47 protein-coding genes are annotated in these 57,363 nt (G+C 73.9%); 28 read left to right on the top strand and 19 right to left on the bottom strand.

The features are described 5' to 3' along the window. Positions 1-253 precede the first annotated feature (253 nt). Positions 254-1,579, top strand: coding sequence for a radical SAM protein (locus ACFWIS_RS12995; protein ID WP_380459446.1), 1,326 nt, complete (start codon positions 254-256; stop codon positions 1,577-1,579). Here the strand turns inward: ACFWIS_RS12995 and ACFWIS_RS12990 are convergent. Together ACFWIS_RS12990 and sph are read right to left on the bottom strand one after the other, a co-directional pair. Next, a complete protein-coding gene (locus tag ACFWIS_RS12990) occupies positions 1,557-2,384 on the bottom strand; it encodes a thioesterase family protein (RefSeq protein ID WP_380459444.1) in 828 nt (275 codons plus the stop codon). The genes ACFWIS_RS12995 and ACFWIS_RS12990 overlap by 23 nt on opposite strands. A gap of 285 nt (positions 2,385-2,669) precedes the next feature. Then, entirely contained in the window at positions 2,670-3,647 is a 978-nt protein-coding gene (gene sph / locus ACFWIS_RS12985; protein ID WP_380459443.1) for a sphingomyelin phosphodiesterase, read from the bottom strand. Between the two features lie 318 nt (positions 3,648-3,965). On the opposite strand from sph, the gene ACFWIS_RS12980 reads away from it, so the two are divergent. Further along, positions 3,966-5,513, top strand: coding sequence for a Na+/H+ antiporter (locus tag ACFWIS_RS12980; RefSeq protein WP_380459441.1), 1,548 nt, complete (start codon positions 3,966-3,968; stop codon positions 5,511-5,513). Positions 5,514-5,553: 40 nt separating this feature from the next. Here the strand turns inward: ACFWIS_RS12980 and ACFWIS_RS12975 are convergent, their stop codons facing one another. Next, entirely contained in the window at positions 5,554-5,982 is a 429-nt protein-coding gene (locus tag ACFWIS_RS12975; RefSeq protein WP_380459439.1) for a DUF3592 domain-containing protein, read from the bottom strand. Positions 5,983-6,124: 142 nt separating this feature from the next. Here ACFWIS_RS12975 and ACFWIS_RS12970 point away from each other — a divergent pair, with 142 nt between their 5' ends. Both ACFWIS_RS12970 and ACFWIS_RS12965 read left to right on the top strand, forming a co-directional pair. Then, positions 6,125-6,811 (top strand): hypothetical protein, encoded by a 687-nt coding sequence (locus ACFWIS_RS12970; RefSeq protein WP_380459438.1) that lies wholly within the window; start codon positions 6,125-6,127, stop codon positions 6,809-6,811. 94 nt (positions 6,812-6,905) lie between these two features. Then, complete coding sequence (locus tag ACFWIS_RS12965) at positions 6,906-7,490, top strand: hypothetical protein (RefSeq protein WP_380459436.1); 585 nt, start codon at positions 6,906-6,908, stop codon at positions 7,488-7,490. 79 nt (positions 7,491-7,569) lie between these two features. Here ACFWIS_RS12965 and ACFWIS_RS12960 read toward each other — a convergent pair whose 3' ends face one another. Next, the gene (locus ACFWIS_RS12960; protein WP_380459435.1) at positions 7,570-8,451 is read right to left on the bottom strand and encodes a winged helix-turn-helix transcriptional regulator; all 882 of its coding nucleotides are present in this window, start codon (positions 8,449-8,451) and stop codon (positions 7,570-7,572) included. Positions 8,452-8,522: 71 nt separating this feature from the next. Between ACFWIS_RS12960 and ACFWIS_RS12955 the strand changes: the two genes are divergently transcribed. Then, positions 8,523-9,812 (top strand): MFS transporter, encoded by a 1,290-nt coding sequence (locus tag ACFWIS_RS12955; protein WP_380459433.1) that lies wholly within the window; start codon positions 8,523-8,525, stop codon positions 9,810-9,812. Between the two features lie 413 nt (positions 9,813-10,225). Here the strand turns inward: ACFWIS_RS12955 and ACFWIS_RS12950 are convergent, their stop codons facing one another. The 9 genes from ACFWIS_RS12950 to ACFWIS_RS12910 all read right to left on the bottom strand — a co-directional run bounded on the left by ACFWIS_RS12950 (position 10,226) and on the right by ACFWIS_RS12910 (position 20,637). After that, positions 10,226-10,936 (bottom strand): YrzE family protein, encoded by a 711-nt coding sequence (locus ACFWIS_RS12950; protein ID WP_380459431.1) that lies wholly within the window; start codon positions 10,934-10,936, stop codon positions 10,226-10,228. A 243-nt stretch (positions 10,937-11,179) separates the two neighbouring features. Further along, complete coding sequence (locus tag ACFWIS_RS12945; RefSeq protein ID WP_380464154.1) at positions 11,180-11,974, bottom strand: hypothetical protein; 795 nt, start codon at positions 11,972-11,974, stop codon at positions 11,180-11,182. A gap of 231 nt (positions 11,975-12,205) precedes the next feature. Continuing rightward, a complete protein-coding gene (locus ACFWIS_RS12940) occupies positions 12,206-12,328 on the bottom strand; it encodes a hypothetical protein (RefSeq protein ID WP_380523847.1) in 123 nt (40 codons plus the stop codon). Positions 12,329-12,438: 110 nt separating this feature from the next. After that, complete coding sequence (locus ACFWIS_RS12935) at positions 12,439-13,155, bottom strand: ribonuclease H (protein WP_380461521.1); 717 nt, start codon at positions 13,153-13,155, stop codon at positions 12,439-12,441. A gap of 74 nt (positions 13,156-13,229) precedes the next feature. Then, complete coding sequence (locus ACFWIS_RS12930) at positions 13,230-15,458, bottom strand: trehalase family glycosidase (protein ID WP_380461522.1); 2,229 nt, start codon at positions 15,456-15,458, stop codon at positions 13,230-13,232. Next, entirely contained in the window at positions 15,455-17,476 is a 2,022-nt protein-coding gene (locus tag ACFWIS_RS12925; protein ID WP_380461523.1) for a beta-galactosidase, read from the bottom strand. The genes ACFWIS_RS12930 and ACFWIS_RS12925 overlap by 4 nt, the downstream gene beginning before the upstream one ends. A gap of 10 nt (positions 17,477-17,486) precedes the next feature. Next, positions 17,487-18,311 (bottom strand): carbohydrate ABC transporter permease, encoded by an 825-nt coding sequence (locus ACFWIS_RS12920; protein WP_380461524.1) that lies wholly within the window; start codon positions 18,309-18,311, stop codon positions 17,487-17,489. Beyond that, on the bottom strand, positions 18,308-19,234 hold the full coding sequence (locus tag ACFWIS_RS12915; protein ID WP_380461525.1) for a carbohydrate ABC transporter permease: 927 nt from the start codon (positions 19,232-19,234) through the stop codon (positions 18,308-18,310). The genes ACFWIS_RS12920 and ACFWIS_RS12915 overlap by 4 nt, the downstream gene beginning before the upstream one ends. A gap of 11 nt (positions 19,235-19,245) precedes the next feature. Continuing rightward, the gene (locus tag ACFWIS_RS12910) at positions 19,246-20,637 is read right to left on the bottom strand and encodes an ABC transporter substrate-binding protein (protein ID WP_380461526.1); all 1,392 of its coding nucleotides are present in this window, start codon (positions 20,635-20,637) and stop codon (positions 19,246-19,248) included. A 96-nt stretch (positions 20,638-20,733) separates the two neighbouring features. Between ACFWIS_RS12910 and gcvPA the strand changes: the two genes are divergently transcribed. The 8 genes from gcvPA to ACFWIS_RS12870 all read left to right on the top strand — a co-directional run bounded on the left by gcvPA (position 20,734) and on the right by ACFWIS_RS12870 (position 29,171). Beyond that, positions 20,734-22,092 carry an aminomethyl-transferring glycine dehydrogenase subunit GcvPA gene (gcvPA, locus tag ACFWIS_RS12905; protein ID WP_380461527.1) on the top strand — a complete coding sequence of 453 codons (1,359 nt, stop codon included), beginning with the start codon at positions 20,734-20,736 and terminating at the stop codon, positions 22,090-22,092. Continuing rightward, positions 22,089-23,681: an aminomethyl-transferring glycine dehydrogenase subunit GcvPB gene (gcvPB, locus tag ACFWIS_RS12900; RefSeq protein WP_380461528.1), complete on the top strand. Its 1,593-nt coding sequence runs from the start codon at positions 22,089-22,091 to the stop codon at positions 23,679-23,681. The genes gcvPA and gcvPB overlap by 4 nt, the downstream gene beginning before the upstream one ends. Then, on the top strand, positions 23,678-24,802 hold the full coding sequence (locus ACFWIS_RS12895; protein ID WP_380461529.1) for an ATP-NAD kinase family protein: 1,125 nt from the start codon (positions 23,678-23,680) through the stop codon (positions 24,800-24,802). Before gcvPB ends, ACFWIS_RS12895 begins: the two co-directional genes overlap by 4 nt. A 122-nt stretch (positions 24,803-24,924) precedes the next feature. Continuing rightward, the gene (locus tag ACFWIS_RS12890; protein ID WP_380461530.1) at positions 24,925-25,671 is read left to right on the top strand and encodes an SDR family NAD(P)-dependent oxidoreductase; all 747 of its coding nucleotides are present in this window, start codon (positions 24,925-24,927) and stop codon (positions 25,669-25,671) included. A gap of 94 nt (positions 25,672-25,765) precedes the next feature. Further along, complete coding sequence (locus ACFWIS_RS12885) at positions 25,766-26,413, top strand: GntR family transcriptional regulator (RefSeq protein WP_380461531.1); 648 nt, start codon at positions 25,766-25,768, stop codon at positions 26,411-26,413. A 129-nt stretch (positions 26,414-26,542) separates the two neighbouring features. After that, complete coding sequence (locus tag ACFWIS_RS12880) at positions 26,543-27,409, top strand: GNAT family N-acetyltransferase (protein WP_380461532.1); 867 nt, start codon at positions 26,543-26,545, stop codon at positions 27,407-27,409. Between the two features lie 262 nt (positions 27,410-27,671). Further along, positions 27,672-27,941: a hypothetical protein gene (locus tag ACFWIS_RS12875; RefSeq protein WP_380461533.1), complete on the top strand. Its 270-nt coding sequence runs from the start codon at positions 27,672-27,674 to the stop codon at positions 27,939-27,941. A gap of 57 nt (positions 27,942-27,998) precedes the next feature. Then, on the top strand, positions 27,999-29,171 hold the full coding sequence (locus tag ACFWIS_RS12870) for a macrolide family glycosyltransferase (protein ID WP_380461534.1): 1,173 nt from the start codon (positions 27,999-28,001) through the stop codon (positions 29,169-29,171). 167 nt (positions 29,172-29,338) lie between these two features. Here the strand turns inward: ACFWIS_RS12870 and ACFWIS_RS12865 are convergent, their stop codons facing one another. Both ACFWIS_RS12865 and ACFWIS_RS12860 read right to left on the bottom strand, forming a co-directional pair. Next, on the bottom strand, positions 29,339-30,058 hold the full coding sequence (locus ACFWIS_RS12865) for a dienelactone hydrolase family protein (RefSeq protein ID WP_380461535.1): 720 nt from the start codon (positions 30,056-30,058) through the stop codon (positions 29,339-29,341). 865 nt (positions 30,059-30,923) lie between these two features. After that, entirely contained in the window at positions 30,924-31,568 is a 645-nt protein-coding gene (locus ACFWIS_RS12860; protein WP_380461536.1) for a TetR-like C-terminal domain-containing protein, read from the bottom strand. Positions 31,569-31,695: 127 nt separating this feature from the next. Between ACFWIS_RS12860 and ACFWIS_RS12855 the strand changes: the two genes are divergently transcribed. Then, positions 31,696-32,913 carry an alpha/beta hydrolase family protein gene (locus ACFWIS_RS12855; RefSeq protein WP_380461537.1) on the top strand — a complete coding sequence of 406 codons (1,218 nt, stop codon included), beginning with the start codon at positions 31,696-31,698 and terminating at the stop codon, positions 32,911-32,913. Positions 32,914-33,016: 103 nt separating this feature from the next. On the opposite strand, the gene ACFWIS_RS12850 is transcribed toward ACFWIS_RS12855, so the two are convergent. Next, on the bottom strand, positions 33,017-35,860 hold the full coding sequence (locus ACFWIS_RS12850) for an AAA family ATPase (protein WP_380523845.1): 2,844 nt from the start codon (positions 35,858-35,860) through the stop codon (positions 33,017-33,019). A 455-nt stretch (positions 35,861-36,315) separates the two neighbouring features. On the opposite strand from ACFWIS_RS12850, the gene ACFWIS_RS12845 reads away from it, so the two are divergent. The 5 genes from ACFWIS_RS12845 to ACFWIS_RS12825 all read left to right on the top strand — a co-directional run bounded on the left by ACFWIS_RS12845 (position 36,316) and on the right by ACFWIS_RS12825 (position 42,087). After that, entirely contained in the window at positions 36,316-37,074 is a 759-nt protein-coding gene (locus tag ACFWIS_RS12845) for a hypothetical protein (protein ID WP_380461539.1), read from the top strand. Continuing rightward, entirely contained in the window at positions 37,061-37,603 is a 543-nt protein-coding gene (locus ACFWIS_RS12840; protein ID WP_380461540.1) for a GNAT family N-acetyltransferase, read from the top strand. Before ACFWIS_RS12845 ends, ACFWIS_RS12840 begins: the two co-directional genes overlap by 14 nt. A 414-nt stretch (positions 37,604-38,017) precedes the next feature. Further along, on the top strand, positions 38,018-39,181 hold the full coding sequence (locus ACFWIS_RS12835) for a damage-control phosphatase ARMT1 family protein (RefSeq protein ID WP_380461541.1): 1,164 nt from the start codon (positions 38,018-38,020) through the stop codon (positions 39,179-39,181). Positions 39,182-39,451: 270 nt separating this feature from the next. Then, entirely contained in the window at positions 39,452-40,831 is a 1,380-nt protein-coding gene (locus tag ACFWIS_RS12830; protein WP_380461542.1) for an amidase family protein, read from the top strand. A gap of 344 nt (positions 40,832-41,175) precedes the next feature. After that, positions 41,176-42,087, top strand: coding sequence for a S1 family peptidase (locus ACFWIS_RS12825; RefSeq protein ID WP_380461543.1), 912 nt, complete (start codon positions 41,176-41,178; stop codon positions 42,085-42,087). Between the two features lie 107 nt (positions 42,088-42,194). Here ACFWIS_RS12825 and ACFWIS_RS12820 read toward each other — a convergent pair whose 3' ends face one another. Then, positions 42,195-45,482, bottom strand: a complete 3,288-nt coding sequence (locus ACFWIS_RS12820) for a cytochrome P450 (RefSeq protein WP_380463390.1) — start codon at positions 45,480-45,482, stop codon at positions 42,195-42,197. Positions 45,483-45,650: 168 nt separating this feature from the next. Here ACFWIS_RS12820 and ACFWIS_RS12815 point away from each other — a divergent pair, with 168 nt between their 5' ends. The 3 genes from ACFWIS_RS12815 to ACFWIS_RS12805 all read left to right on the top strand — a co-directional run bounded on the left by ACFWIS_RS12815 (position 45,651) and on the right by ACFWIS_RS12805 (position 47,348). Next, entirely contained in the window at positions 45,651-46,331 is a 681-nt protein-coding gene (locus tag ACFWIS_RS12815) for a PAS domain-containing protein (protein ID WP_380463387.1), read from the top strand. Between the two features lie 74 nt (positions 46,332-46,405). Beyond that, positions 46,406-46,630 carry a hypothetical protein gene (locus tag ACFWIS_RS12810; protein ID WP_380463384.1) on the top strand — a complete coding sequence of 75 codons (225 nt, stop codon included), beginning with the start codon at positions 46,406-46,408 and terminating at the stop codon, positions 46,628-46,630. Between the two features lie 214 nt (positions 46,631-46,844). Then, positions 46,845-47,348, top strand: a complete 504-nt coding sequence (locus ACFWIS_RS12805) for an LURP-one-related/scramblase family protein (protein ID WP_380463382.1) — start codon at positions 46,845-46,847, stop codon at positions 47,346-47,348. 6 nt (positions 47,349-47,354) lie between these two features. Here ACFWIS_RS12805 and ACFWIS_RS12800 read toward each other — a convergent pair whose 3' ends face one another. After that, complete coding sequence (locus tag ACFWIS_RS12800; RefSeq protein WP_380463379.1) at positions 47,355-49,007, bottom strand: histidine decarboxylase; 1,653 nt, start codon at positions 49,005-49,007, stop codon at positions 47,355-47,357. A 175-nt stretch (positions 49,008-49,182) separates the two neighbouring features. Here ACFWIS_RS12800 and ACFWIS_RS12795 point away from each other — a divergent pair, with 175 nt between their 5' ends. The 5 genes from ACFWIS_RS12795 (at position 49,183) to ACFWIS_RS12775 (ending at position 54,605) form a co-directional block, all read left to right on the top strand. Then, complete coding sequence (locus ACFWIS_RS12795; RefSeq protein ID WP_380463377.1) at positions 49,183-49,674, top strand: Lrp/AsnC family transcriptional regulator; 492 nt, start codon at positions 49,183-49,185, stop codon at positions 49,672-49,674. A gap of 32 nt (positions 49,675-49,706) precedes the next feature. Next, complete coding sequence (locus ACFWIS_RS12790; RefSeq protein ID WP_380463375.1) at positions 49,707-49,925, top strand: hypothetical protein; 219 nt, start codon at positions 49,707-49,709, stop codon at positions 49,923-49,925. Between the two features lie 208 nt (positions 49,926-50,133). Further along, positions 50,134-50,301, top strand: coding sequence for an SflA family class IV lanthipeptide (locus tag ACFWIS_RS12785; RefSeq protein WP_380463372.1), 168 nt, complete (start codon positions 50,134-50,136; stop codon positions 50,299-50,301). A 2-nt stretch (positions 50,302-50,303) separates the two neighbouring features. Continuing rightward, complete coding sequence (gene lanL, locus ACFWIS_RS12780; RefSeq protein WP_380463369.1) at positions 50,304-52,904, top strand: class IV lanthionine synthetase LanL; 2,601 nt, start codon at positions 50,304-50,306, stop codon at positions 52,902-52,904. Positions 52,905-53,105: 201 nt separating this feature from the next. Beyond that, the gene (locus tag ACFWIS_RS12775; RefSeq protein WP_380463367.1) at positions 53,106-54,605 is read left to right on the top strand and encodes a purine-cytosine permease family protein; all 1,500 of its coding nucleotides are present in this window, start codon (positions 53,106-53,108) and stop codon (positions 54,603-54,605) included. A gap of 177 nt (positions 54,606-54,782) precedes the next feature. Here the strand turns inward: ACFWIS_RS12775 and ACFWIS_RS12770 are convergent, their stop codons facing one another. Next, on the bottom strand, positions 54,783-55,961 hold the full coding sequence (locus ACFWIS_RS12770; RefSeq protein ID WP_380523856.1) for an MFS transporter: 1,179 nt from the start codon (positions 55,959-55,961) through the stop codon (positions 54,783-54,785). A 350-nt stretch (positions 55,962-56,311) separates the two neighbouring features. On the opposite strand from ACFWIS_RS12770, the gene ACFWIS_RS12765 reads away from it, so the two are divergent. Then, the gene (locus ACFWIS_RS12765; RefSeq protein ID WP_380461289.1) at positions 56,312-57,250 is read left to right on the top strand and encodes a hypothetical protein; all 939 of its coding nucleotides are present in this window, start codon (positions 56,312-56,314) and stop codon (positions 57,248-57,250) included. Positions 57,251-57,363: the final 113 nt, after the last annotated feature.

Below are 57,363 nucleotides of genomic sequence, written 5' to 3'. Positions count from 1 at the left end.
TCCGGATCACAACGGACGATCTTCTACACCCGATAGGGTGAACGTTCCGGCTGTCGGCGTTTGCCCGCGCCCCTGTCATGCATCGATCCGGCTCCCACCGGCGTCAACCTGTCGACCACCGCCCGTGTCCCGCTCCACCTGGCGGCCGGAGCGCCCGGCCATCGAGCGGGCCGGTGTCCGGCCGTGCGCGTAAGAGGGAGAAGAATGGGCCGGGCGCCGTGAGAGGAACGCGGCCAGGAAGGAAGACCAGCGCATGGAGAGCCAGGCCCGCAGCCGTACCGCCCTCGTCGAGGACCTCATGGAGTGCTTCCCCGACGTGCCCCGGGAGGCGGTGATCAAGGAGGACCTGCTGCGCGGCGGCATGGCCTTCGACGAGTCCGCCCTCAGTGGCAGCACCGGCGCCGACGGGGGCGGCGAGGTCAAGCCGAAGTCCTACTTCATCTTCTCCTTCGACCACCGCACCCTGCCCGAGCTGGGCGCGGCCGCACTGAACCGGCCGCCGGAGGAGGTGGTGCTGACCGGCGGGCCGTACGGGCTGCGCCGCACGGTGGTGTCGGTGCGGGTCAACCCGGACTCGCCGTACCGCGTCGGCGCGGGCGAGGACGGCGCGCTCGGGCTCTACCTGGACGGTGCGCGGATCGCCGACGTCGGCCTGCCGCCGATGCCGGACTACTACCGGCACACCCTGGCCAACGGGAAGTCGGTGATGGAGGTCGCCCCGACCATCCAGTGGGGTTACCTGATCTACCTCACGGTGTTCCGGGTCTGCCAGTACTTCGGTGCCAAGGAGGAGTGCCAGTACTGCGACATCAACCACAACTGGCGCCAGCACAAGGCCGCCGGCCGCCCGTACACCGGGGTCAAGCCGGTCGAGGAGGTGCTGGAGGCGCTGGAGATCATCGACCGCCACGACACCGCCCGCGCCTCCCGGGCGTACACCCTCACCGGTGGCGCGATCACCTCGCAGGTCGGCGGCCGGGACGAGGCCGACTTCTACGGGCAGTACGCCAAGGCCATCGAGGAGCACTTCCCGGACCGCTGGATCGGCAAGGTGGTCGCCCAGGCGCTGCCGCGCGACGACGTCCAGCGCTTCCGCGACTACGGTGTGAAGATCTACCACCCCAACTTCGAGGTGTGGGACAAGCGGCTGTTCGAGCTCTACTGCCCCGGCAAGGAGCGCTACGTCGGCCGGGACGAGTGGCACCGCCGGATCCTGGACTCCACCGAGGTGTTCGGCGCCGAGAACGTGATCCCCAACTTCGTTGCGGGCGTGGAGATGGCCGAGCCCTTCGGTTTCACCACGGTCGACGAGGCGATCGCCTCCACCCGGGAGGGACTGCGCTTCTTCATGTCCCACGGCGTGGTGCCGCGCTTCACCACCTGGTGCCCCGAGCCCACCACCCCGCTGGGCAAGGCCAACCCGCAGGGCGCGCCGCTGGAGTACCACATCCGGCTGCTGCAGACCTACCGGACCACCCTGGAGGAGTTCGGCCTCTCCTCCCCGCCCGGCTACGGGCCGGCCGGTCCCGGCAAGGCGGTGTTCTCGGTCAGCTCCTTCATGGACTCGCTGCCGGGCTGAGCCGTGTCCCGGCCAACGGGCGGACGGTGAGGATCTGCTCGGCCCGGCCCACTGGCCCGTGGACGTCGTGCAGCACCGTGCTGGTGACGCCGTGCCCGGCCGGGCCGAAGCTGACGCCGGTGTCCAGGCCGGTCCAGCCGCCGCCGGGGCGGCGGTGGAAGTGGATCGTCAGATCGGTGTTGGGGAACATCCAGGCGGTCGGCTGCTCCCGGACGGCGATGCCGTTGGCGGTGTCGACCAGGGCGATGAAGGCGGCGTGCGGGCCGCTGGGCTCCCCGGCGACCAGCTCCAGCGGAGTCGACAGCCAGGCGGCGGCCCGGCCGGGGGCGGTGGAGCGTCGGCGGACCTCGACCGAGGCGATGTAGCCGCCGGCCCACTGCTCGCTCATCGCCCAGGGCTCGAACTCCTCGGGCGCGGGCAGCCGTTGGTCGTGGGTGCCGGCCACGGCGGTGGTGTCCTGCTCGGCCAGGAACCAGGCCCGGGCCCGTACGACGGCGCGGCCGCCGATCGAGGCCACCGCCTCCACCAGCTCGATGGTGCGGCCGGGGCGGAGGGTCTCCACCGTGATCTCCAGCTCGTCCAGGGCGATCAGGCCGAGTATGTCGTAGCTGATCCGGGCCAGGGCCAGGCCGTCGGCGGGGCGGTCGGCCCGGTGGCGGTCGATCGCGTGGGCGATCAGCCCGCCCACCGGGCTGAAGTGCTGCTCGTCGGGGTGCCAGGCGCCCTGCGCGTGGGCGGTCGGCTTGTAGCGGTGCTCGCCGGTGCGCTGGTAGTAGCTGTCGGGCGCGGCGGTGGGGGTGGTCAAGGTGCGCTTCTCCTCGGGCCGGATCACTGGTGGTGCCGAAGGGGCGCCGGCCTCGGCGTGACCGGCGTCCGCGATCACGATCGTAGGAGCCCGAACCGCCCCGGTAGCTGTGATGCGCCCCACACCCGCCCCCCCACATCCGCCCCGCACCCGCCTACCGCCGTCCGCGGCGGGCCGGCGGCTTGCCGACCGGCGGCGGCTGGTGTGCGATCTCCCGGTGCCGACGTGGTGCGGCCCGTCCGGCGGACCGGCCCCGGCGCACCGCCCGAGGTCAGGTCACCCGGCTCAGTGCGCGGTGAGCGGGTAGTGGTCGGAGAGGTCGGTGTAGGTGTAGCGCTTGCCCCAGCTGCTGACCGTCCAGGGCGCGCTGTGCACCCGCAGCACCTCGTTGGTGTACTCCTGGGGGCGGGCGTGGTCGGCGCGGTAGAGCACGTGGTCGAGGTCCTCCTTCGGCTCGCCCGGGTAGCGGTAGGCGGCGACGGAGTTGTCGGCGGTGTCGAAGGAGTACGGCCAGCCGGTGCGGGCGGAGGCCGGGGCGAGGTTGCCGTTCTCCAGCAGGGCCTGGTACTCGGTGCCGTGGAAGTCGATGTTGAGGTCCCCGGCGAGGAGGACCGGCTCGTTCGCCGGGATCCGCTTGGCGTCCAGGAAGGCCCGCATGGCGCCGAGTTGCTTGGCCCGGACGGCGGCCGCCTGGCCACCGGCGCAGCCGGAGTCGGTGGACTGCAGGTGGGTGCCGACCACGTGGGTGCGGCGGCCGTTGACGTCCAGGACGGCGTACGCGAAGCCCTTGTTGGACCAGGAGTCGGAGCCGCAGGAATCCTTGTAGACGTACTGCTCCCGGTGCAGGATCGGCCACTTGCTGAGTACGGTGACGCCGCCGTCCTCGGGGGTGGTGGAGCTGTAGCTGCCGGAGGTGGCGTCCCAGCCGCCGGTGGAGCGGCCGACCACGGGGGTGTGGTACGGGTAGGCGGCCGAGGCCCGGGCGATCAGGGCGTCGGAGGCGGCGTTGTCGAAGGCCTCCTCCAGCACGACCACGTCGTGGCCCTGGAAGAAGTCCGCCGTGGCGATCGCCTGGGCACGGTGCTGCTGGCCCCAGTTGGGGTAGAGCGCGGTGCTCATCAGGAAGGTGTTGTAGGTCAGGACGTCCAGCGGCGGCGCGGTGACCGGGGCGCTCTCGGCGGCGGCCGGGGTGGTGCCGAGGGCGGCGAGCACGGTGGCAGCTGCTCCGGCGGCGAGGGCGCGGCGCGGGGACGGCAGGGGCATCGGGGCTCCGTAGCGGGTGTCGTGGGCCCGGCGGGTTGCGGGATGTCGTGTATCCAACTTCCGTGCGTGCACGGTCCGCAAGACTTCCGGCGAGTATCCGGTGAACAAGTTCGGAACAGGACGACCCCTCGGTGGCGGGGGTCGCGGGCCGTCCCTGACCTGCGGTCAGCGGGTCGGTGGCGGCCGATATTCTGCCGGACCCCGCAAAAGGACCGATAAGATGACCAGCGGTGTGCCGGGAAGTCTGGTCGGCTCGGGGGACGACTGCGGCGATCGGGCTTCGGCGACCTCGAAGGTTGCGATGGGTCGTTTCTGCAGATGCACACCGTGGGGATCGTTCTCGTCCTGGTCGTCCTGGCCACCAGCGTGGCCACCTTCGCCCGCCGATGGCGGGTGCCCGCCCCCTCCTTGCTGGTGCTGGCCGGGCTCGGCGTCGCGCTCGTCCCCGGGGTGCCCGCGCTGCACGTGCCGCCGCAGATCATCGGCGCGGTGGTACTGCCGCCGCTGCTCTACTCCTCCGCCGAGGAGCTGTCGCTGCGCGATCTGCGCACGGTGTGGCGGCCGGTCACCATCCTCTCCTTCGGCCTGGTCTTCGCCTCCGCCGCGGCCGTCGGCTTCGTGGCCGTCGCCGTCGCCGGGCTGCCGCCAGCGATGGCCTTCGTGCTCGGCGCGGTGCTCTCCAGCACCGACCCGGTCGCGGTCACCGCGCTCGGGCGCCGACTCGCGCTGCCCGGGCGGGTCCAGGTGCTGGTCCAGGCCGAGAGCCTGTTCAACGACGCCACCTCGCTGGTGCTGTTCAAGGTCGCCGTCGGCGTCGCCGTGGCGGCCGGCGGCACGGTCGACCTGCCGGCCGCGGGCGGCGAACTGGTGCTGCTCGGCGGGGGCGGCAGCCTGGTCGGCGCGGCCGTCGCCGGTCTGGTCTGGCTGCTGCGCCGCCGCACCACCGACCCGGTGCTGGAGACCGTGATAGCCCTGGTCACCCCGTACGCGGCCTATGTGCTGGCGGAGTCCGCGCACACCTCGGGCGTCACCTCGGTGGTGATCGCCGGGGTGCTGCTCGGCCGCTCCGGCCACCGGCTGACCGACGCCCGGATCCGGCTCCAGCTGCACGCCGTGTACGCGGTGGTGGTGTTCCTGCTGGAGAGCGTCGTCTTCTCGATCGTCGGCCTGGAACTGCCCACCCTCGTCCGGGAGCTGCCGGCCGCCACCGGCTGGTGGCCGTTGCAGTCGGCGGCGATCGCCGCGGTACTGATCGCCGTCCGGGTGCTATGGACGCTGCCGCTCACCCGGGCCTTCAAACCCAGCCGGGGGCGGCTGTCCTGGCGGGTCGCCGGGGTGGTCACCTGGGCCGGCACCCGGGGCGTGATGCCGCTGGCCGCCGCGCTGTCCATCCCACTCGCCACCGAGGCCGGCGGCGGGCTCGACGGGCGGCCGCTGGTCCTGGTGCTCACCGTCTCCAACGTCGTGCTCACCCTGGTCGTCCAGGGGCTGACGCTCGCCGCCGTGGTCAACCGCTCCGGGCTCGCCCTCGAACCCGAGCACACCGCGCGCGAGGAGGCGGACGCCCGTGACGCGCTCAACCGCGCCGCCCTGGAGCACGTGGACGGGCTGGCCGAGCTGGAGGCCGTCCCCGAGACCGCCGTCGACCGGGTGCGCCGCGCCCTCACCGCCCGGCTCGACCGCACCCCGGAGGCCCCCGACGGCACCACCGCCGACGGCGCCTACCGCCAGCTCCGGCACGAGGTCATCGCCGTCCAGAACGACCGGCTGCACCGGCTGTACGAGGAGCACCTGATCAGCGACACCACGCTGCGGCTGCTCCAGCGCGACCTCGACCTGGAGCAGGCGGCGCTGGGACGGCCCTGACCTCATAGGGCCGGACAGGGCCTGGCTGTCCGGCGGAGGGTCAGAACATCAGCACCAGCAGGCTCGCCGCACCCAGCGCACAGGCCAGCGAGAGCAGCGCCAGCCCGCACTCCCCCGGGGGCGGCGGGAAACGGCGCACCGGATGGACGGCCAGGCCCCGGCCGGGGCGGGACGGGTGGTACAGCACCGTCACCTCGTCCCCCACCTGGTAGCGGCCGCCCTCCGGGCCCTCGTCGGGCCGCAGCAGTTCGACGGTGCGGCCGTCCGGCAGGCCGAACTCGATCGTCACCCGCCGGCGCTCGTAGCCCTCGGCGGTGGTCTGACACCGCACCTTCCGCACCCGGCCGACCGTGCGGACCCCGTCCCGGCGCAGCGCCCGGGCCGCCCGGCCCGCCGAGGCGAACGCCGCGGCGCACCCGGCCAGGACGGCCGCCCCGACCAACAGGAAGAGATCGAATACCACTCCCACACCGGTCAATGTAGCTACCACGCAACAAAGTTGGGAAGACGGCCGCTCGGTGCCGCAGGTAGGGCGGCACCCCGGTCTTCCGGCCGGCCGGGTCGGCCGTCACACTGTCGCGAGCACGAAGGAACCACCGAACGGGGACACCATGGCCAAGCGTCCGAACAAGAAGCAGAAGAGACCACTCGCCGCGGGGGTCAACAGGCCGACCGGGGCCGCCCGGCGGCGCCCCCGCAAGGACGTACCGCTCTCCCCGCGCACGGTGCGCCGCACCGCTCTCCTGGCCGGGCTACTCGCCCCGCTGCTGATCCTCGGGCTGCTCGCGGTGGCCACCAACCCGGACTACCAGGCGCCCTGCACGATCGTCGCCGTCGTGGTACTGATGGCGGCCGTGATCGGGGTGATGCTGATCCGACCCAGCGGCTGGGTGCTCTGGCCCTCCGTCCTGCTCGGCGTGCTGCTCCTGTCGCTCCCCACCGCCGCCCTGCGCGCCCAGCTGATCGCCCACCGCGGGGTGGACACCCGGGTGGTGATCACCTCGGCCCACAGCAGCAAGGACAAGACCGGCAAGGTCAGCTGGAGCTGCGGCATCCGGCGCGAGGACGGGCAGCCGCTGCCGCACGGCACCATCGAGGGCATCGGCTGCTCCCGCGGCTCCGTCGGCCAGACCACCACCGTGCTGGCCGACCCGGACGGTTGGGCCCCGCCGGCCACCCTGGACGACGACCTCTCCTTCAGTGCCGCCGGGGTCTGGGTAGCGGGCGGGGTGGCCGTCCTCTGGATGGGCCTCACCTTCGGCGCGGCCCATCGGACCCTCCGTGGTCGGAAGGCCTGACCCATGACGGCACGCGAACCCCGACCGGCGGAGCCGACCGGCAGACGCGCGAAACTGCCTGGTGCCCCGTGGCCTGCGGGGATAGCGTGACGCCGTGAACGAACTGGTGTTCCGGGGCAAGGACCTGTTCCGCCCCTCCAAGTCGCACTTCATCGGCGCGATCTGCTTCGCGGTCATCATGGTGTCGGTCGGCGTCCTGCGCTCCGGCCCGGTGTTCATGGCCTGGTCGCTGGCCTCCGTCGTGGTGCTGTTCGTGCCGGTCTACTACAGCTCGTGGCGGGGGTGGAGCCGGGTCGGGCCCGACGGGGTCACCATCTGCTGGGGCTTCGGGGCCGGCCGGACGTACTCCTGGCAGGAGATCCGCTGGGTCGACGTCCGCGAGACCCCGCTCAACAGCGTGGCCGGCAGCGGGGGGACGGCCCGGGCCGCGCGGATCTTCACCACGAGCGGGCGCCGGCGCTCGCTGCCGGGCCTGGCCTGGAGCCCGATGTACCCGGCCGAGGACTTCGACGTGAACGTCGGGCGGGTGCGCGACTGGTGGGAGTCGTGCACCGAGGAGGCGCAGCGCGTCCGGCCGGCGCGGCAGCTCCGGGACCGGCTCACGCCGACGAAGGCGGCGATCATCGCCGTCGTCCTGATCATGGTGGTCGGCTGGTTCGTGATCGCCTCGCGGTACTGACCGCCTTTCACCCCAAGGCAGTTGAACGGGTGCGTCGCCGGTCCGACCGGTGGCGCACCCGTCGTCGTTCGTGCCGCCGTCAGCCCCGCAGGCCGTCCAGCAGCGCGAGGGCGTCCTCGACCGAACCCGCCGGGTCGGCGACGGGGTAGAGCACACCCCGGACGGTACGGCCGGCGTCGAGGACCAGGGTGAGCCGCTTGAGGCGCTCGACGCCGGCGGCGCGGAAGGTGGGCAGCCGCAGCCCGGCGGCCAGTTCGAGTCCGGCGTCGGAGAGCAGCGGGAACGGGAGCCGGGCGTGCTCGGCGAACGCGGCCAGCTGGTCCGGGCGTTGGGTGCTGACGCCGTAGACGGCGGTGTCGCGGGCGGCGAACTCGCCCATCCGGTCGCGGTAGGTGCAGGACTCCAGGGTGCAGCCGGGCGCGCCGGGGATGTCGCCCCAGCCAGGCGGGTGGTCGGCCCCGCCGGGCGCGTAGGCGCCGGGGTAGCAGTACAGCACCGTCCAGGCGTGGTCGGCGGCGACCGGGTCGACCGCGGCGCCGGTGGCGGCGGTGAGTTCCAGGGCGGGCAGCCGGTGGCCGGTGAGGGCCGTGACCCGGCGGGTCTCGGCGGAGTCGGGGGTGCTGGTGGCGGAGAGCGTGCCGTCGCCCAGGACGTAGCGCCCGCCCCAGTCCTGGAGGGCGACCAGCACCGGCAGCAGTCCGCGGCCGCGCTCGGTCAGGTGGTACTCGTAGCGCGGCGGGTGCGGGTGGTAGAGCCGCTTCTCCAGGACGCCGTCGGCGACCAGCGCCTTGAGGCGCTCGGTGAGCACCTTGCGGCTGATGCCGAGCGCGTTCTGCAGGGCGTCGAACTGGTGGATGCCGCCGGCGACGTCCCTGATCAGGAGCAGGGTCCAGGTGTCCCCGACCACGGTCAGGGCCTGGGAGATCGCGCAGTCGGGGTCAGCCGCTTCCGTGTGCCGCATGATCACCCATTATAGTGAGTTCCCAAAAGGAACTCACTCGGTCTCGCGACCGGTGACGCGAAGGGGTGGACGTGACGACGCAGACGGTGGGCGGCGCGAGAACGACGGACCCGGACGGCGGTCGGGGACGCGGTAGCGGGGCGGGCAGCGGTAGCGGGGCGGCGGCGTTCTGGCGCTACTGGAGCGCCTCCACGGTCAGCCGACTCGGCGACCAGGTGACCACGGTGGCCCTGCCGCTGATGGCGGTCGTCACCCTGCACGCCTCGGCCTTCCAGGTCGGCCTGATCACCGGCGCCGCCTACGTCGCCTGGCTGCTGATCGGCCTCCCCGCCGGCGTGCTCGTCCAGCGGCTCCCGCTGCGCGGCACCCAGGTCGCGATGGACCTGATCCGCGCCGCCGCCGTCGCCTCGGTGCCGCTGGCGGCCGCGCTCGGTGTCCTGGCGCTGCCCCAACTGGTCGTGGTGGCACTGCTGGTGGGCTTCGCCAGCGTCCTGTTCGACGTGGGCAACTCCACCTTCCTGCCCGCCGTCGTCCCCAAGGAGCAGCTGACCGCCCGCAACAGCCTGGTCTCCGGCAGCATCGCCGCCACCGACCTGGCCGGGCCCTCGCTCGGCGGCGTGCTGGTGCAACTGGTCGGCGGCGCGGCCTCGATGCTGCTGGACGCCGTCAGCTACCTGACCTCGGCCGCCCTGCTCGGCAGCCTGCCGCCGGTCGGCCCGCCCGCCGCCCGGCCGACCGGTGGCACCGGGATGCGCGAGCAGATCCGCGAGGGCTGGCGGTTCGTCGCCCGGCACCCGGTGATCCGGCCCTGCGTCGCCGACGCCACCGCGGTGAACTTCGTCTGCGGCGGGCTGATGACGCTCACCCCGGTCTTCCTGATCCGCACCCTCGACGCCCCGGCCGCCGCCGTCGGCGCCCTGATGGCCACCGGCGGGCTCGGCAGCCTGCTCGGTGCCGCCGCCACGCCCCGACTGGTGGCCCGGTTCGGCAGTGCCCGGGCCCTGCGCTGGGCGGCGGCGGTCGCCACCGGCTTCGCCCTGCTGCTCCCGCTCGCCGGGTCCGGCTGGGCCACCCTGGTCTTCGCCCTCGGCAACGCCGGGTTCTCGGCCGGGGTCGTGGTCACCAGCATCGTCACCCGCACCCACCGGCAGACCGAGACGCCCCCGGAGCTGCTGTCCCGGGTGATGGCCACGGTCCGCTTCGTCTCCTGGGGCGCCATCCCGGTCGGCGCCCTGGCCGCCGGCACCGCCGCGGCCGCCTGGGGGCCGCGCACCGCGCTGCTGCTGGTCGCGGTCGTCAGCGTGGCGAGCCCGCTGATCCTGCTGGCCGGTCCGATCCGCCGGATGCGCGAGCTGGCCTGAGGTCGGGCCGGGCCGGCCGCGGGTCCGGCGTCCCGCCCCGGTGGGCACCGTACGGCCGGCACGGTGCCCACCGGGACGGTGGGTCCACGAGGCCCCCTGAAGGTCACCTGGTCGACCGTCCGGAAGGCTCCGTCGGTACCGGTGCCGGTGCCGTGCCGGTGCAGCGGACCTGGAAGCGGGCGGCGCCGGTTCCGGACTGGCCCTACTCGTACAGCCGCCGGAGCCACTCGGCCAGCAGCTGCTGCTCGGCGGCGGTCAGGGCACCCTGCTCGGGCAGGGCGGAAGGCCGACATCGGCCACCGCAACTGGGAACGGCTCACCGCCCGAGGTGTCCGAGGTGTCCGCCCCATCCGAGCCGCCCGCCCCGCCGGGGCTGCCCGCCCCGCCGGAGCTGCCCGCGTCGACCGCCCCGCTCAGAGCCCGCTCGGCCAGGCGTAGTCACTCGGCACGGTGACCGAGGCGTTCTCCGCCGCCGTGCCGTACACCAGGGCGATCTCGTCGTGGGCGTTCAGCCGGATCGCCGCCGGGTCGCCGGCCACCGGCTTGCCGTCGACGTACGCGGTCAGGGTGTGGGTGGCGTCGGTGCGCAGCCCGCCGAGGTGGTCGGCGGAGACGGAGACCTGCCACTCGGTCAGGAACTGGCCCAGGGTGAAGTCGGCGCTCACCGGCGACTCGACGTGGATGACGCCGCTGGGGTCATGGGTGTGCAACGGGCTGATCCGCTGGGCGCCCTCGTCGATGCCGACCAGTGCGGGCACCGTCACCGGCTGCCCGTCGGCGTAGACGTCGAGGTGGGCGTGGATGTGCAGGGCGGTGCCCTCGGCGCCGAGCATCGGCAGCCCGGCCGCCTTGACGGCCGCCGCGACATCGGCGGGCGCGTCCCAGGGCGGCGGGGTGGTGCGGCCCTCGGCGGTCGTCCGGGGGTGGGCCGGGACGCCGCTGGGGCTGGAGGAGCTCTGGTTGGTGGCGATCACGACGGCGATCCCGCCGATCACGACGAGCACCAGCAGGCCGATCAGCCCGCCGACCAGCCATCGCCGGTCCCGGGCGTGCCGGGCCTCCGCGGCCCGGAGTGCCGCGACACGGGCCTTCCGGTCTGAGGGCCCCGGTTTCTGCGCTGACATGGCTGCCGGCCTCCTCGTCCGAGGCGGTTCCTCCCTTCAGCCTCGCAGAGTCGGCCCGACCGGGCGCGCCGAGCCGGGGCCGGCCGCAACTGGTGACCGGACGGCCACCGTCGGTGTCCGGGACGGGCGTTCGGCGCCACCGAAACGGCCTCGGCCCCCACGAAGGGGGCCGAGGCCGGTGGGGCCTGTCGTCGAACTCCCGACTGCGGGAGTTCGAGGACAGGCCCCGGGGAAGGAGCGCGGTCAGCGCTGGCCCGGGTAGCCCTGCTGCCCCGGCTGACCCGGGTAGGGCACGTTCGGTACCTGCGGCGGGTACGGCTGGGCGGGCGGCGGCACCTGGGCACCCGGCTGCGGCGGGTACGGCTGGGCCGGCGGGTAGGCCTGCGGCGCCTGCTGCGGCGGGTACGGCTGACCCTGCTGCGGCGGGTACGGCTGCTGCGCCGCCGGCTGCGGGTACGGCTGCGCCGCCGGCTGTGCACCGAAGCCCGGCTGCTGCTGGATCATCTGCTGGCCGGGCATCGGCTGCCCCATCGGCTGACCGGGCATCGGGTAGCCGGGCATCGGGTAGCCCTGGTTCTGCGGCGTGTCGAAGGGCTGCGAGCTCTCGTCGATCGACCCGGGCGGGAAGGCGGCGCTCAGCTGGTCCATCTCGGCCCGCCAGATGCGGTGGATGTTCAGGCGCACCGGCTTGCTCTCACCCGGCATCTGGAGGTACATCGAGCTCCAGATGCTCGCCCGCTTGACCCGGCTGACCGGGAAGGCGTGCCGCGGGTAGGCCGCGACCACGTCGCCGGGACGGTTGTTCCAGCGGTTGGCCGAGTTGACCACCACGTGGCTGTTGGTGAGCGTCAGGAAGTAGTACCTGCGGGTCAGCACGATGATCAGGCCGACGAGCGGAATCTCACCGAGTGCGGCGGCGAGCCACGGGCTGGGCCCGCTCTCCGCGTGCACGCAGGCTATGAAGGTCTCCCCGGGAGGCGCGACCTGCGCGAGCTTCTCGATGACCTGGGCCTTCTGCTTGGCCCGGAGGAATGCCATGTCTTCTGTACCTCTTACCCCGTCTTGTCCGCCGGCTCGGTGCGGCGGGAAATCGGCTGAGGTTAGCAGGTGGTGATGACACTTCGAACACCAGCGCCGCCGGGGCCGGCGACGCCCCGCCGGGCGGAGGACCGGCGGGGCCGAGTCGGCATACGGAGCATCCGCCGGACAGGCCCTCGCGTTCGCCCCGGGCTCGGCGGCCGGGCGGTCCGGCGCACCGCGACGCGCGGTTCAGTGCACGGTGGTGAGGGTGAAGCCCTCCGGTGCCGAGAGGGTCGAGCCGGGCGTCAGCGTCCCGGTGAAGCTGTCCTTCACCCAGGACGCGCCGAAGGTCGAGGCCCAGGCGTTCAACAAGATGGGGGCCGGGCTTCGAGGACATCAGGGCCATCGCCGAGGAGAAGCAGCCCCCGGCCGCACCGGGCCGCCGCCTGAGTACCCGCACTCAGGCGGCGGCCCGGCGGTGCTCAGGCGTGGGCGGCGGCGCACTCCGGGTGGCCCCAGCTGGCGCCCACCTTGGTGATCTTGTCGCCCTTGGCGTACGGGCGGCTGCACGGGCAGGTGCCCGGGAAGCGGGCGTTCAGGGTGCGCGAGGTGCCGCTGCGCTTGGCGCCGCCGCCGGCGCCGCCGCCGCTGCCGCTTCCGGCGGCGGCGGGGCGGGCGGGGCGGGCCTTGGGCGCCTTGGTGGCCGCGGCCGGGTCGGGCACCGGGAGGTCGGCGGCCGTCCCTGCGGCGGCCTGCTGGGTACGGGCGGCGTCGCTGGCGGCCTGGTCGGCGATGGCGTTCAGCGGGTCGCCGTCCACCTGGTGGGCGGGGACGTACACGAAGGTGACGTCCCGGCCCTCCAGGAGTTCGTCGATCCGCTGGATCAGCTCGCGGTTGGCCACCGGCTTGCCCGCGGCCGTCTTCCAGCCGTTGCGCTTCCAGCCCTTGAGCCACTTGGTGACCGAGTCGCGGGTGTAGGTGCTGTCCAGCCGGACCTCCAGCGGCACGGCCGGGTCGGTGGCGGACAGCAGCTGCTGAAGCGCCGTCAGCTCGCCGATGTTGTTGGTGCTGTGACCGAGCGGCCCGGCCTCCCAGCGCTGGGGCGCCCCGGCGCTGTCCGCGACCACGTAGGCCCACGCCGCCGGGCCCGGGTTGCCCTTGGCCGCTCCGTCACACGCTGCAATGAGTCGTTCCACCATGCCCCCGATCATGCCTGGTCAGGCGGCCCGGAGCCAAAGTGGGTCAGAGCCGAAGCGGGTCAGAGCCGAAGCCGTCAGAGCCGCAGGAGCGGGAGCAGCAGCGCGGCGGACCAGCTGAAGTTGGTGGAGTTGCGACCCGCGCCGGTCAGCGGGTCGTAGTTCTCCCGCACCGGCCCGTCGCCGCTCAGGCCCTCGGCGGCGGCGAGCAGGCGTTCCACCGCCCGGCGGGCGTCCTGGTCCCAGCCGTGCCGGCGCAGGCCCTCGATCGCGAAGTAGGTCTGGTCGAGCCAGGCCAGGCCGCGCCAGTAGCCGGCCGGGTCGAAGGACGGCGAGCTGCGGGCCACGGTCGGGAAGGGCATCGGGGTGCCGAACTCCTTCGGGTCGAGCAGCAGGCTGCGCACCGTACGGGCCTGGGCGGGGGCGGCGCTGCCGGACCACAACGGGACGGCGCCCTCGATGCCCCGGCCGCGGGCGGTCAGTCGGGCGCCGGTGGCGAGGTCGGTGTCATGGAACCAGCCGGTGGCCGGGTCGTACATGGTGGCGCGGATCGCGGCGTCGATCCGCTCGGCCCCGGTGCGCAGCCGCTGCGCGCCGGGGCGGTCGCCGAGTTCGGCGGCGATCAGGGCCAGGTGGCGGTGGTCGGCGGCGAGGTAGGCGTTGAGGTCGACGGAACGCTGGGTGAGCGACCAGCCGAGCAGGGTGCCCCCGGCGTCCCGGTTGGGGACGACGGTGGCGGCGTCGAAGCGCGGGGCGTTGTCCATGCCGGACTCCCAGGCCGCCGCCTGCCGACAGTCCTCGGGGGCGGCGTTGGCCGGGTCGACGGTGGCGCCGTACTCGCACAGGCCCTCGCCGAGGTGGTCCCGGGTGCGGTACCACCAGTCCTGGTAGGCGGTGAGCTTGGGCAGCAGTTCGCGCAGGAAGGCCCGGTCGCCGCTGCGCCGGTACACCTCCCAGACCGCCCAGGCGGCCAGCGGGGGCTTGGAGTTGCGTTCGTTCCAGTTGCCGCCGCCGGTGGACGGGTCGTTGTAGAAGACGCAGTCCGGGACCATGCCGGCGTCCTGGGGGCGGTCGGGCGAGTCCGGTCCGATCTGGTGGTCGAAGACGGCCCGGATCTGGTCGGCGGCCAGGCCGGGGGCGAACAGCGCGGTGCCGACGGCCTGTTTCCAGGTGTCCCAGGCCCAGACGCCGCTGAACCACTTGTCGGACAGCGAGGGGGTGACGGCGTCGTGCCGGATCCGCCCGGCCGGGCTGCGCCAGTTGGTGACCAGGGTCTGCACGCACTTGACGGCGGTGCGGCGCCGGGCGGCGGGGACGCCCTCGGTGGCGCGGGCCAGGTAGCCGGCCCAGCGGGCCCGCCCGGCCGCGGCGGTCCGCTCGGGGGCGCGCAGCGCCACCTCGGCCTCCCGAGCGGCGCGGTCGTACTCCTCGGCGGTGAAGGTGTAGCTCTCGGTCCAGTCCAGGGTGCGGCTCGCCCCGGGCGACAGCCGTACGGGGTCGGTGAGTTCGGTGCGGTGACCGTCGCCACTGAGCGTGATGCGGACCGGCTGGGCGTGCCGGACGGCGAACCGCTCGGTGCCGTCGGTCAGGTAGTCCCAGGTCCGGCGGACCTTGGCGAAGCCCACCTCGATGCCGCGTTCGCCGGCTCGCAGGTTTGGCGCGTCGCGCTGGGGGCCGTCGGCGGGGCGCAACAGGGTGCCGGTCCAGGCGACGGCCAGGGTGCGGGCGGCTCGGCCGGTGTTGGCCAGGCGGGCGCGGAGCAGGGCGGTGCGGTTGCCGGCGAAGCGCAGTTCGAGGGTGAGGGTGAGGCCGTCGCCGAGCGCGTAGGACTGGCGGAGCAGTCCGGGCAGGGCGGTGAGGGCGGGGGCGCCGCCGGCGCTGAGGTCCAGGGGTTTGCCCCGTTCGGTGAGCTGGAGGCGGGTGAGGCCGTCGCTGAGCCACCAGGGGTACTCCTGGGCGAGGTACAGCGGGCCGGTGAAGCCGCCTGACTGGTCGCCCGGGCGGGGCAGGGCGTAGGCGTGCCAGGCGCCGAGGTCGGCGAAGACGGTGATCGGGTTGTTGTCGCCGGGGTAGGCCTGGGTGGGGGTGCCGTGCAGGTCGAGGACGTCGGCGTAGCGTTCGGCGTCCAGACTCTCGGCGTCCAGGCTCTCGTCGTCCAGGTTCTCGCCGTCCAGGTTCTCGTCGTCCGGCTTCCGGGCGTCCGGCTTCTCGTCGGGCTGGGCGGCGTGGGCGGGCGGTGCGGCGAGGGTGCCGGTGGCCGTCAGGGCGGAGGCGGCCAGGAAGCGGCGGCGGGTCAGCGGGTTCATGCGCGCTCCCCGGGGGCTGGCAGGCGGAGGACGGCGGCGCCGAGCGGGGCGAGGGTGAGGGCGGCACCGCTGGCGGCGCCGGTGAGCAGGTCGGTGCCGGGGCGCTCCAGCGGCACCCGGCGGTCGGCGGGGCCGTGGTTGAGCAGGAAGAGGTACTCGGTGCCGTCGGCGGCGCGGCGGCGGGTGGCCTCGACGCCCTCGGGCAGTCCGGGCAGTTCGGGGCCGGCGCCGGCCTCGGCGAGCGGCAGGTCGAGCACCCGGGCGACGTCCGGCCCGAGGTGGCAGCCGAGGTACCAGGCGCTGCCGGCGCCGTGCCGGTGGCGGGTGACGGCGGGGCGGCCGGTGAGTTCGCCGGAGGTGTAGCGGGCGAGGGTCTCGGCGCCCTCGGGTTCGATCCACTCGCTCCAGTGCACGGCGTGCAGGTCCTGGTCGTCGAGCCGTACGGAGGTGGTCCCGCCGTCCGGGATCGGCCAGTGCTCGTCCACGACCAGGCCGAGCAGTCCGCGCAGCGGGCCGGGGTGGCCACCGGGGTGGATGTGGTCGTGCCGGTCGGTGATGCCGCTGAAGGGGCCGCAGACCAGTCGGCCGCCGTCGTGGACGTAGGCGGTGAGGCGGTCGGCGGTGGCGGTGTCGAGCAGGTAGAGGTTGGGGGCGATCAGCACCCGGTAACCGTCGTACGGCGCGCTGGGCGGGAGGAAGTCGACGGTGGTGCCGCGCCCGTGCAGGGCGGCGTACCAGGGGCGGAGCAGGTCTAGCCAGCGCATCCGGACTGAGGGGTGGTCGTCCAGTTCCAGCGCCCACCAGCTGTCCCAGTCGAGCAGGATCCCGACCTGGCCGCGGAGCCGGCTGCCCGCGACCTCGCCGAGGCGGCGCAGTTCGGCGCCGAGGGCGACGGTCCGGTGCCAGCCGTGCGCGGCGGTGCCCCGGTGCGGCAGCATCGCGCTGTGGAACTTCTCGGCGCCGGCCACCGAGGCGCGCCACTGGAAGTGCAGCACGCCGTCGGCGCCGCGGGCCAGCGCCTGGAGCGACCAGAGGCGGTACAGGCCGGGGCGTTTGGGGACGTTCACCGGGCGCCAGCTGACCGCGGAGGGGGCCTGTTCCATCAGCAGCCAGGGCCGGCCGGCCTTGAGGGAGCGCATCAGGTCGTAGTTCATGGCGGCGTTGACGTGGGCGTACGGGTCGGCCGGGTCGGGGTAGGCGTCGTCGGAGACGAAGTCCTCGTGCCGGCTCCACTCCCAGTAGTCGAGGGCCTTGAGCATCGACATGAAGTTGGTGGTGACCGGCACCCCGGGCGAGAGTTCGTCGAGGACGGCCTTCTCGGCGCGGTGCAGGGCTAGCAGGGCGTCCGAGCAGAACCGACGCCAGTCCAGCAGCTGGGTGGGGTTGACCGGGCCGGGTGCGGCGCGCGGCGGCTCGACCTGCTCGAAGGAGTCGTACCGCTGGGACCAGCAGGCCGTGCCCCAGGAGCGGTTCAACTCCTCGACGGTGCCGTGGCGTTCACGCAGCCAGCGGCGGAAGTCGGCGGCCGACCGGGCGCAGAAGCACTCCTGGACGTGGTCGCCGTACTCGTTGTGGATGTGCCACAGGGCGAGCGCGGGGTGGTCGTGGTAGCGCTCGGCGAGCCTGCGGGTGAGCAGGACGGCGGCGGCCCGGTAGACCGGGGAGGAGGGGCAGTAGTGCTGACGGGAGCCGAACTCCAGCCGGACGCCGTCGGCGGTGACGGGCAGCAGCTCGGGGTGGGCGCGGACCAGCCAGGCGGGCGGGGAGGCGGTGGCGGTGGCCAGGTCGACGGCGAGGCCGTGCCGGTGGGCGAGGTCGAGCAGCCGGTCCAGCCAGCCGAAGTCCCAGCTGTGGGCGTCGGGTTGGAGCCGGGCCCAGGAGAACACGCCGACGGTGACCAGGTTGACCCCGGCCTCGGCCATCAGCTTGACGTCCTCGGCCCACACCTCCTCGGGCCACTGCTCGGGGTTCCAGTCCCCGCCGTACAGCAGGCCGGGCACGCGGGTGAGTCGGTCCATGCGGGTGTCATCATCCCTTCAGGGCGCCGCCGAGCAGGCCGGCCACGAACTGCCGCTGAAAGAGCAGGAAGAGCACCATCAGCGGGAGGGTGGCCAGGAAGGAGCCCAGCATCAGGCCGGAGTAGTCGACGTGGGTGAGCCCGGTCAGCGTGTTGAGCGCGACCGGGACGGTGTACCTGTCCTGGGTGTTGAGCATCAGCAGCGGCCAGATGAAGCTGTTCCACTGGCCCATGAAGGTGAAGATGACGAGAGCCCCCAACTGCGGCCGTACGCACGGCAGGACGATCCGGTAGAAGGTGCGCAGCTCGCCGGCGCCGTCGATCCGGGCGGACTCCAGCAGTTCGTCGGGGAAGTCCAGGAAGCTCTGGCGCATCAGCAGGATGCCGAAGGAGTTGGCGAGGAAGGGCAGGATGACGGCCTGGTAGCTGTCGATCCAGCCGAGGCTGGCCATCATCTGGAACAGCGGGACCAGCAGCACCTGGAGCGGGATCATCATGGTGGCCAGCACCAGGCCGAGCAGCAGGCCGCGGCCGCGGAAGCGGTACTTGGCCAGCCCGTAGCCGCACATGGCGGACAGCAGCGAGCTGAGCAGGGTGTGCACGACGGCGATGCCGAGGCTGTTGAGCATCACCCGGCCGAAGCCGATGCTCTGCTGGAGGTGCGCCAGGTTGCGCAGCAGTTCGCCGCCGGGCAGGAACGGCGGTGGGGAGTGGAAGAGTTCGGAGCTGCTGTGGGTGGCGGCGATCAGCATCCAGGCGAAGGGCAGCAGGCTGACGACGGCGCCGAGGGCGAGCAGGGTGAGCACGGCGGCGCGGCCCAGGAGTCTTCCGCTCATCGGCGGCGTTCCCTTCCGTAGAGCCGGAACTGCAGCAGCGAGACCGCGGCGATGATCAGCACCACCGCCCAGGCGATGGCGGCCGCGTAGCCGAAGTCCAGTTGCTGGAAGCCGACCTTGTACAGGTAGACCACCGGGGTGAGGGTGGCGTCGCCGGGGCCGCCGCGGGTCAGCACGTAGTTCTCGTCGAAGAGTTGGAGGGTGCCGATGGTGGAGGTGATGACGCAGAACAGCACCACCGGCCGCAACTGCGGCAGCACCACCCCGGTGTAGGTGCGGACGGTGCCGGCGCCGTCGAGGGCGGCGGCCTCGTACTGGTCACGGCCGATCGCCTGGAGTCCGGCCAACAGGATCACGGCGTTGTAGCCGGTCCACCGCCAGGTGACCGAGCCGATCAGTGAAATCCTCGCCCAGGTGGGCGAGTTGAGCCAGTCGACCGGGCCGAGGCCGAGCGCCTGGAGGGCCTGGTTGGCGAGGCCGCCGTCGGTGCGCAGCAGCACCTGGAAGACGACGGCGTAGGCGACCAGGGTGGTGATCGCGGGCAGGAAGAAGACCGCCCGCCAGCCCGAACGGAAGCGCAGCCAGGACTGGTTGAGCAGCACCGCGAGCACCAGGGCGAGACCGATCATCACCGGCACCTGGACGACGAGGATGAGCCCGGTGTTGGCCAGGGAGTGCAGGAAGGCCGGGTCGTCCAGCAGCCGGCGGTACTGGTCGAGGCCGACGAAGACGTCCACGCCGTCGCGGCGGGCGGTGAGGCTCTGGTAGAGGCTGGCACCCAGGGGGTAGGCGAAGAACAGGGTGAACAGGGCGGCGGTGGGGCCCGCGAACAGCCAGGCGGCGGTGCGCGGGCGGCGGTGCCCGCGGGCCCGGGCGGCGCGGGCGGCGGGCTTGCCCAGGGTGGCCGGGGCGCTGCTGGTCATGGCGCCCGCCCCTAGGTGACCGTGGGGCGGCCGGTCGCGGTGGCGATCTGTCGGGCGGCGGAGCGCAGCACGGTGCCCGGGTCGGCGCCGTTGTGGAGCACCTGGTTGACGGCGGTGGTGACGATGTCGCCGGCCTTGGAGTCGTCGGAGGTGCGCTCGACGCCGGGGATGGTGCGGGCGAGGTCGGCGAACAGCTTCATCGCGGGCTGGCCGCCGTAGTAGGGCGAGGGCTGCTGGAAGTACGGGTCGTCCAGGGCGGGGAGGTAGGCCGGGAAGAGGCCTTCGTGCTGCATCATCGAGGCCTGATTGGCCTTGTCGGCGAGCAGGTGGGAGAGGAAGGCCCAGGCCGTCTCCGGGTTGCCGCTCTGGGTGGTGACGCACAGGGTGGAGCCGCCGCTGTTGGAGGTGCGGCTGCCGCCGGGGGTGAAGGCGGGGAGCGGGACGACGCCGAACTTGCCGGAGAGGTCGGCCATGTCTCCGGTGAGGGTGCCGTCCCACCAGGCGGCGATGGGGGTGGTGGCGGCCTTGCCGTCGTGGGTGGCGGAGACCAGGCCGTCCCAGCCGTCCTCGAAGTCGACCAGGCCGCGGTCGACGAGCTGTTTCAGCAGGGTGAGCGCGCGCTCGGCGGCGGGGGTGGCGACGGCCACCTTGCCGTCGGTGAACCAGGACTGGCCCTGCTGCTGGAGGAGTTGGGCGAACACGCTGTCCTTCTTGGCGTCCAGGATGAGCAGCTTCCTGCCGGTGGCGTTCTTCAGGGTCGTGCCGGCGGTGAGGTAGTCGTCCCAGGTGGCGAGGCCGGCGGGGTCGATGCCGGCCTGCTGGAAGTGGTCCCGGCGGTAGAACAGGGCACACGGCCCGCTGTCCCAGGGCAGCGCGAAGACCCGGCCCTTGGCATCGGTGACGGTGCGCCAAGTGGACTCGGCGAACTGGGGCTTGAGGCCGGCGGCCCGGCTGCTGAGGTCGACCAGGGCGTTCGGGAAGTTGCCGAGGTAGCTGGGGAGCCGGCTGCCCTCGACGGTGAGGATGTCGGGCAGTCCGCTGCCGGCACCGAGGCCGACGGTGATCTTGTCGTAGGCGTTGTCGTAGCCGATGTCGACGACGTCGACCATGGTGCCCGGGTGGGCCTGTTCGAAGGTCTTGCCGAGGCGCTGCATGGCCTTGGCCGCGACGTCCCAGGACCAGACGGTGATCTTCCCGCCGACGGTGGCGCTCGGGCTGCCGCCGAGCTGCCTGGCACTCGGCCCGCCGGCCCCGCCGGTGGCGCAGCCGGTGGCCCCGGTCAGCAGCAGGGCGCCGCCCGCGAGTCCGGCGCCGAGTAGCCGGCGGCGGTCCAGTCCCGGGCCGGATCCGCGGTGTCCGTAGGTGAGTTGGGGGTCTTTTCCGGGCCGGGTTGGTGCGGACATCTTGCCTCCCGACTGGTGAATGCCGAATGCTGTATACAGAACTCAGCATGCACAGTGCCGTCAAGGCTTCCGACCGAAATCGCGGAAGGTGACAGGATGCCCGCACGCGTTCCCCGGACCCACCCGTACATCCCCAACTCGGCCCCGGACGTACGAGATTCGATGCTGGCGGCGATCGGCGCCAAGGACGTCGAGGAGTTCTACGCCGACATCCCCGCCGCGCTCCGGCTCGACCGCCCGCTGCGGCTGCCCGCCCCCTTCGAGTCCGAGGCCCGGCTGGTGGCCCACCTGGAGGAACTGCTCTCCCGCAACTCCGCCGTACCTCCCGGCCGTTCCTTCCTCGGCGCGGGCTGCTACCGGCACCACGTGCCCGCCGTGGTCGACGAGATCGTCAACCGCAGCGAGTTCCTCACCGCCTACGCCGGGGAGCCGTACGAGGACCACGGACGCTTCCAGGCACTGTGGGAGTACCAGTCGCTGATGGCCGAACTGCTGGCCGTCGACGTCGTCAACGTGCCGACCTACGACGGCTTCCAGGCCGCCGCCACCGCGCTGCGGATGGCCGGCCGGGCCACCGGGCGACGCCGGCTGCTGCTGGTCGGCGAGATCGACCCGGACCGGGTGTCCCGGATCCACGACTACGTCCAGGGCGTGCACCCGGTGCAACCCGTCCCCGCCCGGCCGGAGGCCGTCCGGGTCGCACTCGCCGACGGCGACGTGGCCGCCGTCTACGCCCAACTGACCGACTTCAGCGGCCGGATCGACCCCGAGCTGCCGGAGTACGTCGAACTCGCCCACGCGGCAGGCGCATTGGCCGTGGTGCACGCCAACCCGATCAGCCTCGGCGTGCTCGCCCCGCCCGCCCGGCACGGCGCCGACCTCACCTGCGGCGACCTCCAACCGCTCGGCATCCACCCGAGCTACGGCGGCGGCAACGCGGGCTTCATCGGCTCGGCGGACGACCCGCGCCTGGTCGCCGAGTACCCGAGCCGACTGTTCGGCCTCACCCCGACCGAGGTGCCCGGCGAGTACGGCTTCGGCGACGTCGCGTACGAGCGCACCTCCTTCGCGCTGCGCGAGGAGGGCAAGGAGTGGGTCGGCACCGCTGCCGCCCTGCACGGCATCGCCGCCGGGGCCTACCTCGCCCTGATGGGCCCGCACGGCATGCGCGAGGTCGGCGAGACCGTCCTCGCCAACACCGCCTACGCCCGGCAGCGCCTCGCCCGGGTGCCCGGGGTGGACCTCGCCGACCCGCAGGCGGTGCACTTCGCCGACTTCACCGTGCGCTACCCCGGCGGCCCCGGCGCCACCGAGGTCGCCGCCGCCCTGCTCGCCCGCGGCCTGCACGGCGGCACCCCGGCCGGGCCGCACGAGGGCCGCTACTGCGTCACCGAGCTGCACACCCAGGCCGACATCGACCAGCTCGCCGACGCGCTTGAGGAGATCGTGAAGTGACGGAGCATCAGAACACCACCGGAGCGCGGATCTCCCCCAAGCCCGCCCTGCGCCGCTTCCACCAGGCCCGCTGGGACGAGAAGCTGGTCTTCGAACTCGGCGCCCCCGGCGAGCGCGGCGTGCTGCCGCCGCTACCCGAGCCCGGTGTCACCGCCGCCGTCGGCGATCCGGCCGAGCAACTGCCCGCCGCGCTGCGCCGCACCACCCCGGCCGCACTGCCCGAACTCGGCCAGCAGCAGGTGCTCCGGCACTACCTGCGGCTCTCCCAGGAGAACCTGGGCGCCGACCTCAACGTGGACGTCGGCCAGGGCACCTGCACCATGAAGTACAGCCCCAAGGTCAACGACACCTTCGTCCGGGACCCCCGGATCGCCGCCCTGCACCCCGCCCAGGACCCCTCCACCGTCCAGGGGGTGCTCGAACTCGCCCACCGCCTGGAGCAGTTGCTCAAGGAGATCTCCGGCATGGACCGGGTCAGCCTGCAGCCCGGGGCCGGCAGCGCCGCGATCTGGACCAACGTCTCGGTGATCCGCGCCCACCACGCCGCCCGCGGCGAGGCCGCCCAGCGCGACGAGATCATCACCACCGCCTTCTCCCACCCCTCCAACGCCGCCTGCGCCAAGACCGCCGGGTTCAAGGTGATCACGCTCCATCCGGACGCCGACGGCTACCCCGACATCGAGGCTTTGCGCGCCGCCGTCGGCCCCCGCACGGCCGCCCTGCTGATCACCAACCCCGAGGACACCGGCATCTACAACCCGCGGATCGCCGAGTTCGTCCGGATCGTGCACGAGGCCGGCGGCCTGTGCGCCTACGACCAGGCCAACGCCAACGGCATCCTGGGCATCACCCGGGCCCGCGAGGCGGGCTTCGACCTGTGCCACTTCAACCTGCACAAGACCTTCTCCACCCCGCACGCCTGCGGCGGCCCGGCGGCCGGCGCCTGCGGGGTCACCGCCGAGCTGGCCCGCCACCTCCCGGGCCCCACCGTCGAGTTCGACGGCGAGCGGTACCGGCTGGACGACGCACGGCCGGAGTCGATCGGCAAGATCCGCCCCTACCTCGGCGTCGTCCCCAACCTGGTGCGCGCCTACGCCTGGATCATGTCGCTCGGCGCCGAGGGCCTGCGCACCGCCGCCGAGACCGCCGTACTCAACAACAACTACCTGATGCACCGGGTGAAGCAGATCCGCGGCGTCAGCGTCCCGTACGCCGAGGGGCGGCCGCGGGTCGAACAGGTCCGCTACAGCTGGCAGCGGCTCAACCAGGACACCGGCCTGCACAGCGAGGAACTCGGCTACCGCGCCGCCGACTTCGGCACCCACTACTGGACCAGCCACCACCCGTACCTCGTCCCCGAGCCGATGACCCTGGAGCCCACCGAGTCCTACTCCCGCGCCGACCTGGACGAGTACGCGGCGATCCTCGCCGAGGTGGCCCGCGAGGCCTACGAGGAGCCGGAGACCGTCCGCACCGCGCCGCACCGCTCCACCGTGCACCGGATCCGGCACGAGCCGCTGGACGACCCGGACGTCTGGGCCGTCAGCTGGCGCGCCTACCGCCGCAAAGTCCTCGGCGAGCAGCCGTGACCGGACCACTGGTCGGGCTGGTGGTCAACCCGGTCGCCGGACTCGGCGGCCGGGTCGGCCTCAAGGGCAGCGACGGCGCCGACGTCCAGCGGCGGGCGCTCGCCCTCGGGGCCCGCCCCGAAGCCCTGCACCGGGCCGAATTGACGCTCGATCAGCTTCAGGGGGTCGAACTGATCACCGTGGCGGGATCGATGGGCGCGGCGGCGGCCGCCGCGGTCGGCCGTACCGCGCGGGTGGTGCACCGACCGTCCGGTACGTCCACCACCGCCGCCGACACCCGGGCCGCGGTGCGCGCCCTGGTCGCGGCCGGCGCCGGACTGTTGCTGTTCTGCGGCGGCGACGGCACCGCCCGGGACGTCCTGGACGCCCTCGGCCCTGACCCCCGGGTGCCCGTGCTCGGCATCCCGGCCGGGGTCAAGATGCACTCCGGCGTCTTCGCCGTCCACCCCCGCGCCGCCGCCGAGGTGGCGACCGCCTGGGCGCGCGGCGCCGCCCGGCTCGAAGCCGCCGAGGTGGTGGACCGGGACGAGGTGGCGCTGCGGGCGGGCCGGATGCACACCCGGCTGTACGGCCGGCTGACCGTCCCGGTCCTGCCCACCCGCGTCCAGCAGCGCAAGACCGGCAGCGGCGGCCCCGACCCGTCCACGATCGACGGGATCGCCGCCGAGGTCGCCGACCGGGTCGGGCCCGACGGGCTGCTGCTGCTCGGTTCCGGCAGCACCACCCACGCCGTCGCCACCGCGCTCGGCGCCCCCGGCGTCAGCCTCACCGGCGTCGACCTGCTCCGACTACGGCCCGACCGGCCACCCCTGGTCCTGCTCCGGGACGCCCGCGCCGACCAGCTGCGCGACCTGCCCGGCACCCCCTGGACGGCCCTCTCCCCCATCGGCGGCCAGGGCTTCCTGCTGGGCCGCGGCAATCAGCAGCTCACCCCCGAACTGCTGCGCGCCACCGGCCGGGAACGCCTGCTGGTCCTCGCCACCGAGGCCAAGCTCGCCGCCCTCGCGGGGCGCCCGCTGCTGCTGGACACCGGCGACCCCCGGCTGGACGATGCCCTCTCCGGGCACGTCCGGGTGATCACCGGCCGGCACTCCAGCGCCGTCTACCGCCTCACTCCCTGACCGCCTGACCGCCTGGCCTCCGCACTCCCTGACCGCCTCACTCCTGACCTTCCGAACCGCCGACCAGCCGCCCTCCGACCGTCCGAACCGCTGACCGCCCGAACCCCTGCAGAGGAGCCCCCATGATCGACCTCCACGGCAAGCGCGCCCTCGTCACCGGCGCCGCCTCCGGCATCGGCCGGGCCACCGCCGCCCTGCTCGCCGAACTCGGCGCCGCCGTCGTCCTCGTCGACCGGGACGCCGACCGCGGCGAGCAGGCCGCCAAGGAGACCGGCGGCACCTTCGTCCACTGCGACGTCGCCCGGCGCGCCGACTGCGAGCGGGCCGTGCGCACCGCCGTCGCCCGGTACGGCGGCGTGGACGTGCTGTTCAACAACGCGGGCATCATCCGCCGCTCCACCGTCACCGAGATCACCGACGAGGACTGGGACTTGGTGATGGCCGTCAACGTCCGCTCGATCATGCTGCTCAGCGGCCTGGTCGTCCCGCTGATGGCCGCCAACGGCGGCGGCAGCATCATCAACACCGGCTCCGGCTGGGGCATCAAGGGCGGCGGCCGGGCCATCTCCTACTGCGCCTCCAAGGGCGCCGTGGTCAACATGACCCGGGCGATGGCCATCGACCACGGCCCGGACAACATCCGGGTCAACTGCGTCTGCCCCGGCGACACCGACACCGGCATGCTCGCCGAGGAGGCTCGCCAACTCGGCGAGAGCGCCGAGGCGTTCTACGCCGAAGCCGCCGACCGCCCGCTCGGCCGGATCGGCCGGCCCGGGGACATCGCCCGCACCGTCGCCTTCCTGGCCAGCGACGCCGCCGCCTTCATCAGCGGCGCCGTCATCCCCGTCGACGGAGCCGGAACCGCCTGACCGGCCGCGCCGTCCGGCCTGACGAGGCGTCCGGCCTGACGAGGGGTCGGACGGCGGCCGGTACTCTACGGGACGAACGAGGAAGGGAAGCCCGATGGCGATCGAGCGGCGCCCGCTGCGCGAGCAGGTGAAGGACGAACTGCTGGAGCAGCTCGGCCGCGGCCGGTTCACCCCCGGCGAGTCGATCAACGAGGTCCAGCTCGCCGACGAACTGGGCGTCAGCCGGACCCCCCTGCGCGAGGCGCTGATCAGCCTGGAACGCGAGGGCATCATCACCAGCGAGCGCGGCAAGGGCTTCCGCTTCGCCCCCACCGGCAGACAGGAGTTCCTCGACCTCACGGCCATCGTGATCGCCCTGGAGTCGCTCGCCCTGCGCACCTCCGACCCCGCCCACCTGTCCGCGATCGCCCCCCGGCTGCTCGCCGAGGCCCACGCCTTCTCCGCGCCCCAGGCCCCGCACGGCACCATCGAGCGCTACGACGACGCCTGGCACGCCCTGCTGCTCTCCGGCTGCGCCAACACCCGGCTGCGCGAGATGATCGACTCGCTGAAGCTCACCCTGCACCGCTACGAGCGGGTGGTGGTCGGCGACCACGAGATCCTGGAGCGCGCCGCCGAGGAGCACGAACGGATCGCCCAGTGCCTTCTGGACGGCGACATCGAGCAGGCGGTCGTCGCGCTGGAGGCCAACTGGACCAGCGGGATGGAGCGCATCCTGGAACGCCTGGTGGGCACGCGTTAGGCGTGAGGCGCACGGGGTTAGGCGCGAGGAGTTCGGCGCGAGGCCGCCCTAGAGCCTGTCTCCTCGGTGGGGCCGGTGCGGCGGTTAATGGGTTGCGGGGTTCCCGGGCGGGGGTGTCGGATCCCGGGCATGACAATTGTGCTGGGGACGCCGGCCGTGGCCGGGGTGCGCGAGGCCATGGGCGCGCTGCGGGAGTGGCAGTGCGACGGAGCGCCGATGCAGCTGCATGCGGGGGACATCGGCTGGAACCACCGCTTCGGAATGTCCGAGACGGCCGCGGTGGTGCGGACCTGGAGCCGGGGCGGACGGATTCTCGCCGTCGGGATGCAGGACACCCCGACACTGCTGCGGATGACGGTCGCCCCCGACGCCTTCCGGGACGAGGACCTCGCGCGGCGGCTGGTCGCGGACGTCTCGCTGCCCGAGCGCGGTGTGCTGCCGGAGGGGGAGGTGGCCATCGAGGCGCCGTCGGGCCTGCTGCTGCACGACCTGCTGACCAAGGAGGGCTGGGGCGTCGACGAGCCGTGGACGCCGCTCTTCCGCGACCTCACGGAGCCGGTGGAGGACCCCGGCGTGCGGATCGAGACGATCGGCCCCGAGCGGGCACAGGACTTCGCCGAGGTCCTGCGGTCGGCGTTCGGCACCTCGCGGCCCACGCGCGAGTACTGGCACCGGATGGCGGCGGGACCGTTCTACGACGACGCCCGCTGCCTGGGCGCCTACGACGAGCGGGGCGAGCCGGTGGCGGTGGTCACGGTCTGGTCGGCCGGCCCGGGGAGGCCGGGGCTGGTCGAGCCGATGGGCGTCCACGCGGCCCACCGCGGCCGCGGGTACGGCCGAGCGATCACCCTCGCTGGGGCGGTCGCGCTACGGGAGGCGGGCTCGTCGAGCGTCCGGGTGTGCACCCCGAGCTCCAACGTCGGTGGCGTCGCCACCTACAAGGCGGCCGGGTTCGGGGCGAGGCCGGAGGTTCGCGACCGGATCCGCACGGCCTGAGGCGGGTGCTGCTGCCGGCCGGTACGTGGCCGGTGGCGGCACCCGCCTCAGGGGTGGGCGAAGAGAAGTGGTGCGGTGGGCCAGGGCCCAGGTGCGTTCGGCCTCGAAAGCCACGCAGGAGCCGCCGACGTGCGGCCTGGCCGGGTACTCCAGGCCGCACGCCTGCGGCCCGGAGGCGCACACTGGCGTTCAGCTTCACCCACCCCTGCGTCGAGGCGCCCCACGCCTCCTGGACCCACCTCGCCGACGGCGCTGCCGCCGGGTGGTCGGCGACTACCTCGCCGAGGGGTTCTGGCGCTCCACCGACCCGCAGGCCGTCCGCCGAGCGGGCAACGGGCACCGGACGCTCTCCCGCTACCTCACCGCACTGCTCGGCGCCGGCTTCGCGCTGGAGGCCGTCGCCGAGCCCGCGCCGACCGCGGAGATGACGGGCCGCCAGGCCCAACGCGCCGGACTGCCACCGTTCCTGGTGATCAGCGCCCGCGCGCTCACCCTTCCCGCCACCCGCCTGCGGGCCCGGTTGTCAAGTTGACGTAACGTCAGACCTTGATGGCAGCAAGCGTGACGACGTACGAGAAGAGGTACCGACATGACCAACCCAGCACACATCGCCATGGTGAACATCCCGGCCCACGGCCACGTCAACCCCAGCCTGGACGTGATCCGGGAGCTGGTCGCCCGCGGCCACCGAATCAGTTACGTGAACGACCCGTCGTTCGCCGAGCAGATCGAGGCCACCGGTGCCCGGTTCGTGCCGCATGACACGGGCCTGACGGTCCTCCAGGGGGCGGCGGTCGCGCCCGGGACCAATGTGCACGGCATGATCTTCGACGAGGCGCAGGCGATGCTGCCGCGGCTGCGGGAGGTGTTCGAGGACGACCGGCCCGACCTCGTGCTGTACGACTTCATGGCGTACGCGGGGCGGGTGCTGGCCGACGACTGGGGCGTGCCGTCCCTGCTGGTCTCGCCGTCCAGGGTCGCCCGGGGGGACTTCGACGCGGAGCCGTTCCGGACGATCATGAAGGCCCTGGAGGCGGACGGTGTCACGGAGCGCTTCACGCGGTGGCTGGCCGACAACGGGGTGGCGCCCCGCGACATCTTCACCTACATGATGCGGCCGGACCGCGGGATCTCGCTGATCCCGCGGGCGCTCCAGTCCGGGATCGAGGAGGTCGACCCCGAGGTCTTCTCCTTCGCCGGTCCCTGCCTGGACAACCGGGAGCACCAGGGGAGTTGGACCCGGCCGCAGGGCGCGGAGAAGGTGCTGCTGGTCTCGCTCGGCTCCGCGTTCACCCACCAGCCCGCCTTCTACCGCGCCTGCCTGGAGGCCTTCGGCGACCTGCCCGGCTGGCACGTCGTGCTCCAGGTCGGCAAGGCGACCGACCAGGCCGAGCTGGGCCCGATCCCGGCCAACGTCGAAGTGCACCCGTGGGTGCCGCAGCTCGCGGTGCTGCAGCAGGCCGACGCGTTCATCACCCACGCCGGGATGGGCGGGTGCAGCGAGGGCCTGTACTGCGGGCTGCCGATGGTCGCGGTGCCGCAGGCCGCCGACCAGTTCGAGAACGCGGACCGGCTGGTCGAACTCGGCGTCGCCCGCCGCGTGGACACCGACCAGGCCAGCGCCACCGCGCTGCGCTCCGCCGTACTGGAGCTGACCTCCGACCCGGCGGTGGCGGCCCGGCTGGCCGAGCTCCGCACGGAGGTCCGGGCGGACGCCGGTGCGTCCAGGGCCGCTGACCTGGTCGAGGCCGCGCTGGTCTGACCGTGCTGACGGCCCGGCCGGGCTGAGGGCCTGACCGCGCCCACGGCCTGACCGCGCCCACGGCTTGACCGGGCCCACGGCCTGATCACACGTCCGCCACCGCCCGCCATGCCGGGCGGTGGCGGAGGTCACCGGTTACCGTCGGCCGCCGGTGCGGCGGCCCGGCGTCACTTCAGGTGCCGGTCGTAGAACCGGCCGCCGTCCTCCAGCTCGAACCACGGGGTGCCGACGTGCCCGCCCAGGTTGGCGTGCATCGTCTTCTCCTTGCTGCCGAAGGCGTCGAAGAGGTCCAGGGCCCGCTGCCGGGGGTTCCCCTCGTCGTCCCACTGGAGCAGGAACAGCAGCGGGATGGTGACCTGCCGGGCCTCCTCGCGCTGGGCGCGGGGCACGTATCCGCCGGCGAAGAGGCCGGCGGCCGCGATGCGCGGATCGGCTACCGCCAGCCGGATGCCGAGGGCGGCCCAGCCCGAGTAGCCGACCGGGCCGGCGAGTTCGGGCAGTTCGAGCAGGGCGTCCAGGGTGGTGCGCCATTCCGGGACGGCGCCTTCGACCAGTGGGCCGACGAGGGATTCGAAGATCTCGTCGACCGGTTCGCCGGCCTGCATCGCCTTGCGGAGGTCGGCGCGGGCCTGGTCGGCCGCGGCGGAACGGGGCCGGTCGCCGCACCCGGCGGCGTCGATGGTGGCCACGGCGTAGCCCTGCGCGGCGGTGTGCCGGGCCCGGGCGACCAGCCGTGGCTCGCGTCGGGGCAGGCCGTTGTTGTGGGCCATAAGGATCAGCGGGGCGGGTGCGGATCCGGTCGTCCACAGGCTGCCGGGGGTCTCGCCGAGGGTGAATTCGCGTTCGAGGACGCCGTCGTCGTGGCGCTGCTCGGAAGTGAACTGCATGGTCGTGCCTTTCGGGAGTGCACTGGAACGGCGCTCCCGGACGACCTACCGCCCGACCGTGACCCCGGAGGGGAGCACCCATGTCGTTACTGCGTTCACGGGTACCACCTCCTCGTTCTCTCGCACGGCCTCCGGAAAGGTAGCACCGGTCATCCGGGGCCGCCAAAGGGTTTTCCGCGTGGCCGACCGGGGCCCGCTCGCCTCGACCTCCACCTGGCGCACAGCCAGGTAAGGCTTATCTTGCGTTCCGCTCGCCTGGCTCCTCGCCGCGCTGGCCGGCATCGGCGTCGCCGCCTACCACCCGCCCGCCACCAAGCAGGCCCGCACCGCCGGCGGACAGTCCCAGCGGGCGATGAGCCTGTTCTCCGTCGGCGGCACGCTCGGCGCCTCGCTGGCACCGGCGCTGGTCACCCTCGTGGTCGGCTCCTACGGCCTGGGCGGCAGCTGGCTGCTCGCCGTCCCGGCACCGGCCACGGTGGCCCTCGCGCCCTCCGTGGCGGTTGCCCTGGCCGGGGCCGCGGCATTCGGACGGGCGATGTTCCTGCCGTTCGCCCCGCAGGTGACGCTCGCCCAGGACTACCTGCCCGGCCGGCCCGGCACCGCCAGCGGACCGACCCTCGGACTCGCCGTGTCCGTCGGCGGCCTCGCCGCGCCCGCGCTCGGCGGGCCGGCCGACGCCCACGGCCCGCGGACCGTCCTCGCCCTGGTCCTCGGCGTCCTGGCGGTCGCCCTCGCCTGCGCGCTGCGCCTGCGCGACCGGGTGCTGCCGCCGCCGGTCCCGGAGCAACTGCCCGAGCCGGTGACCGGGGCTGCGGCGGCCGGCGGGCGTCAGGGCCGGCCCGGCGGATCGAGCCCGCCGCGCGCGTCAGGCCCGGAAGGCGGCGAGCAACTTGTCGGTGAGGCGGTCCAGGTAGTCGGGGGCGGTCGGAGTGTGGACGACCGCGAGGCGCCAGTAGAGCGGGCCGGCGAGCAGGTCGAGGGCGAGCTCGCGGTCGACGTCGGCGGGGAGTTCACCGCGGCCGACCGCCCGCTCCAGGAGTTCGGTGGCCTTGCCGCGGCGGGTGTCGCGGACGGCGGCGAACAGCGCCTCGGCCAGTTCGGGCGTGCGCCCGCCTTCGGCGATCAGGTCGGGGATGATCCGGGCGGGCAGCGGCTGGTTCAGCGCGCCGGCGACGTCGGCGAGGAAGGCCAGGACGTCACCGCGCAGGGTTCCGGTGTCGATGGTGCCGGAGGCGTCGACGGCGACGGCGGAGACCAGGTCGACGGTCATCTCCAGCTTGGACGCCCAGCGGCGGTAGATGGCGGCCTTGCCCGCGCCGGCCCGTTTGGCGACCGCCTCCAGGGACAGCCGGGCGTAGCCGACCGCCGCGAGTTCCTCGAAGAAGGCGGCGGCGATCGCCTCGGTGACCGAGTCCTGGAGGACCGGCCCGCCGGGCAGCCTGCGGGCGGCAGACCGGCCGGGCGCGGAGGCGGGGGTCGGCGGCTGGGGCGCTGCGGAAGAGCTGGGCATGCCGCCGAACCTACACGAGGCGGAACGGTTGCGTCTCGACTGGGCGGGGTCTATCGTCGATCCCGAAGGCGAGACGGACCCGTTCCGTCTCGACTAATGGTTCCGTCTCAACCACCCGGGGTGCACCATGCGATTCCTGTACGAGGACGAGTCCTTCTCCTTCGAGGCGCTGCGCGCGGTCGGCTTCGCCAACGACGGCGGCGCCGACCTGGGCGAGGTCCTGACCACCCTCCGCAAGGTCGGCGAGGGCGACGAGGAGGCCTGGCTGCGCGAATGGAAGGGCACCGCGCAGCGCGTCCACACCGTCGGTACCAGCGCCCTCGCCGCCGGCCACCGGGTCAGCGCCCGCGAGGCCCTGCTGCGCGCCTCGAACTACTACCGCACCGCCGAGTTCTACCGCCGCGACGACCCCGCCCACGACCCCGAGGTCAAGAACCTCTCCGCGCTCTCCCGCGAGACCTTCGCGACCGCCGCGGGGCTCCTGGACACCCCGGTCGAGGCCGTCCGCATCCCCTACCAGGACACCACCCTGCCCGGGTACCTCTTCCTCGTCGACGACTCCGGCCTCCCCCGCCCGACCGTCGTCTTCACCGGCGGCTTCGACTCCACCCTGGAAGAGGCCTACTTCGTCATCGGCGCGGCCGCGCTGCGCCGCGGCTACAACGTGCTGGCGTACGACGGACCCGGCCAGGGCGCCGTCCTGCGCGAACAGGGGCTGGTCTTCCGCCCGGACTGGGAGGCCGTGGTCACCCCGGTGGTCGACTACGCGCTCACCCGCCCCGAGATCGCCCCCGACCGGATCGCGCTGTTCGGCTACAGCCTCGGCGGCTACCTCGCCGCCCGCGCCGCCGCCCACGAACACCGGCTGGCCGCCCTGGTCCTGGACGACGGCCTCTACGACTACCACGAGGCCCACACCCGGCTGATGCCGCCGTTCCTGAGCGAGTGGGTCGAGACCGGGCGCGACGACCTGGCCGAGCCCGTCCTGGCCCTGCTCATGCAGGCCGGCACCAAGCTCCGCTGGGCCCTGCGCAACGGCGTGTGGACCTTCGGCGCCGACTCCGTCGCGGACTACCTCCGCAAGACCGCCGACTACACCCTCGACGGCGTCGCCCAGCTCATCGACTGCCCCACCCTCGTCCTGGACGCCGAGGACGACCAGTTCTTCCGCGGCCAGCCCCAGAGCGTCGCCGCCGCGCTGACCTGCCCCCACACCCTGGCCACCCTCCCCGAGGCCGAGGGCGCGGGCGAGCACTGCCACATGGGCGCCATGGCACGGTTCCAGCAGGTCACCTTCGACTGGCTCGACACCACCCTCGCCCCGGCCGCCGGGCCCTCGGCCTGATCCATCGGGGCCGGGCTCCGGTCATCCCCGCCCCCGGTCGAGGGCGACCGGCCGACGGCGACCGACCGCCCTCGATCAGCCGCCCTCGATCAGCCGCCCTCGATCAGCCGCCCTCGGCCAACGCGCCGAGGGCGGCGCCGAGTTCGGTGCGGCGAGTGATCCCCAGCGCCGCGTAGGTCTGGTACAAGTGCGCGCCGACGGTCCGGTGCGAGATGAACAGGCGCTCGGCGATCTGCTTGTTGGTGAGCCCGGAGGCGGCGAGCCGGGCGATCTCCAACTTCTGCGCGCTCAGCCCGTGCTGACCCGACCCGTCGGGTTCGGCCACGGCGAAGCCGGCCGCCCGCAGTTCCGTTCTCGCGCGGTCCGCCCAGGGGCGGGCGCCCAGTTCCTCGAAGGTCGCCAGCGCGGCGCGCAGCGGCGTCCTGGACTCGGTCGTCGCGCGGGCCCGGCGCAGCCGTTCGCCGTGGGCGAGCCGCACCCGGGCGTGGTCGAAGCGCCAGCGCTCGCCGCCGTGGGTCTCCAGGGCCAGGGCGAAGAGGCGCAGCGCCTCCTCGTCGTCCTCGGCGCACAACGCGGCCGAGGCCTCCACCAGCATGGCGTGCCGGGAGGAGACGGCGGCGATGCCGGTCTCCCGCATGGCGCGGACGTGCGCGGCGGCCTCCTGCCGCCGGTCGCTGCGCACGCCGGCCTCCACCAGGTGCGCGGCCACCCAGAGCGCGTGCGGGACGTGCGAGCGGAGGGTGCCGGCCGGGCTGACCGCCTCGGCGTGCTGGTAGGCGAGCGCGAAGTCCGCGCTGCCCAGGGCCGCGACGGCCGCGGCGTGGTGCGCGTAGTGCCCGGCGCAGGGCGCGCCGTGGCGGTCGGCCCAGCCGATGACCGCGCCGGCCGTCGCGAGGCTCTCGTCGGTGTGGCCCCGGGCGCCCAGGACGATGGCCTCGATGTACCGGAAGTACCAGGCGAAGGCGCTGTACCCGTGGTCCTCGCAGGCCCGCAGGCCCTCCCCGGCGAGGTCGAGCGCCTCGTCCCAGGCGCCGGTGAGGTAGTCGTCCAGGCAGAGGTGGATGAGGGCGGAGATGTAGCGCCGGGCCGGGCCGCCCTCGCGGCCGCTGCGCACCACCTGCCAGGCGGGTTCGCGGACCTCGCCGAGGCGGTCGAGGTAGAGGGCGCCGGTGCCGACCCGGGTGGTCCGCACCGGGTCGGCGCCGTCCCCTTCCCGGGCCCACTCCGTGTCCCGGGCCCGCTCGCTCCCGTCGGTCAGCGAGGCCGTGAGGGCGTCCAGTTGCCGGTGCGCGTCCGCGCCGGTGCGGGCGGGGTCGGAGAACGTCCGCCCCAGGACGGTGAGGATGGCCGGGGGCTCGGGGGTGAGGAGTTCCAGGGCCCGGTGGTAGGAGCGCCAGAGGTCCTCGTGGGCGCCGAAGAAGCAGATCACGGCGAGGACGTGCAGCGCGTCGACGAGCGCCTTGTCGTCGGCCCGGTACCGGTGGGTGCCGGCCGAGGTCTCGACGGCGGAGGTCAGCAGCCGGTGGGCGGCGGCCACGTCGCCGTCGCCGTTGAGCAGCAGCAGGGCCGAGGCCGTGGCGGAGTGCAGGGAGTCCTCGCCGGCCGGGGCGGCCTGCCGGGCGTCGTCCAGCAGGCGGCGGGCGCTGCCGAGGGCTCCGGTGGACTCCGCCCCCAGGTAGGCGGCCTCCCCGAGGCGGCGTCCCCGGTCCGGGCCCTCCGGGGTGAGCTCGGCCGCGCGGACCAGGGTGCGCATCGCCCCGGCGGCGTCACCCCGGCGCAGGGCGAGGCCGGCGGCGTGCTCCAGCACCGCCGCGACCTCCTCGTCCGGTTCCAGGGTGGCCTCGCCGAGGTGCCAGGCGTGGCGCTCGGGCCGGTCGGCCAGGGCGGCGGCCAGCGCCGCGTGGGCGGCCCGCCGTTCGCGGCTCGGGGCCCGCCCCACCACGGCGGAGCGGATGAGTGGGTGACGGAAGGCCAACCTCTGCTCGCCCTCCTCGATCCGGACCAGGCGCTCGCGCTCCACCGGCGCGAGGTCGTCCAGGCCGGGGCCGCCCCCGGGGTGGCGGGCGGCGGCCTGCAGCACCCGGAGGTCGCCGGTCCCCTCCAGGGCGGCGAGCAGCAGCAACTGCTGGGAGGCGGCGGGCAGGCCGGTGACCCGGGAGCCGAACAGCGCCTCCAGCCGGGTGCTCAGGGACGGCACCGCGGGAGACTCCGCGGTGCCGGGCCGCAGGGCGGTGGGCAGTTCCAGGAGGGCCAGCGGATTGCCGCCCGCCTCGGTCAGCAGCCGCTGGTGCGCGGCCCGGGAGAGCCCGGGGAACCGGCTCCGCAGCAGGCGGCCGGCCGACTCCTGGTCCAACGGCGGCAGGTCGTACGGGGGCAGGTCGTACGGCGGCAGGGTGCGGCCGTCGTCCGCCCCCGGCTCGCCGGGGCGCGCCGCCGCGACCAGGCTGACGCCCAGACCGGGCACCCGCCGGGCGACCGAGCCGAGCACCGCGGCGCTGGCCCGGTCGACCCAGTGCAGGTCGTCGACGACGAACAGCAGCGGCCCGCCGTCGGCGATCGTCTGGAGCAGCCGCACCACGGCGTTGGCCACCAGCAGGTGTTCCGGCGCCGGCCCTGGCGCGAAGCCGAGCGCCACCCGCAGGGCGTCCCGCAACGCGTCGTCAAGCTGCTCCAGCGCGCTCAGGAACGGGAAGAAGGCCTGGTTGAGGCCCGAGTATCCGCAGTGGGCCTCGAACTCCACGCCGGAGGCCCGGAGCACCCGGGCGCCGTCCGCGAGCGCGGTGGCCGCCAGCGCGTCCAGCACGGCGCTCTTGCCGACCCCGGCCTCCCCGGACAGCAGCAGCGCCCCGCCGCCCTCGCCCAGCCGCAGCCGATCGCCGAGCCGCCGCAGGTCGTCGTCCCGTCCGACCAACGAGCCCCCGGGTCCCGGAACGCCTTCGTCCGCCACCGCCGTCTCCCCTCCCCGAGGACCGCTCACCCACCCACACCCAGCAGCCGGATCCACCGAGGAAACCCCCGCACCGGCCTGAACGCCCTGGTCAGGTCCAGTATGACCGACCCGGAAGGGCCCGCTGCGCACTGGACCGCACGGCGCCCGGGCCGCCGTGCGACCGGACCGGGCGAGCCCTCGACCCGGCGTCCGACCGACTCTGGCAGCACAGCGGCTGGACCCGCGAGTCCACCGACCTCGCCCTGCCCTACGGCCCCGTGCCGTCCCGCCCCAGACCGTCGGCCGGCTGCGCCGCCGCTCGCCGGTGGCGGGCGCCACCTGCCGCTCCCGGTCCTCTCGGTGTGACGGGCTTCCACCGGTTCCACCGGTGACCTCCACAAGCCGCCCGCTCCGGCAAAGGAACGTCCCCCGGCTCCGGCCGTTCCCGGGCTCACCTGGCAGGATCTGCCGCCATGACGCACTACGGGACGCCCGGAACACCCGGGACGCCGGTTGCCGGGCAGTCGCACCGCCGGAACGGCCGGGCCGGTGCCCGGCCGGAGAAGCGGGGGAAGAACGACGCGCCGTGGCCACGGCGGCCGTTGCTGACGGCGTTGTGGATCCCGGCGGCGGCCGTGCTGATGCCGTTGGGTGGGGCGCTGGGGGCGTTCGGGGCGTGGTTCTTCGTCCCGTCGCTGGCGTTGGTCTTCGCCGGGGGGATCGGCCTGATCTACGCCGTGTTGTGCCTCTGCCAGTCCACGGTGCTGCGGTGTCTGGCGCTGGCGCCGCTGCTGGCGCCGCTGCTCGCGGTGCCGCTGATGAGCATGAACACCGTCCAGTCCACCGTGCTGTCGATGCGCGGCACCACCCACCCGGGCACGGTCGCCGCCGTCCGGGTGAGCCACGGCAAGACCACCAGCTACTCGTGCGCCGTGCGCTACGACGGCGCCCCGGGGCGCACCGAGTCCGTCAGGTGCGGGTCGGGCGACACGGTGGGCGAGCGGGTCTCCGTCACCGAGGATCCGGACGGCCTGGTGGAGCCGGAGTTCACCGACCTCGCGGAGAACCCGCGGTTCGACCTCGCCATGGTGGGCACCGCCGACGCCTCGCTGGTGGTGATCGCCGGTGTCGCGTCCGGCGTCGGTGCCCTGCTGTACCTGCTGCGCCGGCACCGGAATTCCGTTGCGGGGGCACCGGCCCGGCGGACATCATCCCCGGATGGAACTGGCTGAGCAGGAAATCGTCCTGGGTGAGGTGACACTGCGCCGTTTTCGCGGCGAGGCGGACCTCCCCGAGTTCTTCCGGGTCATCGAGGAGTCGCTGGAGCACCTGCGGCCCTGGATGCCGTGGGTCGCCGAGCACAGTCTGGCGAAGACCACCGAGTTCCTGGCCGAGCGGTCGGCGCTGTGGGAGAACGGCACGGACTTCACCTACGCGATCCTGCTGGACGGAGCGATCGTCGGCACCTGTGGACTGTTCCGGCGGGCGGACACCCCCGAGGACGGCCGGGAGATCGGCTACTGGCTGCATCCGGCCGCCACCGGCCGCGGCGTCGCCACCCGGACCGCCCGGGCGCTCACCGAGCAGGCCTTCCGGCTCCCCGGCGTGGCCTTCGTCGAGATCGTCCACGACCCGGCCAACCGGGCCAGCGGCGCCGTCCCGGCCCGGCTCGGCTTCACCCGGCACCTGCGCCGCCCGTCCGAGGCCATCGCCCCGGCGGAGACCGGCGAGGAGCTGATCTGGCGGCTCCACCGCGCCTGACGAGCCCGAAGGGGGCCCGACGGTCCGCTTCCGTGGGGGTGGCGTACGGACCGCCGGGCGGCGCCGGACGGACGGGACGATCCGGTCGGGCGCCGTGGGAACGAACGCGGCCGGAGACTCCCGTCCTCCGCGCGGAGCGCCCCATCTCGAACCCCGCGTGCCGGCCGCACACCCTCTGCCGCGGCCTTGCGCGTTCGTTCCCACGCCCAGGAGAGCGCTCGACGGGCGGTCGGATAACACTTTTCTGCTCCGGCTTCTCCTCCGGCCTCGTCCGCCGACTCTCTCCCCCGGCCTTCCCCCGCGGTTCGCCCCGCCCGTCCCCTCCCCCGTGATCGTCTACGCTCGGCTGGATGCGCGCGGCCGACCCGGGCCGCCGCCGAGCCCCGCCACCCGTACGACCAGGAGAACGAGCCCGTGTCGCACGCCCCCGTGATCCGCAGTGACGTCCCCGGGTCCTTCGCCCGGGCCGTCTTCCACGAGCGCCACCCCCAACTCGTCCGGCGGGTCCTCGACGCCCTGCCGTACGGCCCGGTCGAGCGGGCGGCGGTCGAACGGCTGCTGGCGGAGAGCACCGGCGGCGTCCTGGAGCCGCTGGGCGAGGACGCGGCGGACGCCGCCGAGTGGCGGCGGTGGGGTGCGGACCTGTGGGGCAGGCCGTGGGGCGAGGCGCCGTTCCTGTGGGCGGAGAGCTACTTCTACCGCCGCCTGCTGGAGGCCACCGGGTACTTCCGGCCCGGCGCCTGGCAGGGCATCGACCCGTTCGCACCGTTCAAGGACGCCGAGCTGGCCGGGGCCGCGGTGGACGGCGAACTGGCCGCGCTGAACGAGCTGGACGCCCTCCCGCCGGCCCGCCGGGCGGACGCGCTGCTGACCTCCGCGCTGTGGGGCAACCGCGCCGACCTCAGCTTCCAGCTCACGGCGCGGCCCGGCGCCGCGGCCGCCACCGAACTCCTCGCCGACGACCGCGCGCGGATCTGGGCCGGGCTACGGCGAGGCGAACGCGGCGGGCGGGTCTGCCTCATCGCGGACAACGCCGGCCGGGAGCTGCTGCCGGACCTCGTGCTGATCGACCACCTGCTGACCGGCGGACTGGCCACCGAGGTGGTCCTCTACGTGAAGCCGCAGCCGTACTTCGTGTCCGACGCGACCACGGCGGACGTCCTGGCCTCGCTCGCCCGGCTGCGCTCCGCGCCGTCACCGACGGCAGTGGCCGTCGGCAGCCGGCTGTGGCGGGCGATGGGCGGCGGCTCGCTCGTGGTCCGCACCCACCCGTTCTTCTGCGCGCCACTCCCCTACCACGACCTGCCCGCCGACCTCCGGGCCGAACTCGCGGGCGCGGCACTGACGATCCTCAAGGGCGACCTCAACTACCGCCGCCTGGTGGGCGACCGGCTCTGGCCCCCGACCACCCCGTTCCGGGACACCGCGGGCCACTTCCCCACCCCCGTGGCGGCCCTGCGCACCCTGAAATCCGATGTGATCGTCGGCCTGGACGCCGACACCGTCACCCGCCTCGACGCGACCGCCACCCCGTGGCGCACCGACGGCCGCCACGCCGTCATCCAGTTCTGCCCGTAGCCGTAGCCGGAACGCAAGGGCTGGCACCACGCCGACCAGGACACCGCCGCCCGGCCCGTCCGGGACGCGGCCTTCCAGGCCCGGCAGGCCCGGCAGGCCCGGCAGGCCCAGGCACCACAGTCTCGCGGCTCAGCCGCCCGCCCGACGACCCCACCCGCCCCCGGCAGCTCCCGGCCGGCGCGGCCCGGTACGGTGTGACCACCCGTCACCCGGTCACGCCCGCGCCGCGGGTGGGCGGGCCCGGGGCGAGCACGGAGGAGCCGACCCGCCATGGCCCAGCCCGAGACCACGGACCGGGGCCCCGCGCGGGCGCTCGTGTCGACCGCGCTCGACCGGGCCGCCGCCGTCGAGCAGCTCAACGCGTTCATCACGCTCGACGCCGAGCGGGCGCTCGCGGCGGCGGACCGCCGGGACCGCCGGGACGAGCGGGGCGGGGCGGCGCCGTGGTGCCTGGTCGTCAAGGACAACATCCATGTCGCGGGCCTGCCCAACACCGCGGGGACGCCCGGGCTCACCGGCTTCGTCCCGGACGCCGACGCGCCCGTGGTCGCGGCGCTGCGGTCGGCCGGGGCCATCGTGCTGGGCAAGACCAACATGCACGAGCTGTCCCTGGGAGCCACCTCGTGCAACCACACCTTCGGGGCCGTCGGGAACGCCACCGACCCGGCCCTGTTCGCGGGCGGGAGCAGCGGCGGCACGGCGGCGGCGGTGGCGGCGGGCGTGGCGGAGGCGGGGCTGGGCACCGACACCGGCGGTTCGGTCACCATCCCGGCCGCGCTCAACGGGATCTACGGGCTGCGCCCCAGCGCCGGGCGCTACTCCTCGACGGGGGTCACCCCGCTGTCGACCACCCGGGACACCCCCGGGCTGATGGCCCGCTCGCTGGAGCGGCTCAGCGCGCTGGACGCCCTGGTCGCCGGGGAGCCCGTGGCCGCCGGGGAGCCCGGGGAGCCCCTGGGCCCCCGGGCCGACGGGCGGCCGCTGCGGCTGGGGCTGCCCCGGCAGGTGTTCGCCGAGGACCTGGAGGGTCCGGTCCAGGCCGGCTGGGAGGCCGCCGTCGAGCGGCTCAGCGCGGCGGGGGCGCGGTGGGTCCCGGTGGACACGGCGCAGCTGGCCGAGGCCGACGCCCGGATCGGATTCCCGCTGGTCTTCGGCGAGTTCGCCGCCGCCCTGGGCCGCTACCTCGACGAGCACCGCGCCGGGATCGGCTCCGCCGAGGTGATCGCCGCGGTGGCCGACCCGGACATCGCGGCGCTGCTCGCGGCGACCGCACTGCCCATCGCCCCCGGGCACCCGGGGCCCGAGGGCCTGCGCCGGGCGCTGGACGCGCGCCGCGCGCTCCAGGGGGCCTACGCCGAGCTGTTCGCCGCGCACGGGCTGGACGCCGTCCTGAGCCCCACCGTCCCGGTGTGCGCCCGGCCGCTGCGCCGGTACGAGGACAGCCTGCCGCTCAACGGCCGGGCGGTGCCCACCTTCCACACCCTGATCCGCAACACCTCCCCGGCGGCCACCGCGGGCCTGCCCTCGGTGACGCTCCCGCTCCCGATCGACGGCTCCGCCCCGGTCGGTGTCCAGCTGATCGGGCCCCGGCTGGCCGACCGGGCGCTGCTGGCGGTGGCGGCGCGGGTCGACGCCCTGCTGCGCGCCTGACGGCCGCGCGCCCCCGGCTCCCCCGCACGCCCGGCCCGTGCCCCCGTACTCCGCCGGCCGGGCCCGCGGCCCCGGGGCGGGCCCCACCTCGGGGTACGAGTCCGTACGGGCGACACGAACCACCCGCGATTCCCCCGGACCGTTCGTGGGCCGGCCGACACCACGTCAGGAAGCTTGTACCGAACCGTCCCTTTCCTCATACTTCCGGACAGCGCCTGTCAGGGGCAGATCATCCCGTCCTGCTTCCGGAGAGCACCGGCCGGAGTCCGCCCACCGCCTGACCGCGCCTCACGGCCCCGAACCCGCCGGGGCCCCGCACTCCCAGGAGGAGCCCGGTGAGGACCATGCGCAGGACCACCCGCAGCGCCCACACCCCCCGGACCGCCCACACCCCCCGGACCGGTGCCGGGCGCCCCGGCCGGCTGCTCGCCGTGGCCCTCGGCCTGCTGACCGCCACCGCGGTCGCCGTGCCGGGCGCCGCCGCCGCGCCCGCCCGTGCCACCGCGGCCGAGCAGCTCGCCTCGGTGAGCGACGCGGTCGAGAACGCCGGGGTCGACGGCACCGCCTGGTACGTCGACGAGGACGCCGGCCGGGTCGTGGTGACGGCCGACAGCACCGTCCCCCCGGCCGGGCTGGCCAGGATCGCACGCGCCGTCGGCACCGACGCGCCCACCCTCACCATCCAGCGCGTCCCCGGGCGGTTCACCCCGCTACTGGCCGCCGGGGACGCCGTCTACGGCGGCCGGTACCGCTGCTCGCTCGGCTTCAACGTGGTCAGCGGCAGCACCCACTACTTCCTGACCGCCGGGCACTGCGGGAACGTCGCCTCCACCTGGTACGCGGACGGCGCCCACCGCACCCTGATCGGGCCCACCGTCGCCTCGACCTTCCCTGGCCACGACTACGCCCTGGTCCGCTACGACAACGGCGCGCTCGACCACCCCGGCGGCTTCACCTCCGCCCCCAACGCGTACGTCGGCGAGTCCGTCACCCGCACCGGGTCGACCTCCGGCACCCACAGCGGCCGCGTCACCGGGCTCAACGCCACGGTGCGATACGCCGACGGCGGCGTCGTCCGCGGCCTGATCCAGACCGATGTCTGCGCCGAGCCGGGCGACTCCGGCGGCCCGCTGTACGAGGGCACCAAGGCACTCGGTCTGACCTCGGGCGGCAGCGGCGACTGCACCTCCGGCGGGACGACGTTCTTCCAGCCGGTGAACGCGGCGCTCACCAAGTACGACGTCCACGTCTACTGACGCCCGAACAGCCGCCCCCCGGACAGACCTGAACGGCCGTCCGCCCACCGCACCCCAGGGATGCGGCGGGCGGACGGCCGTGCGGTGCGGTCACCGCGGGCGGGCGCTCAGCCCGCGTAGACGTCCTCGACGTAGCGGCCGGCCTCGACCAGGCCCTGCAGCCAGTCCTGGGCCTGCTGCTCGTCCGCGCCCGGCGTGTGCTCCCGGTAGAGCGTCCGGAAGGCCTCCCGGACGCCCGGCGCCATCCGGGCGCCGTCGCCGCACACGTACACCTCGGCCCCGGCGGCGAGCAGCTCCCAGACCTCCGTCGCCTCGGCCGCGATGCGGTCCTGGACGAAGCGCCGCCCGTCCTGCGGCCGCTCGCTGAACGCGGGCCGCATCGAGACCGCGCCGGCCAGCTCGGCCGCCTCCAGCTCGGCCCGGTGCAGGTAGTCGGCGTCCGGGGCGTCGCAGCCGAAGTACAGCAGGGCCGGGGCGAGGTCGGCGCCCTCGGCCCGCAGCGCCCGGCGGTCGGCGACGGCGCCGCGGAACGGCGCCAGTCCGGTGCCCGCCGCGATCATCAGCACGGGGGTGCGGTGGCCGATCCGGAACGCCTCCCGGCAGGGCTGCACCCTGGCCAGCACGGTGTCCCCGACGGCCAGCCGGTCCAGGTAGCCGGAGCCGGTGCCCCGGTAGGTGCCCCGGCCGGAGCGGGCCGGGGCGCTGAGCACCGAGACCATCAGGTCGACCTCGCGCCCTTCGCCCTCCCGCCCGGCAGGCGAGGAGGCGGGCGAGGAGGAGATCGAGTAGTGCCGGGGCCGGATCGGCGGCAGCAGCTCCAGCAGCACCGGCCAGCTCAGCGCCTCCCGCAGCGCCGGGTGGTCCTCGATCAGGTCGAGCAGGGTGCGCGGGTCGTCGACGGGCAGCGCGCGCAGTGCGGCCTGCTCGGGCGGGCAGGGGTTGAGCGCCGCCAGCGTGGCGCGCTGCTCGGCGGTCGGACGGTCCTGCAGCTCGACCTGGTGGGTGAGCAACTCCCGTACGGTGAGCGGGCGGTCGACGGCCAGGCCGGTGCGCCGGTGGGCGACGATGCCGAGCACCGTGTCCGGGTCGGCGCCGAACAGCCTGGCGGCGCGCTCGACCAGGGCGGGGTCGTTGGCCGGCAGCACGGTGAGGTGGTCGGCGGTCCGGTACTCGGTGCCCTCGGGCAGCGCCAGCCGGACGAGGCGCTTGACCCGGTGGTAGCCCGGGTCGGTCAGGCTGCCGACCGCGGTGACGGTCAGCTCGCTCATGCCGTGCCGGGTGGCCAGCGCGTGCAGCGGGCCGCCGACCAGCTCGGTCACCGTGTACCCGGCCTCCTCCCGGGGCCTGGTCACGGCCTCGGCGTCGCCGTACCGGGCCAGCAGCAGCCCGGCCAGCGCCTCGGTGAACTCCCTCACGGTGCCCGCGAGATCGCCGGAGGCGTCGGCCTCCGCGCGGTCGAGCAGCCGGGTGCCGCCGAGGGCGGCGAGCCGCTCGTCGATCAGGGTGGGGATGCGCTGGTAGGTGGCGGCGTAGGTGCGGTCGCCGATGCCGAGCACGGCGTACTCGACGCGGTCGGCCGCGCCGTCCGGGGCCTCGCACAGTCGGCGGACGAACTCGGCCGCGTCGTCGGTGGGTTGGCCGTTGTACGAGGCGGCCGTGATCACCACCAGCCGGTCGGTCGGCAGCCCGTCGGCGTACGCGTCCAACGCGGCGGTCTCCGTGTCGCAGCCCAGTTCGGCGGCGGCGTCCGCGAGTTGGCGGCTGAAGTCGCGGCAGGCGCCGTAGTTGGAACCGTGCAGGAGCAGCAGTCCGGTGCCCTGGCGGACCCGCCCGGCGCGCTCTGCCGACTCGGTGGTCCCGCCCGTCAGGGTCGGCTGCGGGTGCCGGGCCGGCGGCGCCGGGGTGCGCGGGGCGAGGGCCAGGGTGAACCCGTCGGGCTTGATGGTGAGCGTCTGCTTGAGGGTCAGCCGGTAGCCGGCGTGGTCGATCAGCCGGTAGCGGTGGACCAGCATGCCCAGCAGCATGGTCGCCTCGTGCAGCGCGAACTGGCGCCCGATGCAGGCGCGTTCGCCGGTGCCGAAGGGCTTGAACGCGTGCGGCGAGCGGGCCGCCTCGCGCTCCGGGTCGAACCGGGAGGGGTCGAACAGCTCCGGGTTGTCGCCCCAGGCCGGGTCGCGGTGCAGCATCGGGGTGAGCACGAAGATCGGCGTCCCCGGGCGGACCGGGATCCGGCCGCCGAGCAGGGTCTCCTCGCGCGCCTCCCGGCTGAACTGGGGCGCCGTCGGCCACAGTCGCAGTGCCTCGTTGAGCACCTGCCGGGTGTACCGCAGCCGACCGACGTCCTCGTAGGAGGGCTCGGGGTCGGCCTGGTCGCCCCAGAGCGCGTCCACCTCCTGCTGGACCAGCCGGAGTTCGGACGGGTTCTTGGCCAGGTAGTGCAGCGCGAAGGACAGCGCGCCCGAGGTGGTCTCGTGGCCGGCGATCAGGAAGGTGATCACCTGGTTGCGGATGTTCTCCATGTCCAGCCGGCTGCCGTCGGCGGGGTGCACCGCGCCGAGCATCAGACCGAGCAGGTCCTCGGCCGGGCCGGCCTCGGCACCGCTCCCGGCCCGGGCGGCGATCACCTCGTCCACCACGCCGGCCAGGTAGTCGGCGTCCCGGCGGAACGCGGCGTCGCGCTCTCCGTGGTCCAGCTCGGGGTCGCGGGTGAGCTTGGTCATCGCCCACTCCAGGCAGCGCACCATCGCCTCCACGAACGGGTGGGGTTCGTCCCGGTCGAAGGAGCCGAAGTCGAAGCCGAACCCGGCCAGCCCGATGGTGTCCAGGGTCATCCGGGTCATGTCGCCGGGCACGTCCACGGTCAGCCCGGCGGCCGCGCGGCGGTCCCAGGACTCGATCACCCGGCGGGCCACCTTCAGCATCACCGGGTGGTAGGTGCGCATCGAGCCGAGCGCGAAGGCGGGCATCAGGATGTCGTGCGCCCTGGCCCAGTTCGGCTCGTCGTTGTAGGCGGTGAACAGGCCGTCCCCGGTGAACTCGCGGACGTTCTCCAGGGCCGGGCCGACGGCCTTGGTGAAACGCTCCTCGTCGGCCAACTCCTCCACCAGCTCCAGGCTGCTGACCATCAGGACCTCGCGGCCGTGCAGGCGCTGGAGGAAGGCCGAACCGTGTTCTCTGGCCAGTTCCATGGTGCGCAGCACCGGGACGCTGACCGGCGGCAGGTCGGAGATGTCCACCAGCGGGACGCCCAGGGCCCGGGGTGCGGCCTGACTCCCGGCGGCCCCGGTCACGTTCACGGCGTTCACGTTCACGGCGTTCACGTTCACGGCGGTGTCGCTCACGCTCACGGCCCCGCTCGGTGTCGCCGGCACGGCCTCGGTCGTGGTCTCGGTCATCGGTAGGTCCCTCCCACGGCGAAAGTTCTCGGTATCTCCACTCTCTGCCCTCGCCGGACGCGCCGGGTGGCGGTCACTACATGATTGTGTAGTCCCAGCGGCATCCGGAGACTTGCCCACGACCCGTCGGATCTGCCGGGGGCGGTTGCCGCGGGAGGAGAACGAGGGATGCGACCGACCGACGGCTGCGGTCCGGCACCGGACACCCGGCTGGACGCCGCCGTGACCTGGCGCAACCGGGCGCTGCGCCTGCTGGACCACAACCCGCTGCCCATCGCGGTGTGCGAGTGGGGCGGCCGGATCCTGATCGTCAACCGGGCGATGGCCGCCGAGTTCGGCGGACTGCCGGGGCAGTTGCGCAACCGCCGGATCCTGGAGTACTTCACCCTGCGGGACGGCACGTCCCTCCAGACGCTCGCCGAGGCGATCCGGCTGCACCGGCGCTCGCAGTACTCGGTCGGGGTCTCCTGGACGCCCGCGGGCGGCACCGAGCGGCAGGGCGAGATGACGGTCGACCTGGTCAGCGACACCCCGGAGCAGACCCCGAACCTGCTGCTCTCCCTGCGCGCCCTGGACGAACCCGCCACCCGACCCGCGCCGGCCCTCCCGACCCCGCGCCCCGAGGCCAGCCCGATCGAGGCCCGCATCCTGGCCGCCGCCGCCCGGGGTGCCACCACCGCCCGGATCGCCAAGGAGGTCGGCCTCACCCCGGACGGCGTCAACTACCACCTCACCCGGCTCTCCCGCCGCTGGCACCTGCCCAACCGGACCGCCCTGGTCGCCCACGCCTACGCCCTCGGCGTCCTCGCCCCCGGCACCTGGCCCCCGCAGCCGGCCCCGCCGCACTGACCGGTACGCCCCGGGGCCCGCGAATGGACGCACCTGACTCGCCGTCACCCCCGGCGCGTGGTCTCGTAAGGCGCATGATCACTGCATCCCCGGCCCGCCTGACCCGCCTGGCCGTCCCGCTCGCCGCCACCGCCGTCCTCCTCCTCGCCGGCCCCGCCCCCGCCTGGGCGCTCCCGGCCGACGTCACCGCCGAGCAGTGCCAGGAGGCCGGCGGCACGGTGCAGGGCGGCGGCTACTGCGTGGGCGCCGTCGGCGAGGACCAGTGGGGGGCGGACATCGACGGGCAGGGCATCGCCTGACCGACCTCCCGACCCTCCCCCGGCCCCGGAACCGGGCCCAGGGCCTGTCCGGCGGACCCTGCCGGACAGACCCTCGACGTCACCGTCCTGTCGGCGGAATGTCGCGGACCGGTAAAAGCACCACCCCCTGCCCCACCCCCGCGCTGACCAGCCGCTACGCTCTGGGCCGCGCCGCGCCACGGGGGCCGGCGGATCCACCACGGGGGGACCCACAGTGCGCTACCTGGTCCGCGACCGCATGTTCGCCTTCCACGAGGAGGCCTGGATAGAGACCGAGCACCGGGAGAAGCTCTACCGCGTGAACCGGAAGTTCTTCCGGCTGCGCCGCACCTTCGCCCTGGAGGACACCCGCGGCGAGCACGTCGCGAGCATCGTCCGCAAGGCCTTCACCTTCCACCACACCCTGCTGATCAAGCAGGAGGGGCAGCCGACCGCGAAGGTCAGCAAGAAGCTGTTCAAGCTCTTCGGCGACCGCTTCAAGGTCCGCCTCGGCGACGGCCGCAAGCTGCGGATCAACGGCAACCTGTGGGACCGCGAGTTCGACATACGCCACGAGGGCACCACCCTGGCGCACGTGTCCCGCCGCTGGTTCACCGTCCGCGACGCCTACGCCGTCGACGTGCTGAGCCAGCAGGACGCCCTGCTCCTGGTCATCCTCGCGGTCTGCGTCGACCACGTCCTCCAGGACGCCAGGGGCGACCAGCTGACCAACCTCTGACGGGGGCTACCGCGCGCCCAGGACCGCCGGGTCCTCGGCGAGTTCGGCGAGCAGGGCGTCCAGCTTGGCCCGGTCGACCGAGGGCATCACGAAGACGTGCACGTAGCTGCGCCGGGTGGCCTCGTCGCCCGGCACCATCACCACGTCCTGGGAGGACAGCGACCACTTGGCCACCAGCTCCGGGCTCGGCTTGCGGAACCGCACGGTGACGGCGCCCGGGGTGCGGGCGGGCCAGAGCTCGACGCCCAACTCCCGCTCCATGGCGAACAGCCGCCGCTCCAGGTAGGCGGCGAGCTCCTGGGCCTCGCGGATCCGCGCCACCTGGTCGCGGTAGGAGTGGCGGGACAGGTGGTCCCAGAGGATCAGCGGCGAGAAGCCGTTGCGGGAGCCCGCGAAGGTGGTGTCCGGCGCGCCGATGTAGTCCGGCTGGGACGGCGGGGAGATCTGGTACTTGACCTTGGTCATGTAGATGCCGCAGGGCCAGGGCGCGCCCGCCCACTTGTGGCCGCTCATCGCGATCGAGGAGACCATGTCCACCTCGCCGTGCGCCGCGGTGGGCAGCCGCAGCCCGAAGTCGAACTCGGGCAGCCGGGCCTCCGGCGTCCAGCCGTACGCCGGGTCCTCCGCGGCCAGCCGCAGGAACGGCGCGTAGCCGGCGCCGAGCGCGCCGTCCACGTGGATCCAGAAGCCGCGGCGCACGTCCACCAGCGGCCTGCCCGTCTGCGGGCAGCTGCCGTAGACCACCTCGCGCTGCACCAGCCCGTACCGCTCGAAGATCGGCAGCAGGCGCTCGCAGACCGCGCGGACGTCGTCGTGGGCGCCCTTGAAGGTGCTGCCGAGGTTGAGGTTGACGAAGACCGGGTGGCCCTTGGCGGCGAAGAACTCGACCAGCACGGCCAGGGCGTCCACGTCTATCTCGCCGGGGCCGTCCCAGGACAGGCCGGACGGGCCCGGGCGGGAGGGCACCTCGGTGGGCCAGGTGCGCAGGCCGGTCGCCGGGTCGACCAGCGGGCACTCGTCGGCGTACTTCTCCAGGCCGACGGCGTGGAAGGTCTCCACGCCCAGCACGGCGACGGCCTTGGCGAAGGAGTAGTGGGTGTCCTCGGAGTAGAACGCCACCGGGTGGTGGGCGTTCGGGTTCCGCCGGTCGGGGTCGGCCTTGACGTAGCGCACGGCGTCGAAGGGCGCGGCCGGCGGCTGGATCAGCGCCTTGCCGCTCAGGTAGTCCCGGGCGTTCCACAGGGCGTACATGTTGCCCTCGGTGGAGCCCATGGACAGCATGTAGCCCCAGTAGGACTCCGGGTCGGCCGGGTCGTGCGGGCGCTCGGCGCGCCAGAGCTTCGCGTAGTAGTCGAGCACGGCCCGCTCGACGACCTTGGTGTTGGGCTTGTAGCCGCCGCTCTGGAACGGGTCGCCGAGGTTGTTGATGTTGTTCGGCAGGAAGCGGGCGAGGTCCAGCGCGGTGCCCTGCATGTCCTGGGTGGCCTGGTAGCCGACCAGGTGCTTGCGCTTGCGGGTCAGGTACTCGTCCACGGCGTCCAGGGCGCGCAGCCGGTGGTCGTCGTCCAGGCCGCCCTCGGGGAGGGCGAAGTCGCCGCCGTCCAGCTCCGGACCGGGGTCGACGGCGGTCGCGGCGGCGGGGAAGGCGGTCGGACTCATGGACAAAACGCTCCGGGGGGTGCGGGGACTGCGGGACGGGCCACCCTCGGTGCCGGTGACGACCGTCGGTAAGGATGGAACTTTCGAGCGCCCCGGGGAAGCCCCTCCGAAGAACATTCGGGCATGACTCGATCAGATTTGCGAATCTTCGGAACGGGCTGGGATCCTGGCAGGCATGCCGAACAATCCGCAGGCCCGCCGGGCACCCCTCGACGACGTCGACCGGGCGATCATCCGGGCCCTGGCCGACAACGCCCGCCTCCCGAACAACGCCCTCGCGGCCGCCGTCGGCATCGCCCCCTCCACCTGCCTGGCCCGGGTCCGCACCCTCCAGGACCGCGGCGCCATCCGCGGCTTCCGCGCCGAGCTGGATCCGGCCGCGATCGGGCTGCCGCTCCAGGCGATGATCTCGGTCCGGCTGCGCGCCCACACCCGGGAGCAGAACGAGAGCTTCCGCGGCACCGCCCCCGACCTGCCCGGTGTGCTGGCCGTCTTCCACATGGCCGGCTCCGACGACTACCTGCTGCACGTCGGCGTCGCGGGCCCCGAGGCCCTGCGCGACTTCGTCGTGGACCACCTCACCACCCACCCGGCGGTGGCCCAGACCCGCACCAACCTGATCTTCGAACAGATACCGGGGCGCCGCTACCTCTCTCCCGGCCCGTAGCGCCGACCGGCCGTCAGGACCATGTCGCCCCGGTGGCACAGCGGTTCAGCCGGCTGCGGGCACTCGCCCCGGTGCCCGCAGCCGTCCGCCCGCCGCGGCTGACCGGCCGGCCCGGCCGGGGCCGCTACGGTCACGCCGTCGGGTCCGGTCCGGCCGGCCCCACCGTCCCGCGCGCCGACGTCGCCCGGGCCATGCTGGACCTGGTCACCGACCCGACGAGCTTCCGGCACGCGGTCGGCCTCAGCCCCTGAACCGCGCGGCCGCGAGGACCGGCGGCATGTCCACGACTCCTCCACGAATGTGTGCGGGAAGTGGAGTTGATGCGTCCTGACCCCTTGTCAGGCGGAACGTTCCTCCCTACCTTCGTGGTTCGGGATCCCGGCCCGTTCGGGCCTGAGCGTCCGAACCGGCCGCGTCCCGCACCATCACCGGAGGCACGACCAGAGCTGGAGGCGACACATGCCCGGAACCATGACCGAGGAGATCCGCGACGCGGGTCCGCTGGTGATCGACGACGAGACCATCCTGTTCGAGGACGACGACCGCGCCGACCGCGAGGCCACCGCGTGTCTCGCCGACCCGTGGGTGACCGCCACCACCCGCCTCGCCTGCGACTTCAACTCCTGACGGTGACCGGTTCCATCGCCGGCCGCCGCGGCTGGTCCGACGACACCTGGTCGTACCTGACCGACCCGCGGATGCCGGCGGTGGAACACGGTTGGAAACTGCACGTCTCGGCCCGCCCCCGCGAACTCGACACCGTGCTCGCCCTCGCCCTGCCGGTGCTGGCGCGGTACGTCTGCCACGCCAAGTGGGCACTCGGCCCACAGGTCCTGCGGGAGCTCAACTCAGGGGTGCGCAGCGCAGGTTCGGTCGGAAAGGCGATCACCGTCTACCCGGCGCCGGGCACCGCGGTCGCACTCGCCGAGGAACTCGTCACGGTGCTGCGCGGGCAACAGGGGCCGCAGGTCGTCAGCGATCGGCGGGTCGCTCCCGACGCACCCGTCTACTACCGGTACGGGCCGTTCACCGGTGACTACCGGACCGGGCGCGCCGGGCGGCTGGAGTCCGTCATGGTCGGCCCGGACGGCCGGCTCTTCGACGGGCTGGCCGCCGCGACCTACCGCTGCCCGCCCTGGGCCGAGGACCCCTTCGAGCACCGGGCGGCCCGAGTGCCGTCCCCCGCCGGCCACGCCCTGGGCGGACGCTACCGGGTCACCGGCGGCATCGCGCGCAAGCCCCAGGGCAACGTCTACCGGGCGGTCGACCTCCGCACCGGGCTGCCGGTGGTGATCAAGCAGGCCCGGGCCTTCGTCGCCGAGGACGAGACCGGGGCGGACGCCCGGGACCGGCTGCGTCACGAACGGGCCGTCCTCGCCGCGCTCGACGGCCTGCCCGGAGTCCCCCGGGCCCTCGACACCTTCCGGCACCGCTCCGACGAGTACCTGGTGATGACCAGCTGCGGCGATCGGGACCTGCGGCGCGACGTCCAGGAGCACGGCCCCTACCGACCCGACCGGCTCGCCGCGCTGGCCACCCGGCTGCTCCGGCTGCTGGACGGCATCCACCGGCGGGGCGTGGTCGTCCGCGACCTCAAACCCGACAACATCGCGCTGGACGCCGAAGGCCGCTGCCGTCTGGTCGACTTCGGGATCAGCGCGCTCGACGGCGCCGGCCCGGACGGCTCCACCCCCGGCTACAGCGACCCGGTCCGGCGCCCGGTCGGCGAGCCCGCCGAGCCCGTCGACGACTACCACGCGCTGGGCGCGACCCTCGGCTTCGCCGCCACCGGCCTGGACCCGGTGATCGTCGACGGCGACCCCGCCGTCAACCGGCACCGCACCCTGGCCGGCCTGGACCGGGCACTGTCCGGCCCGGAACACCGGCAACTCCTCTCCCTGATCGCCGAGTTGACAAGCCCCGACCCGGCGGAACGCGCCGTCGGCGCCGAACGGCTCCGGACCGGACGGCCGGCCGCCGGACCGCGCCGGACCGCGCCTCCCCGGACCGCGCCTCGCCGGACCACGCCTCGCCGGATCGATGACGGCCTGCTCGCAGAGATCATCGAGCACACCACCGCGTACTGCGTGACCGAGGCCCAGCGGATCGCCGACCCGGTGCTCGCCGCCCGCGCCGCCGTCCCGACACCGGTCGACGTCTACGGCGGGAGCGCGGGCCTCGGCCTGGAGCTGCTGCACCACCTCCACCGGCCCGGGGTGCCCGCGGCCGTCGACGCCCTGGCGCGGTGGACGGCGGGGCAGTCCCGGCGCCTGTCGCCTGGCTTCTACTCGGGGCGCACCGGCGTCGAGCTGTTCCTGACGGCGGCCGGAACCGGACCCGGACCCGGCCCCGGCGACGGCGACGGCGACGGCCTACCGTCCCGGGGGCCTGACGGCGGGCCGGCGGAGGCGGACCTGATCGAGGGGGTCGCCGGGATCGGCGTCGGCCGCCTCCTACTGGCCCGGCTCGACCCCGCCCGGCTCGGCGTCGGCGGCCGGGAGCGGCACCTCGCCGTCGCCGCCGAGTGCGCCCGGGTGCTCGCCTCCGGCGGGGCCCGGCTGTCCCCCGCGGGCCCGGCCACCCCCGGCCGCGCCGCCCTGGCCGAAGGGCTGGCCCACGGCGAGGCGGGTGTCACCTACTTCCTGCTCGAGTACGCGAGTTCCAGCGGTGACCCGGCCGCCCTGCGCCGGGCCGAACGGGCCTGCGCCCGGCTCGCCGCCGTCACCCCGGAACTCCTCGCCCGGGCCACCGCCCCGGGGGCCACCCGCCGCTACGGCTCCTGGTGCCGGGGCCTGGCCGGGGTCGGCTCGGTGCTGGTCCGGGCCGCCGACCGGCTGGGCGAACCCGGGTACCTGGCCCTCGCCCGGCGGACCGCCCGCACCTGCGCCGCGCTCGCGCCGCGGATGCCGCTGGTCACCCAGTGCTGCGGGCTGGCCGGCGTCGGCGAGCTGCTGGTGGACGTCGCGGCGGCCTGCGGCACGTACGGCTCCGGCTGCGGGTCCGCCTCCGAGCCGGATTCCAGCGGCGGCTCCGAGGAGTTCTGGGCGGCCGCCCGGACGGTCGCCGCGATCATCCTGAGCCGCAGCGGCGGCACCCCGTCCCATCCGGTGTTCCCGGACACCGGGCTCGCCCGGCCGAGCGCCACCTGGGCCGGCGGCTCCGCCGGCGTGCTCGGTTTCCTCCGGCGGCTGCACGAGCGGGGCGGCCCGCGCCTCGGCCTCATCGGCTGACCGAGCGGCCCCGCCCGCCGACCCCGCCGACCCCGCCCGCCCCCTCGCCTACGCCTCCGCCTCCGCCTCCGCCTGGCAACCGCAGCAATCGGGCGCATCTGGAACAAAGTAGGATGGCCGAACTCCCGCGCTACGCGCGAAGAGTTCCATAAATGTTCCATTTGACCGATTCTCCCGCTTCACACGCACGGAGCCACCCTCATGGGCAACCTGTCCACCGCCGCCACCGACGACGGCGCGATAGAGACACGCGGTATCGAACCCGTCCCCGACCACGAGCGACGGGGCAGAGTCCGCGAGCTCTTCCCCACCTGGGTCGCGGCGAACATCAGCGTCCTGCTGCTCACCATGGGTGCGGCTCTGGTCGTGTTCAACCAGCTGAACTTCTGGCAGGTGCTGATCGTCGCCGCGTGCGCCGCACTCGCGTCGTTCGGGATGGTCGGCGTGCTGTCGGTCTCCGGCAAGTGGGGCGGGGCGCCCGGCGCGACCCTCTCCCGGGCCACCTTCGGTGTGCGCGGCAACCTCTTCCCCGGCGCGATCCTCTGGATCGCCCGGTTCGGCTGGGAGACGATCAACGCCGTCACCGGCGCCTACGCCGTGCTGACCGTCCTGGACCTGATGTTCGGCGTGAAGAGCAACACCGCGCTGATCGTGATCACGCTGTTCGCCTTCGTCGCCTGCACCTTCCTGGTCTCCGGCATGGGCCGCAAGGCGCTGAACGTCTGCAACACCTGGTCGACGTACCTGTTCGGGGTCTTCAGCATCCTGGTGCTGGGCTACCTGATCGCGACCATGCACTGGAGCGAGGTCTTCTCCAAGCCCGCGGGCACCACCGCGATGATGATCGCCGGCATCGGCACCATCGCCGCCGGCGGCATCAGCTGGGTCCCCACCGGCCCGGACTTCGCCCGCTACCTGCCGCACGCCGCTTCCGGCAAGAAGATCGTCGGCGTGACGGTCTCCGGCGCCGGCCTGGTCATGGTGCCGATGGTGCTGATGGGCGCCGTCATGGCGGTCGCCTCCCCCGGCCTGGCGCAGGCCGCGGACCCGGTCTCCTTCCTCGGTGACCTGCTGCCGACCTGGCTGGCCGTGCCGTACCTGCTCACCGCGATCGTGGGCATGCTGCTGATCAACAGCCTCTCCATGTACTCGGCCGGCTTCACCGCGCAGACCATGGGCGTCAAGCTGCCGCGCGCCATGGCCGTCAGCATCAACGCCGTGATCTCGCTGGTCGGCGGCCTGCTGCTGATGCTGGTCGCGAAGAGCTTCCTGGGCTCCTTCATCACCTTCCTGATCCTGCTCGCGGTCTCCTTCTCGGCCTGGATCGGCGTCTACGCGGTGGACATGTACCGCCGCCGCTCGCGCGCCGTGCGCTACGACGCCGACGCGCTGATGGACACCAGCCGCAACAGCCGCTACTGGTACGCGGGCGGCTTCTGCTGGCAGGCCATGGTCGCCTGGGTGCTCGCCCTGCTGTTCGGCCTCGCCTTCACCAAGTGCGACTGGTTCGCCGGCCCGCTCTCCGGCACCCCGATCGGCAAGTACGGGCTCGCCTGGGCGGCGACCATCGTGATCTCCGCCGTCATCATGGCCGTGCTCCCCACCCCGCGCGAGAACGCGCCCGAGGGGAACGCGTCGCGGGAGAACACCCCCGCCACCGCCGAGCGTCCGGCGGAGCAGATCGAAGAGGTAACCGTCTGACCGACGCGTCCCTGCGTTCGCCGCACCACCCCGGACCGCCCGGTCGCCCGCTCACCCGAGCGGGCGACCGGGCGGGCCGCTTTCCGACCGTGTGACGGTGCGCCCGCAGTGCGGCGGCGCGCCCGCTCAGCCCAGCCCCCGTAGGCTGCGCGGCTCCCCGGCCGGGGCCGCTCCGCCCTATGCCGCGTGCCGTAGGCCGCGCACGGAGGGGACGAGGAGGGGGCAGAGGGTGAGGGCGATCCACAGGAAGCCGCCGACCAGAGCGACCCGGGACGCCCCGAAGGCGTTCGCCATGGGGGCGGCCGAGAGCTGCCCCGCCGGAATGGCGATGAACGACCCGAGATTGTCGTAGGAGGAGATCCGGGCGATCTTGTCCTTCGGGATGTTCTCCTGGAGCGTGGTTTCCCAGGCGATGCCGTACAGCCCGGCGCTCAGACCCGCGACGAACGCGGTGGCGGCGAGCCAGTACGAGTTCGCCACCAGCCCCAGGGCGATCAGCGGAAGGCCCACCAGGCTCGTGCACAGCTGCGCCACGGGCAGGAGGCGCCTCACGGTGACCCGGTACATCACCACCGCGATGAGCAGCATGCCGACGGCCCTGACGCTGAGCACCATGCCCCAGGAGGTCTCGCCGATCCGCTCCTTCGCGATCAGCGGTCCGAGGACCGTCCAGATGCCGACCTGGATGCAGTTCGCGACGCCGAACGAGGCGACGATGGTCCAGACCCAGGTCCTGGACCTGAACTCCGTCCACCCCTCCCGAAGGGCGACGAAGGTGCCGGCCCTGCGGGGAGGGGTGTCGCCCGGCACGCCGATCCGGAACATGCAGACCGCCGCGACGACATAGGTGGCGGCGTCGACGGCGATGGCCCAGCCGCCGTTGGCGGTCACCACGATGGTGGCGGCGACCGTCGGCCCGAGCACCTTTGTCGCGTTCTTGGTCGATCCCAGCGCCGAATTCGCGCGCTGGATCTGTGGCTTGGGGACGATGTCCGGAACGATGCCGCGCAGCGCCGGGTTCGTGAAGGCCGCCATCGTTCCGTTCACGGCTTCCAGGACGATCAGCGAACCGAGGTCGTAGTTCCCGGAGATCAGCAGGAACGCGACGACGGCCTGCGTCAGGCCGGCCCCGAGATTCGACGCGAGGAGTACCAGTCGTCGCGGGAAGCGGTCCCCGACCACACCCCCGACCAGCGTGAACACGATGAGTGGAACGGTATTGGCGGTGAGCACCGCACCCATGTCGCCGACGCTGTTCGACGCATTGAGCACGGCGAGGGAAAGCGCCACCGGAGTCATCGCACTGCCGAGCAGCGAGACCAGCCGTCCGGTGAAGAACCATCGGAAGGCCGGCAGTTGGAAGGGACTGGCGACAACCGTTCCCTGATCCGGGTCGTCAACTGTGGCTTCGGTTTTCAGGCTCGTTCCCTTGTCCTGCTCAAGACGTGCGGAACCCGGCTGGAGGCGACCGAGACTACCGCACCGACGCCTCGTACCCGCAGTGCGGTCCCGTGCGCCGAACGCTTCACCGGCGCCTCATCGGCGCCTCATCGGCCTGCCGCCGACAAGGGCTTGGTATGAGCACGGCAAAGGCTTCGCGCGGCCGTGTCCGGCCATCTGGACGGAGCCGCCGCCGAGTTGGTGTGGTGTCCGGGCTCGACCCGCACGGGCAAACCTCCCACCCCCTCACACTCGGGAGCAGACGCATGCGCACACCCCTCAAGGCCGCCGCCCACACCCTCACCGCGCTGGCCCTGGCCGCCTTCGGCACCACCACCCTGGCCACCGGAGCCGAGGCCCAATCCGCCCCGGCCACAGCCCACTTCGGGGCCAAGCCGCTCCACCCGGGCGCCACCGGGCAACACGCCGCGACCAGCAGCAACACCCTTTCGGTCCGCTCCGCCGCGACCCAGGGCGTGGTGTCCCCCACCCCCAAGGTGTACCTGGTCTTCTGGGGCACCCAGTGGTCCGCCGACCCGGCCGGGGTCGCGACCGACATGCAAAACATGTTCAAGGGGCTGTACGGCAGCCAGGACACCTGGGGCACCATCCTCAGCCAGTACTGCGAGGGCGTCGCCAAGGGCACCACCAACTGCGGCACCAACGGCGTCCACGTCCAGCACCCGGCCTCCTCCCCGCTGGCCGGCGTCTGGTTCGACAAGACCGCCGCCGCGCCCGCCAGCGCCACCAGCACCCAGATCGCCGCCGAGGCCGGCAAGGCCGCCGCCCATTTCGGCAACACCACCCAGGCGCCCAACCTCAACGCCCAGTACGTGGTCGTCTCCCCCACCGGCACCCACCCGGACGGCTTCCCCAACTCGGGCTTCTGCGCCTGGCACGACAAGACCAGCAGCTCCTACGGCACCCTGGCGTACACCAACCTGCCGTACATCCCGGACATGGGCGCGGGTGCCTGCACCACCTTCACGGACGGCCGGATGCTCTCCGGCATCGAGTCCACCGAGACCCACGAGTACGCCGAGACCGTCACCGACTTCTGGCCCAGCATCGGCTGGAACGGCGGCGGCGGCGAGATCGGCGACGAGTGCGAGAACCTCGACGCCTACGTCACCCTGAGCACCGGCACCTTCGACCTCCAGGGCCTGTGGTCCAACAGCGCCAACAAGTGTGCGACGCACGGCTAGTGACGGAACGACGGGAGCCGTGGGGGGGGGGGCGCCCCGCCCCCCCCCCCCCCCCCCCCCCCCCCCCCCCCCCCCCCCCCCCCCCCCACAACCCCCCCCCACAAAAAAAAAAA

It is taken from the genome of Kitasatospora sp. NPDC127060, from assembly GCF_042724935.1.
Lineage (GTDB): Bacteria > Actinomycetota > Actinomycetes > Streptomycetales > Streptomycetaceae > Kitasatospora.
This window is presented reverse-complemented; position numbering and strand designations above follow the sequence as displayed.

Bases quoted from the DNA above. Each gene is read 5' to 3' on its own strand.
- ACFWIS_RS12995 (WP_380459446.1), top strand. From the start codon at position 254: ATGGAGAGCCAGGCCCGCAGCCGTACCGCCCTCGTCGAGGACCTCATG.
- sph (WP_380459443.1), bottom strand. From the start codon at position 3,647: ATGCCCCTGCCGTCCCCGCGCCGCGCCCTCGCCGCCGGAGCAGCTGCC.
- ACFWIS_RS12980 (WP_380459441.1), top strand. From the start codon at position 3,966: ATGCACACCGTGGGGATCGTTCTCGTCCTGGTCGTCCTGGCCACCAGC.
- ACFWIS_RS12970 (WP_380459438.1), top strand. From the start codon at position 6,125: ATGGCCAAGCGTCCGAACAAGAAGCAGAAGAGACCACTCGCCGCGGGG.
- ACFWIS_RS12960 (WP_380459435.1), bottom strand. From the start codon at position 8,451: ATGCGGCACACGGAAGCGGCTGACCCCGACTGCGCGATCTCCCAGGCC.
- ACFWIS_RS12950 (WP_380459431.1), bottom strand. From the start codon at position 10,936: ATGTCAGCGCAGAAACCGGGGCCCTCAGACCGGAAGGCCCGTGTCGCG.
- ACFWIS_RS12945 (WP_380464154.1), bottom strand. From the start codon at position 11,974: ATGGCATTCCTCCGGGCCAAGCAGAAGGCCCAGGTCATCGAGAAGCTC.
- ACFWIS_RS12935 (WP_380461521.1), bottom strand. From the start codon at position 13,155: ATGGTGGAACGACTCATTGCAGCGTGTGACGGAGCGGCCAAGGGCAAC.
- ACFWIS_RS12930 (WP_380461522.1), bottom strand. From the start codon at position 15,458: ATGAACCCGCTGACCCGCCGCCGCTTCCTGGCCGCCTCCGCCCTGACG.
- ACFWIS_RS12925 (WP_380461523.1), bottom strand. From the start codon at position 17,476: ATGGACCGACTCACCCGCGTGCCCGGCCTGCTGTACGGCGGGGACTGG.
- ACFWIS_RS12920 (WP_380461524.1), bottom strand. From the start codon at position 18,311: ATGAGCGGAAGACTCCTGGGCCGCGCCGCCGTGCTCACCCTGCTCGCC.
- ACFWIS_RS12915 (WP_380461525.1), bottom strand. From the start codon at position 19,234: ATGACCAGCAGCGCCCCGGCCACCCTGGGCAAGCCCGCCGCCCGCGCC.
- ACFWIS_RS12910 (WP_380461526.1), bottom strand. From the start codon at position 20,637: ATGTCCGCACCAACCCGGCCCGGAAAAGACCCCCAACTCACCTACGGA.
- gcvPA (WP_380461527.1), top strand. From the start codon at position 20,734: ATGCCCGCACGCGTTCCCCGGACCCACCCGTACATCCCCAACTCGGCC.
- ACFWIS_RS12890 (WP_380461530.1), top strand. From the start codon at position 24,925: ATGATCGACCTCCACGGCAAGCGCGCCCTCGTCACCGGCGCCGCCTCC.
- ACFWIS_RS12885 (WP_380461531.1), top strand. From the start codon at position 25,766: ATGGCGATCGAGCGGCGCCCGCTGCGCGAGCAGGTGAAGGACGAACTG.
- ACFWIS_RS12880 (WP_380461532.1), top strand. From the start codon at position 26,543: ATGACAATTGTGCTGGGGACGCCGGCCGTGGCCGGGGTGCGCGAGGCC.
- ACFWIS_RS12870 (WP_380461534.1), top strand. From the start codon at position 27,999: ATGACCAACCCAGCACACATCGCCATGGTGAACATCCCGGCCCACGGC.
- ACFWIS_RS12865 (WP_380461535.1), bottom strand. From the start codon at position 30,058: ATGCAGTTCACTTCCGAGCAGCGCCACGACGACGGCGTCCTCGAACGC.
- ACFWIS_RS12860 (WP_380461536.1), bottom strand. From the start codon at position 31,568: ATGCCCAGCTCTTCCGCAGCGCCCCAGCCGCCGACCCCCGCCTCCGCG.
- ACFWIS_RS12855 (WP_380461537.1), top strand. From the start codon at position 31,696: ATGCGATTCCTGTACGAGGACGAGTCCTTCTCCTTCGAGGCGCTGCGC.
- ACFWIS_RS12845 (WP_380461539.1), top strand. From the start codon at position 36,316: ATGACGCACTACGGGACGCCCGGAACACCCGGGACGCCGGTTGCCGGG.
- ACFWIS_RS12840 (WP_380461540.1), top strand. From the start codon at position 37,061: ATGGAACTGGCTGAGCAGGAAATCGTCCTGGGTGAGGTGACACTGCGC.
- ACFWIS_RS12830 (WP_380461542.1), top strand. From the start codon at position 39,452: ATGGCCCAGCCCGAGACCACGGACCGGGGCCCCGCGCGGGCGCTCGTG.
- ACFWIS_RS12825 (WP_380461543.1), top strand. From the start codon at position 41,176: ATGCGCAGGACCACCCGCAGCGCCCACACCCCCCGGACCGCCCACACC.
- ACFWIS_RS12820 (WP_380463390.1), bottom strand. From the start codon at position 45,482: ATGACCGAGACCACGACCGAGGCCGTGCCGGCGACACCGAGCGGGGCC.
- ACFWIS_RS12815 (WP_380463387.1), top strand. From the start codon at position 45,651: ATGCGACCGACCGACGGCTGCGGTCCGGCACCGGACACCCGGCTGGAC.
- ACFWIS_RS12810 (WP_380463384.1), top strand. From the start codon at position 46,406: ATGATCACTGCATCCCCGGCCCGCCTGACCCGCCTGGCCGTCCCGCTC.
- ACFWIS_RS12800 (WP_380463379.1), bottom strand. From the start codon at position 49,007: ATGAGTCCGACCGCCTTCCCCGCCGCCGCGACCGCCGTCGACCCCGGT.
- ACFWIS_RS12795 (WP_380463377.1), top strand. From the start codon at position 49,183: ATGCCGAACAATCCGCAGGCCCGCCGGGCACCCCTCGACGACGTCGAC.
- ACFWIS_RS12785 (WP_380463372.1), top strand. From the start codon at position 50,134: ATGCCCGGAACCATGACCGAGGAGATCCGCGACGCGGGTCCGCTGGTG.
- ACFWIS_RS12775 (WP_380463367.1), top strand. From the start codon at position 53,106: ATGGGCAACCTGTCCACCGCCGCCACCGACGACGGCGCGATAGAGACA.
- ACFWIS_RS12765 (WP_380461289.1), top strand. From the start codon at position 56,312: ATGCGCACACCCCTCAAGGCCGCCGCCCACACCCTCACCGCGCTGGCC.